The sequence below is a fragment of the Sphingobium sp. YR768 genome (genome assembly GCF_900111125.1).
Lineage (GTDB): Bacteria > Pseudomonadota > Alphaproteobacteria > Sphingomonadales > Sphingomonadaceae > Sphingobium.
In genome coordinates this window covers 113,894-171,434 of sequence record NZ_FOGE01000004.1, presented here as the reverse complement: position 1 = coordinate 171,434, position 57,541 = coordinate 113,894, and the positions used below count along the sequence as shown (strand labels likewise).

Here is a 57,541-nt window from a genome sequence, read left to right as displayed (position 1 = left end):
CGATCGCCTATGCGGGGCAACCCTTCTTCCGCTCCGCCTTTGCCGCGCTGCGACAGGGGCGCACCAATATGGACGTGCCGATCAGCATCGGCGTGCTGCTGACGACCGGCATGAGCCTGTATGAAACGCTGACCGGCGGCCATCATGCCTGGTTCGACGGCGCGGTGATGCTGCTTTTCTTCCTGCTGGCGGGCCGGTGCCTGGACAGCCTGATGCGCGGACGGGCGCGGGCGGGCGTCGCCGCTTTGCTGAAGCAGACCGCACCCGGCGCCATGGTGCTGGATGCGCAGGGCGCCAGCCACTGGGTGCGCGCCGATGCGTTGCGGCCGGGGATGCGCATGCTGGCCGCCGCCGGGGAACGGCTGGCCGCGGACGGGCGCGTGGTCGACGGGAGCAGCGGTCTGGACATCGCCTTCCTGACCGGGGAGAGCGCGCCCGTCCCTGTCGGGCCGGGTGACGAGGTGCAGGCCGGCGCGCTCAATATCGACGGGCCGATCATCGTGGCGGTGACGGCCGCCGGCGCCGATACGGTCATCGCCGACATTGCCCGGCTGATGGAGGAAGCGGCGCAGGGCAAGTCGCGCTATGTGCGGATCGCCGACCGCGCGGCGCGGCTCTATGCGCCCTGCGTCCATCTGCTGGCCGCCCTCTCCTTTGCCGGATGGATGATTGCGGGGGCGGGCATGCATCAGGCGCTGCTGATCGCGGTTGCCGTGCTGCTGATCACCTGCCCCTGCGCGCTGGGACTGGCGGTGCCGGCGGCGCAGATCGTGGCGTGCGGCGCGCTGATGAAGCGCGGCGTGCTGGTGAAGGACGGGTCGGCGCTGGAACGGCTGGCCGAAGTGGACGAAGCCGTGTTCGACAAGACCGGTACGCTGACGCTGGGCCGCCCCACCCCGCATGGCCTTGACCGGCTGGAGGCGCAGGACAAGGCCATAGTGCTGGCGCTGGCCCGTGGCAGCCGCCATCCGTTGAGCGTCGCGCTACGGCAGGCGGTGGAGGCGGAGGGGGTGATGCCCGCTGCACTGGAGGATATTCGCGAACAGCCGGGCGAGGGCATGAGCGGTCGCTTCGGCGACGAAGCCGTTTCGCTGGGCCGCCCCCGCAGCCTGATCAGCCTGTTCGATCTGGCCAGCGAATATCGGCGCGGCGAGCAGGCGACGCTGCTGCGCTTCGCCGATGCGCCGCGCCCGGACGCGGTCGTAACGCTGGCCGACCTCAATGCGATGGGTGTGACGACCCTGATCGCCAGCGGCGACCGGCCCGAAGCGCTGGAGGCGATATCCCGCGCCACCGGCACGACCGCGATCGGCCATCTGCGCCCGCAGGACAAGCTGGCGCTGATCGGCCGACTGAAGGCGGCCGGGCATCGGGTGCTGATGGTGGGCGATGGCCTGAACGATGGCCCCGCCCTCGCCGCCGGCCATGCCAGCATGGCTCCGGCCTCCGCCAGCGACGCCAGCCAGCTGGCCGCCGACGCCGTGTTCCTGGGCGACCGGCTGGCCCCGGTGCCGATGGCGGTGCGGGCGGCCCGGCGCACCGTGCGGGTGGTGAAGCAGAATTTCGCGCTGGCGATCGGCTATAATATCTTCGCCGTGCCACTGGCGATCCTGGGCCATGTCACGCCGCTGGTCGCCGCCCTTGCCATGTCGAGCAGTTCGTTGATCGTCGTCGCCAATGCGCTGCGGCTGAAAGGGGCGGCACGATGACCGGCGTCGCCATCCTGATCCCGATTGCGCTATGCCTCGGCCTGCTGGGGCTTGGCGCCTTTTTCTGGGCGCTGCGCGACGGCCAGTTCGAAGATGCGGATGGCGCCGCCGTGCGCATCCTGATCGACGAGGAGGATTGAGGGGAATTTATTCGGTGGAGAGCAGGAAGGCGGCGCACATCTTGCCCAGATCCTGCTTCAATTCGTCCCAGCCGCCTTCCCACGCGGCGCCAGTCGCCGATCCGAAGCCCAGATAGCGGGCGATCGCGGCATAGAGGATACGGAAAGTCGAATGCACCGCCCGTTCCGGGTCCGGCTGCAGGATTTCGTCACGATGGGCCAACATCACATTGTGGACCAGATCGGACAGTTCGCCATAGCTTTTCTTGCCTGCGGCCGAGACGATGGGATCGGTGGTGGCGCGCAGCATCATCGGCCGCATCAGTTCGGCATGGTGGCGCAGCGTGTCGGCAATCCCTTCGACCAGCAAAGTCACCAACTGGCGGAGATTCTTGGCTTCCGCTTCCGCCCGCGCGATCACGGCGCGCTGATCGACCTCCACGGCCTCCAGCACGCGGGCCTGAACGGCGCGGATCAGATCATCCTTGCTGTCGAACCGGCAATAGATGGAGCCGATCGAAACCTTGCCGCGCTTGCCGACTTCCTGAAGCGTGAAATCGTCATTGCCCCGTTCGCGCAGCAATGCCTCTGCCGCCGCGATCATCCGTTCGAACGACGCCTGGCTGCGCTGCTGGCGCGGAGCGCGGGGCGGCGTGGTGCGCAGGGAGGGAGCAGAACCGGTCACAAACCCTCCGTTCCAGTGGGAAGCGCCGCTGTCAAGGGCAGGTGCGCCCGATCAGCGATGTGCTTCCTGTGTCAGACTAGCGTCAACAACAGGCCGATCGCCGCCACCGGCACCGCCAGACCATAAGCGAGGCGTGGTCGCCAGGACATCAGCAGCACCAGGGCCGCGCCACTGACGCACAATTGGCCGATCCAGGCGACCACGCCCTGCCCCGCGCCAAAGCGCAGCACAGCCACGATCGCCGCCAGCCCCAGCAGCAGCCAGCCGGACCAGCGTGCCACCGAAGGCGAGGGCAGCATCGGCAAGGGCGGCGACGGCCGGTATTTCTTGACCGCCAGCGCGAGACTGGCGAGCGCGGCATAGCCGATCAGGCCGGTTTCAAGCGACATCGACAGTCTCCCGCATCACGGAGGCCAAGGGGGGCGACGGCGGGGTCATCATCCGTCGCTTGCGCACCGGCGCTGCCTTGACCCGCGTGGCGCGCCAGGCACCGAAGGCCAGCAATGCGCCGATCGCGATCATGGCCGCGTCGAAGGACAGGAACAGCGTGTCACCGCTACGCAGGCTGGCGAACAGGCCGCGATCGGTGGTCGCGCTATTGACCAGCGGCAGCGACAGGAAAGCGGCGGCCGACAGCGTCAGCGCCTCCGGCCAGGCGCGGCGAACCGGGCGCAGCAGCATCAAGGCCGCCAGCCCGAACCAGGTCCAGTACATCGCCTTCACCTCCAGCGCTTCCCGCCCCGGCAGGGCGGCCGGGATCAACCGGTTGGCCAGCAGGAAGGCCGCCATGCCGGCCGGGAGACAGGCGATGGCGCTGATGTTCAGCCGCTCCACCAGACGGAAGCCGAAGAAGGGCTTCGCCCCCGGCTTGCGCCGCTTGGCGGTCCAGAGCAGTAGGCCGGTCCCGACCATCGCCGCGCCCGTCAGGCCAAGCAGGAAATAGGTCCAGCGCAGCACGGGCCCGGCAAAATTGCCCAGATGAAGCCCCAGCATCACCCCGGCCGTCGCGATCGCCGCGCCCGGCGCGGGCGAGGCCGACAGCTTCCGGCCGGTGACGCCCGAATAGGTGATGGAGGCGCCGCGGGCATTGAGCTGATCGGCGCTGCTGCGCAGGATCGTCACCGTCGCGGCACCATCATTGGGATTGCGGATGACGATCGTGCGGGGACGGCCGCCCTGCCATTCGCGCGCGGCAGCATCGACCATCGGCCCGATCGGCGCGAGCGGTACGGCACGACCCGACGCCGGATCATCGGCATCGCGGCCATAGGCTTCGGCAAAAAAGCCGGCGGGCTTGGCGTAATTGGCGACGGCGGGCCAGGGCATGTACATCACGACCAGCGTGATCAGCCCGGTATAGGTGATCATCGCGTGGAAGGGCAGCGCCAGCACCGCCGAGACATTATGCGCGTCGAGCCAGCTACGCTGCCCCTTGTTCCAGCGCAGCATGAAGAAGTCGGCGAAGAAACGCTTGTGCGTCACCACGCCGGATATGATCGCCGCCAGCATGAAGATGGCGCACAGCCCCGCCAGCCAGCGCCCCCAAGGATGGGGCAATTGAAGCTGGAAATGGAAGCGGTAGAAATGCTCGCCCCCGCGCGTCTCCCGCGCGGTTACGGGTTCGCCGCTGATCGGGTCGAGCCGGATTTCCGGCCGACGCGGCGCGGGTGGCGCCTTGGGATCGGGATTGGGGCGGGCGAGCGCGAAGATGCGGGTTTCCACCGTGCGATCGTCGGGCAGGTAGATATACCATTGTTCATCGTCGGGCGACGTCGCCTGCATATGCGCGACCGCGCTTTCCGCCGCCTGCCGGGGCGTCACCGGCGCCAGTCGCAGTTCGGGCTGCATCCAGCGAGTGATTTCCGGCCGGAAATAGCTGGCCGTGCCGGTCAGGAACATGGCGAATAATATCCAGCCGGCCAGCAGCCCCAGCCAGGTGTGAATCCACGCCATCGACTGGCGCAGGCCCCGCGCGCCGTCCATCTCCTCCACCTTGCTCATGGCCGTGGTCCCATCAGCCAGAGCAGCGCGACCGAAAGCAGCGCGCTGCCCCAGATAACTGCCGCGACACGCAGCAGTCGCGATTCATGGAAGGCCCACAGCGCCAGCAGCGCATAGATCAGGAAGGACAGGATCATGCCCCAGGCCGTCGCCTCCACCCGCGCGATCGGCAGCGACCGCGCCAGCAGCGAAGCCAGTCCGGATGCAGCGGCATAGCCGCCCACCAACGCCGTCAGGCAGCGCGCGGCCATGGCAATAGCACGCCCCGGCGCGCGTCGGGGCGGTGTCAAACGATCAGTCTTCATGCGCTCCTCTGCACGGCGATTGCCTTGCCTCTAACGGATGCGCCGTCTAGTAGCAATTGCGAATCGTTATTATTATCATTCGCAACAGGGGGAATTTATGATTATCTTTTCGGCCAGGTCCGCGCGTCTGCATCGTCGGCGCGCAACGCGTGCATCTGTCTATTTTGGTGTCGCACTATGCGCGCTTCTGCCCGCTCTGGCTCAGGCAGAAGATGCCGCCGACGCCAATAGCGACACGATCATCGTCACCGGCCTGAAGGATAATCAGACCGGATCGGGCACCAAGACCGACACCCCGCTGATGGCGACGGCGCAGAGCATCACCATCATCGACAATGACGAACTGATCCGGCGCAACGCGCTGTCGATCAATCAGGCGCTGGGCTATGTCGCGGGCGTTTCCCCCAACCAGCGCGGCGGGATGGTCACCCGCTATGACCAACTCATCCTGCGCGGCTTTTCGCCCGGCGTCTTTCTGGACGGAATGCGGCTGATCGCCGGCCCCTATTCCACGCCGCAGATCGACTTCAACCGCATCGACCATATCGACGTGGTGAAGGGGCCGGCATCGGTCCTCTATGGCAATTCCACGCCGGGCGGCCTCGTCAACCTGACCAGCAAGATGCCCGAAGCGAACGGGTTCGGGCGGTTCGAGGCGCAGGTCGGCAATTATGACAGCCTGCGCTTCGTCGGCGACGTCAATCAGCCGCTCGACAGCGAAGGCCGACTGCTCGCCCGCGTCGTGGGCGGATGGCAGAAGTCGGACGGCCTGACCGACGGCACTTTTTCCGAACGCTATCATGTCAGCCCGATGCTGACCTTTGCCCCGGCCCCCGACACCAGCTTCACGTTGGTCGCCGCCTATCAGCATGCGCCGAGCGGCGGCGGCTATTCGGGCGTGCCGGCCTATGGCACGGTTTTGTCCAACGGCGGGCTGGGCATGTTGCCGCGCGACATCAACACCGGCGATCCCGGCTATGAGCGCTATAATCACAAAGCGAAGTCGATCGCCGCCTTCTTCCGCCATGATTTTAACGAGCATCTGACGGTCCGGTCCAATTTCCGGTTCCAGAACAACAAGCTGTCCTACCGCCAGCTTTATGTGTCCGGTTTCCTGACGACCGGCACGGGAACCTCCACCAACAGCGACTATTCCCGCATCTTCCGCGGTGGCGGCGGCGCGGACGAGGATTTCGATACGCTGACGCTAGACAACAGCCTGAACGCCAAGTTCGCGACCGGCCCGATCCAGCATAATATCCTGGTCGGGGTCGATTATCAGCGCATTACCGGCGAAAATGTGCAGCAGTTCAACAGCCGCGTGACCCAGGGCATTCCCAATCTCAGCCTGTTCGCGCCGACCTATGGCACGGGTCTGCCGACCTTCGACCTGAAGGACCTGTCCGGCCTTGCCAGCGCGGCGCGCGCCTATACCAACAGCTATGGCAAGCGCGACCAGACCGGCGTCTATTTTCAGGATCAGATGTCGATCGGCCGGCTGCAACTGATCGCCAGCGGCCGACAGGACTGGTACGACCAAAGTTCGCTGAACCTCAACCCGACCACCGCCGCCGCCCGCGCCGCGCCGGTCACGCGCTTCGACCAGTCGGCCTTCACCATGCGGCTGGGCGCTCTGTATGAATCCGCCTTCGGCCTGTCGCCCTATGTCAGCTATGCCGAATCCTTCGAACCGCAATCGGGCACCGTCTTCGTGTCACCGACCGAAAATCGCTCGGCAACACCCGTAACCGGCCGCCAATATGAGGCCGGGCTGAAATATCAGCCGACCGGGACCAATGCGATCTTCACCCTGTCCGCCTATGATCTGCGGCGACAGAATGTGCTGGTCAGCCATCCGGAGGCCGGCACTGGATCAATCCCCTCCACCGCCCAGATCCAGATCGGCGAAGTGCGGGTACGCGGCGTGGAACTGGAAGGGCGCGGCGAGATCGCGCCGGGCTTCGATATCATTGCGGCGGCCAGCTATACCGACGCGATCATCACCCAGGGCGCGCCGGCCGTCGGGGCGACCGCGACCAACAGCGGAACGCCCACGACCACCGGCACGCGCCAGCTCGGCACGCCGGAATGGGCGGCATCGACCTTCCTCTCCTATGATTTCGGCAAGGCGGCCAAGGCGAGCGGTCCGCTGGCGGGCCTTAGTCTGGGTGCAGGGGTGCGCTATGTCGGCGGATCGGACGGCACCACCACCTATGCGATCATCAACAATGTCACCACCTTCCGGCGATTCCATACCGACGGCTTCATTCTGGTGGATGCGCTGATCGGCTATGATCTGGCCAAGGTCGGGCTGGATCGGTGGAGCCTGGCGGTCAACGCCAGCAACCTGTTCGACAAGACGCATATTTCGGCCTGCCCGTTCAACAATAGCTGCTATTATGGCGCGCCGCGCACCGTGGTCGGATCGCTGCGATTCGCCTGGTAAAGATATCGGGAGACGCCGGGGCATCGGCTCCGGCGTTTCACAGAGACCGTTTGAAAAATGCGCGAAAGAGCGCATTTTTGTAGCCGCACCGGCCCTCACCCCCACCCGACCGCCCAACAGGGTACCATATGTGGGCGGTCGGGTGGGGGTGAGGGCCGGTGCGGATGCGCCAAAGGCGCATTCCCAAACAGACTCGCAGCCCCTGAAAGCCATTTCTTTACGCTGAAATATAACATGTCCGGAACGTCTTTCCTGCCCACGTAATGGGCAAGAAGATGACCATCGCCGTCACGATCGCGACTTTGTGACAACTCGTCGCGAACCAAGTTGCCTGCTTATGGTTATTCGGGCATATCGCCCGCACATCGTCTCCGCAGGCCTTTGCAATGGCTCTGCGGATGATGCTTGGGGGATATAGGCGTTGGGGTACGCTGTGCTGGGGGATAGAGGCAAGGAAGCCGGCTGGCGCGTTCGCGCCATGAAGCGGGGCGTTGCGTGGGCGGCGCTGCTCGCCGGTGTCGTCGCGCCTGCATGCGCGCAGCCCTCTTCGGTGCTGGCGCCGCCCAATATGACGCCCTTTTCCGCGCCAACGACTGATGATCCTTTGCTGCGAAGCGCGGAAGCGGCCAGCGATCCGGCCCTGTTCCATGGCGAAGTCCAGGCCGCCGTCGAGACCAATGCCGTCATCGACGAAGCACAGGCTGGCGAACGCGAGGCGGAGGCTGCGCGGGTGCAGGCCAAGTCGGCGCTGTTCCCGTCGATCGACCTGACGGTGGATGCGAATCGATCGCTGGCGCGCAATTTTTCCAACGATATCGGCAATATCATCGAACGGTCGCGGCCCGAGGGCCGCACCGACGCCAGCGCTTCGGTGCGCCAGCGCCTGCTCGATTTCGGATCGGCATCGAGCCGAATCAGCGCCAGCAACGCGCGGGTGGAAGCCGCGCGCCTGACGACCCGTAGCCAGGGGGAGGATGTGGCGCTGCGCACCATCGCCGCCTGGTACGCCATCTTCGCCCAGCGCCTGATGGAGCAGGCCGCGATCGACTATGGCAAGCGGCAGGAACAGGTGCGCGCGCAACTCCAGCGCCGCATCCAGCAGGGCTATTCAGCGCGCGGCGACCTGCCCCGCGTGGACAGTTCGATCGCCACCACCCAGTTGCGGCTGGCGCGCTTCCGGCGCGATCTCAATACCGCGGAAGCGCAATATCGTGCGCTGACCGGGCATGATGCGCCCGCGCAACTGGCCCGGGCGCCGTTGCCCCGCGACCTGCCCACCGAGGCCGCCGGACTGGAAGCGCTGCTGCTGCAATCGCCCACGGTGCGCAAGGCGGAGGCGGAAGCCCGCGCCGCACGGCAGGATTCCCGCGCTGCCCGCGCCGAGCGCCTGCCCACCATCGCCGCTGGGGTCGATGCGGGCCGTTATGGCGTGTTCGAAAATTCGGGCGATTATGACATTCGCGGCCGCATCATCGTGCGCGCGCAGCTAGGCGCGGGGTTCAACGCGAAGGCCGATCAGGCGACCGCGCGCGCCGACGCCGCCGAAGCCTATGCCACCCGCGTCAGGCAGGATGCGCTGCGTGACGCCCAGACGGCCTTGTCCGACCTCAAGGCACTGGATGCCCAGTTGGTGGCGGCCGAAAATGCCTATCGCGCCAGCCGCGACACGCGCGACGTGATCGCCGCCCGCTTCGCATCGTCACAGGGCGACCTGCTGGACCTGCAAAGCGCCGAGGATAATTATTTCTACAGCGCGGCCAATTATGTGCAGTCCCTGTCGGACAGCGACGCAGCGCGCTTCATCCTGCTGGCCAAGACCGGCCAGTTGCTGCCCCATCTTTCCATCGACCTTTCGGACAGGACCGCCCGGCCATGAACGACCAGCCCTTGATCGCGGCGGCCAGGGAACGCTTTGCGCCCTGGCTGATCGAGCCGATGCTGCGCAACCGCGCAACCTATGTGAAGGTCGCCATCGCGGCGCTGATGATCAACCTGTTCGCGCTCGTCTCCTCCCTGTTCACCATGACCGTCTATGACCGGGTGATCCCGAACGATGCCTCCTCCTCGCTGGTGGGGCTGACGATCGGGCTGGTGATCGTGCTGCTGTTCGATTTCGTGTTGCGGCTGCTGCGCGTCTATTTCGTCGACGTGGCGGGCGCCAATATCGACCATGACGTGGGTGATACGCTGTTTGCCAAGCTGCTGGCGCTGCGGCTGGACAAGCGCAAGGGATCGACCGGCACGCTGACCGGCCTGATGCGCGAACTGGAGACGCTGCGCGACTTCTTCGCCTCCGCCACCCTGTCCGCCATCATCGACGTGCCCTTCATCCTCATCACCCTGTCGGTGATCGCGGCGCTGGGCGGTATATTGGTGTTGCCGCCGCTGCTGATGATCCCGGTGGTGATCCTGGCTGGCGTCTTCACCAATCCGGCGCTCGACCGGCTGTCGGCGAAGAGCCTGGGCGACGGTCTGGTCAAGCAATCGGTGCTGATCGAAACGATCGGCAGCCTGGAGACGGTCAAGGCGATCGGCGCCGGCCCGATGCAGCGCGAACGCTGGCGCAAGGCGCTGATCAAACATTCGCACAGTTCGCTGGGCCAGCGGCTGACCGCATCGGTCGCCATCACCGTCGCCAACAGCGCCAACACCATAGCCTATTGCGGGATCATCATCCTGGGCGTCGGCCTGCTGCGTGATCATGTGATCACCACCGGCGCGCTGCTGGCCTGCTCCATCCTGTGCGGCCGGGCGATCGCTCCGCTGGCGCAGATCGCGACCTTGCTGTCACGCCTGTCGGCCACGCGCATCGCCTATCGCCAGATCAACGCGCTGATGGAGACGCCCGACGAAGGGCCGGCTGGCGAAGGCCTGATGCCCACCAAGATCGACGGCAAGATCGAGTTGCGCAATGTCATGTTCCGCTATCCCGGCGCGCCGGAAAATGCGCTGAACGGCATCAACCTGACGATCGCTGCCGGGGAGCGGGTCGGCTTTCTGGGCCGGGTGGGATCGGGCAAGTCGACCATCGCCCGGCTGGTATTGGGCCTGTACGAACCGCAGGAAGGCGTCGTCCTGATCGACGGTGCCGATGTGCGGCAATATAATACACGGCAGGTGCGCAGCTTCATCGGCGTGGCCATGCAGGACAATGTGCTGATGGCCGGATCGGTGCGCGACAATATCTGCCTTGATCGCGAGGCGGGCGACCATGACGAGATGCTGCGCGCCGCTGAAATCAGCGGCACCCATCGCTTCATGGGACAGATCGTCAATGGTTATGACCTGCGCTTGACCGATCGGGGCGAAGGCCTGTCGGGCGGGCAGCGCCAGTCGATCGCCATTGCTCGGGCGCTGGTGGGCAATCCGCCGATCCTGTTGTTCGACGAACCCAGCAGCGCCATGGACGCGCAGACGGAGGCGGAGTTGATCCGCCGGTTGCAGCCGGAAGTCGGTGGCCGCACGGTGCTGTTGATCACGCACCGCACGTCGCTGTTGCGGCTGGTCGATCGCGTGATCGTGCTGGACCAGGGCAAGATCGTCGCCGACGGCCCGCGCGACGCGATACTTCAGCGCCTTTCGGGAGGGAAAGCGGCATGACCCGCGGCGTCGAAACCACGGCGGACGGCCATATCAAGCCGACCGTCCCGGCCAATATCTTCCTGTGGGGCATATTGGCCTTCATGGTCATCTTCGTGCTTTGGGCCGCGTTGACCAACATCGACCGCACCGTCCGCGCGATCGGCAAGGTCATTCCCAGCTCGCAATTGCAGGTCATTTCCAATCTGGAAGGCGGCGTGGTCGAGGCTATTCTGGTTCGCACCGGACAGGATGTGAAGCAGGGCACGCCGCTGGTGCGCCTGAACCCCACGCAGAGCGGCGCGGAACTGGCGAGCAGCCGGACGACAAGCGACGCGCTGTCGCTGAAGATCGCGCGGCTGGAGGCGGAGATTACCGGCCGGGCACCGCGCTTCCCCGAAGCGCGCGATCCGGTGATGGCAAGCCAGATCGAAGTCGAGCGCAGCCTCTACAATGCCCGCATGGCCGAACTGAACAGCCTGAACGGCATCGGCTCCGCGCGCATCGCGCAGGCGCAGCGGATGATCGCGGAGAACCGCGCGACGCAGGATTCGCGCGATGCCTCGCGCGAGACGGCGAAGGCGGACCTCAACCTCATCCGGCCGCTGGTGCAGGAAGGGATCGAGCCGCGTCGGGCGCTGTTGCAGGCGCAAAATGCCGTCAGCGTATCGACCAGCGAGGCGGCGGGCGCGGCGGCCTCCGTGGCACGCGCGCAGTCCAGCCTGGCCGAAGCGCAATCGACCGCGATGCAGCAGAAGCGCGACTGGATTGCCCGCGCGGCCGACGAACTGGCGATCGCGCGGGGCGAAATCGCCACGCGGCAGGCGGCCCTGCCCGCCTATGAGGACAAGTTCAGCCGCACCATCGTTCGCGCACCGCTCGACGGCCGGGTCAACCGGGTGTTCGTGACCACTATCGGCGGCAGTGTGCGGCCGGGCGATCCGCTGCTGGAAATGGTGCCGGGCCGCGACAGCCTGCTGATCGAAGCGGCCGTGATGGCCAAGGATATTGCGTCGGTGAAGCTGGGGCAGAGGGCGAAGGTCAATATCAGCGCCTATGACAGCGCGGTCTATGGATCGATGCCGGGCGAAGTCGTCGCGATCTCGCCGGACGCGGTGGTCAATGAACGGACCGGCGACAGCCATTATCTGGTCCGCATCCGCACCAGCAGCGACGCCATCACAGACGCCAGCGGCCGTCGCCTGCGCATCGGCCCCGGCATGGGCGCGGACGTCAACCTGCTGGGCGACAAGCGGTCCATCCTGAGCTACCTGCTGACCCCGCTGACCCGCCTGAAGGAAACGGCGTTCCGCGAGTGAACAAGGAGCGCGGTGATTTCAGTCATCGCGCTCTTTCGTCTGCCTGTTATCGCCGGTAACGCAATCAGATTACGACGAATTCCGCCGCCGTGAGAGCCAGCCCCGGTGTGAGGGTGGCGAATTGCGATGCCTCCTTCACACCATTGCCATCGGCATCATAATAGAGCGCGCCGGTTGCGCTATCGTACAAAATGCGGTCGCCGGCATCCAACGCCATCGATCCCATCCGAAAAGCCCCGACGGGCAGAGCACCCAAGGGTATCTTGGTAAAAATCGCCTTTTCAAGGATGATGCTGTCGTCGGCCGCAACATAGTCGGTGATGATATCGCCGCTGTCGGTCAGCGGACTGCCGAACTGGAATATATCGGCGCCATCGCCTCCGGTCAGCCGGTCGACCCCGGCTCCGCCGATCAGTATGTCATTCCCGCCCATGCCGTTGAGGCTGTTGTTGCGGTGATTGCCGATGATGGCCTGCGCATAGCCGTTGCCCGTCAGATTATGATTACCCTTGCTGTGCAATTCCATCCGTTCGACAGACACATCATTGGCCAGCGTGTAGCTGACATAAGCGCGGACAGTGTCGAAAGACGCCGCTGATGCGTCTTCGACAATCACGTCGCTCCTTGAATCGATCTCGTAAATATCATCGCCAGGCCCGCCATCCATCGTTTCGATAGCGCCGTCCAGACTGCCGAGCTGGTCATTGCCGTTCCCGCCGAACAGTTGGTCATGTCCCTCGCCGCCATCGAGAATGTCGTCGCCATCACCACCTTCCAGCACATCATCGCCGCCATAGCCAAAAAGCGTGTCGTTACCCGATTCCCCCAGAATAACGTCATTGCCATCATTACCCGTGACATAGTCGTCACCGCCCCCGGCCTCGATATGGTCGTCGCCATCGCCGCCGAAGATGACGCCATCACCATCATTATGGATGATGCGGTTGGACAGGCCGTTGCCATAAAGCCAGCCCGCACCTTCGGCCGGGCCATAGAGGATCAGATTTTCGACATTGTCGAACAGATGATAATCGACCCAGCTGGATTTGGCATAGGCATAGATGGTGTCGATGCCTTCGTCGGGAGCTTCATAGACCCTGTCCCACAGATCATATTCGCTTTCGAACGGCACGCCTTCGGTCAGATAATAGACGTCGTCGCCCTTCCCGCCCCAGAACAAGTCATAGCCCGCGCCGCCATCGAGAATATCGTCGCCATCGCCACCTTCAAGTTCATCGTCGCCAGCCTCACCATGAATGACGTCGTTGCCGTCATCCCCGACTATCCTATCCGCGCCTGCTCCTCCGAAAATATGATCGTCGCCTCCCTCCCCGGTCAGGTAATTGTCCCCATCATTGCCAGTCAGACGGTTATCCTGATCGTTGCCGATGCCCCATCGCGCGCGTCCTTCCAGGATCAGATTTTCGACATTCGTGCCTTCGAGCGAATAGGAAATACTGGCGAAAATACGGTCGTTATAGCCTTCCCCGGGCCGTTCGATGACCTGATCGCCATAATCATCGACATAATAGGTGTCGTTGCCGTTATTGCCCTCCATCCGGTCCGCGCCCTGCTGGCCATTGAACCGGTCATGCCCGTCGCCACCGATCAGATGATCGTCACCGGCCCCGCCATGCAGCCTGTCATTGCCAGCGCCGCCTTCGATGCGGTCATTGCCGTCCATGCCCTGAAGCAGATTGTCGCTATCATTCCCCAACAGCAGGTTGTTCAGACCATTGCCCTGCCCCGTAACGGCGCTGCCAACGAGGATGAGATTTTCCACCTGCATATTGGCGAGGGAATAGGAAATCCGGGCGACAACCAGATCATCGCCCTGCCCCGCCGCCTCGACCACCACGTCGCCATAGTCGTCGACGCGATATATGTCGTTGCCCGCGCCGCCTTCCATCCGGTCGGCATGCTCATTGCCATCCAGATAATCGTCGCCTGCGCCACCCAGCAGCACATCCTGTCCCAGACCGCCTTGCAGATTATCATTGCCGCCGCGCCCATCGATCAAATCGTTGCCGGTACCGCCATAAAGGAGATCATCGGCTTCGGTGCCGACAATCTGTGCATCGACGGGGATCGCAAGGGCGCGGATGACATCCTGAACAAGTGTCGATGCGATGTCAGCCGTCAGCGCTGAAGTGGAGGCAGCAATATCCTTGAGAACGGGCAAGCGGACAGTCATATGAAACCTCCATCGGGGTAATTTGGCCGTTCGGGTAAATATCAATCAAATGAATCCATAGTACAATGCAAGAAGGGCCGCCCGATCGTCGGACGGCCCTTCTTTTCTGCGACAGGGATCAGTTGATCATGTCACGACAAATTCACTTGCCGTCAGCGCAAGCCCGGTGGACAGCGTGGCGAATTGGATCGCGGCCCCCGCCCCGGTACCATCCACATCGAACAGCAACGCGCCAGTGGCGCTATTATAGATGATCCGATCGCTCGCATCATTCGCCGCCGCACCAATGAAGAAGGCCGCCGCCGAGAGTGTGCCGGTCGCCAGTCCGGTGAACACCGCGTTTTCCAGCGAGATGGTATCATCGGCCACGGTGTAGCCGCTGATCGCATCGATATTCGTCGCACCCAGGGCGCTATCGAATATGAATGTATCCGCACCTGCTCCGCCATTCAGCGTGTCGTTGCCCAGACCACCGTTCAGCGTGTCATTACCCAGGCCGCCGTTCAGTACGTCCAGCCCATCAAGGCCCAGCAGGATATTATTGCCGTCATTGCCGTTCAGGGTATTGGCACGGCCATTGCCTGTCGCGTTGATGTTCGCAGTGCCGGTCAGACTCAGCGTTTCGACGATCCGGCCAGATAGGGTATAGGACACGGAGGAGAAAATGCGGTCGGTACCGGCACCGTCAGCCTCGACCACATTATCGCCGACATTGTCGACATAATAGGTGTCGTCCCCTGCGCCGCCGGTGAGGACGTCAGCGCCAGCACCGCCGTCAAGCGTATTGGCGTTGCCATCGCCTGTCAGCGTGTCGTTGAAACCGGATCCGGTCAGCTTTTCGATGCTGATCAGCGTATCGGTGCCCGCACCACCGGTGTTTTGCCCGCCTGCGATCGCCAAGCTGACCGTGACGGCCGCTGTTGCGTCAACATAGGTAGCGGTATCAGTATGCGCGCCACCATCCAGCGTGTCGTTACCGGCGCCGCCGTTAAGGGTGTCGGCACCCGAGCCGCCATTCAGTGTGTCATTGCCGTCCAGGCCAGTCAGGATATTGTTGCCGTCATTGCCGTTGATCGTGTTGGCGCGGTTATTGCCCGTACCATCAAGAGCCGCCGCCCCGACAAGCGTCAATGTTTCGACAATCCGACCCGTCAGGGCATATGTCACGGACGAGAAGATCGTATCAGTGCCTTCATTGTCGATTTCGACGACATTATCACCGACATTGTCGACATAATAGGTGTCGTTGCCCGTACCGCCGGTCAAGATGTCCGCACCGGCACCGCCATCCAGAACGTTGGCCGCCGTGTTGCCGGTCAGCGTGTCGTTATAGCTGGAACCGGTCAGATTTTCGACATTGGTGATTGTGTCACTGCCCGATCCACCGGTCGCCTGTGCCACGGTCACGGCCAGGCTGACGGTCACGGCTGCCACCGCTCCGGCATAGGTGACGGTGTCGATGTCAGCGCCGCCATCCATGACGTCGTTATCGCCGCCGCCGTTCAGCAGATCGTTGCCGTTGCCGCCACTGAGGGTGTCGTTGCCGCCATGGCTTTGCAGAATGTCATCACCGTCGTTGCCGGTGAAGATATTGGCTGCACCAGTGCCGATGATCGTATCCGCGCCGGTATTGCCCACGACATTCTCGATACTGGACAAGGTGATCGGCCCCGATCCGCCGGGCAGATAGGTGAACGTCCCGTCATCCAGATTGGTAATGGTGCTGGCGGTATTGGTGCCCGAATAATCAAACGTGTCCGATCCGGCGCCACCGGCGAAAATCTCGCCATAGCCGCCGTTCCAGCCGCTCACCAGCAGGAAGGTGTCGTTGCCATCCTCACCGTAGATAAGATCTTTGCCGCTGCCGCCGTTGAAGATGTCGTTACCCGCACCGCCGACCAGCAAGTCGTCGCCCGCGCCGCCATTCAGGGTATCGTTTCCAGCCCCGGCATAGATCTGGTCATTGCCGCCATTGCCGTTGAAGACGTTGGCCGCCGTGCTGCCGGTCAGGGTATCGCCCAGTTGCGTGCCGTCGATATTTTCGACCGACGTGATCGTCCACGAACCGCCATAAATGGGGTCATATTGCCATGTGCCGGCCGTCAGATCGATGATCGCGCCGTAATTGACCGTCACATTGCTGAGATCGAGCCTGTCGGTGCCCGATCCGCCATCGATATTGTCGCCCCATTCAACGTCGGGAATGGAAAGGTCTTCACGGTTGATGAAGACGTCATTGCCAGCTTCACCATAGAGAGTGTCGACGTCCCAGCCACCGTAAATGATGTCGTTACCCGCGCCAGCATAGATGATGTCTGACCCATAGGAGCCGTCGATCGTATCGTTGCCCGCGCCACCATTCAGCGTATCTGTACCGGAATCCCCGAACAGATAGTCATCACCGTCATCCCCATTAAGCGTGTCATTGCCCGAACCGGCATAAATGGAGTCGTTGCCGCCGCCGCCGGAAAGGATATTGTCGATATAATTGCCGGTGATGGTATCAGCGCCCGAACCGCCAACGGCATTTTCGATCATCGACGCACTATTGCCCTGATAGAGCAGGGCGTTGAAGATGTTGCCTCGGGCGTAGACGTTGCTGCCATTATTGCCGAGATAGGCAAGCTGGGCCTGGCTGAACACCGAATAGCCACCCGGGTTCAGGTCCAGCGTCAGGTTGGTGGAGTAATTGGACAGGTCGTAGGTATCGACGCCGCCGCCATCCCAGATGGTCGCGAAGATGCGATTGCCGCCCGGATCGATCGCCAGCGAACCATTGATATAGGTTTCGCCGGTCGTTGGGCTCCAGGTGTAGACGGTGTCGCCCGATTGCACGGTGAAGTCGGCGCCATACATTTCCTGCAACGCCGCGATGTCCAGCATCATATAGGTCTGCGGCGCGCCCCATTGTTCGTAGCTGTAACCCGACAAAGGCGCACCGACATAGCTGCGATAGGTCATGACCGTAAATTCGATCGAATCCCATGCGGTCGGCAGAGCGACGTTGGACGGACCGCCGGTTTCCTGACCATGTTTCAGGCCCAGCGAGTGACCCAGTTCATGGATCATGGTGTGCCAGGCATAGTTGCCGGCGACCGGATTCTTCAGCGTGTATATGGACGAGTCGTAATAGTTGCCGAAGAAAGTATCGCCACCATAGATGCTGCTGTTGGGATAATAGGCATAGGCCGTTCCCGGATCGCTGGAATTGGCGGCGCGAATAGTCGCGCTGCCATCCCCGGCGCCGGAATAGGTAATGCTCAGATTGGTGAAAGCTTCGACCGAAAAGCCCCAGGCAGCCGCAAGCTGCGTGTAGGTCGCATCGTTCAGCGCCGTGTGAAGCGCCAGCGTCTGCTGACCGGTGAATTGCGAAAAGCCCTCATTCTGGGCGCTGACGCCATCGCCATCGCCATCGGAGCTATAGCCCGCCTGATAATCGGCGCTGGAATCGACATCGCTATAGGTGATGCTGCCGGCCCATTTGATACCGCTCAATATGCCGTCGATCTTGGCGTCGCCAGTCGCACCCTGCGCCGCCGTCGTCGAACTGCTGCCATTTTCCTGCGGTGCATTCAGATCACCGGCCGTCGCCGTGGCGGGCGGGGTCATGACATCCTGTGGATAAAGCAGCAGAACTTCGCTGCGCAATGCATCGACGCGGGTTGCGTCGAAGATGTTGGATCCGTCCTGCGCCACAGCCGCGAACGACGCGATGCCGTTGGATTCTGACGCTGTCTGGGACTTCAGTGGCCCATTGCCTGCAACCTTTACCATACAACCTCCCAAAAGATTCGAGGAAGACACGTTATTTGTGTCTGTATGGCGACCGCTTATTTTCCGCAGAGTAATGGCAGCATTTTCCTACCGTGCCAAGAAATTGATTTTATGTAAAATCAGCATCATAGCGACATAATCAATTATGACATCGATCGTAATCGACTTGTTGTTTTCGACTCGTAAAACTGAATTTCTGTTTGCGTTGCAACATGAAAGAATTTCGTTTCGAGTCCGACTTAATTCAGAGCCATATTTCAATATGTTGAATTTGCAGACTTATTGCGCTTTCGGTGCGAGAACAGCGCGGCGGCGCGCCTCCTGCGCCAGCCTGTGATCCGGGTAGCGCTGCACGAACAGCAGCCAGCCGGCCTGCGTTCCCTGCTTTTCCGCACTGTCATACTGGGACTGGATCGCGGCCTCCGCATCGCCGGGCGTCAGCATCACGCCGCCGGTGCCGGGCGGCGCTGTATTGACGGGCGGAGGCGCCAGATTTTGGGCCATGGCGCCGACCTGCACCAACAGGCCGCAGCCGGATGCAAGAGCGATGACAGGGGACAGAAGGCGACCGGTCATATGGCGCTCCAGACACGCGAAAGCCGGACAGCATCGTAGCAGAAATCGGCTCCAGCAACAATTGACTGCAATTGTGACAATGTAGTCATGCAACTGACCCGCCTTCGTCAAGCAATCCACATCGCGCCGCAACATCACCCGGATAGGTGCGCCCCCAACATCAAGGTCCGAACAAGGGGGACTATTCGACCATGCGTATCACCACCGCTCTGTTGTTGGCATCGACTGCCATCATTTCCGCTCCTGCCTTTGCCCAGGATGCAACGCCGGCCGCCGATGCCGCCGCCGACGCATCCGGCGCCGAAATCATCGTCTTTGGCCGGGGCGAAACCCGCCAGGTGCAGGAAATCACCAATCGCGACATCATCACGCTGACGCCCGGCACCAATGCGCTGAAGGCGATCGAGAAGCTGCCCAGCGTCAATTTCCAGTCAGCCGATCCGTTCGGCAATTATGAATGGTCGCAGCGCGTCACCATCCGCAGCTTCAACCAGAATCAGCTTGGCTTCACCTTCGACGGCATCCCGCTGGGCGACATGAGCTATGGCAACCATAACGGCCTGCACATCACCCGCGCGATCAGCAGCGAGAATATCGGCAGCGTCCGTGTGTCGCAGGGCGCCGGCTCACTCGGCACGCAGGCGACCGGCAATCTGGGCGGCACGGTGGAAACCTTGTCCGCTGATCCGGCCGACTATCTGAGCGGCGGTTCGCTCGCGGGGCAGGGCAACCTGACCTATGGCAGCGATGAGACATGGCGCGCCTTCGGTCGCCTTGCGCTGGGCACGCGCGACGGCATTCGCGGCTATATCTCCTATGGCTATGGCGCCACCGACAAGTGGAAGGGCCAGGGCACGCAGGACCAGCATATGGGCAATGCCAAGGTCGTGATTCCCGTGGGCGAAGCCAAGATCGATGGCTGGCTGAGCTATTCGGACCGCCGCGAGCAGGATTATCAGGACATGTCGATGGGCATGATCCGTCGCCTGGGCTGGAACTGGGACAACACCTATCCCGACTATGCCCGCGCGATCGACTATGCTGATCGGCTGAACGACGTCGACCTGATCAGCAACAGCGGCGGATCGCCCTTCCCCGATGGCCTGTATGACTATAGCGGCGCGTCGGTCGCCGGTGGTCAGGTCTATCCCGGCAATGTCACCAGCGCGGACGACGCCTATTATGACGCAGCCGGCCTGCGCAAGGACTGGCTGGGTGCGATCGGCTTCACCTCGCCCATCGGCGAGAAGGCCAGTTTCCAGATCAAGAGCTATTATCACAATAATAGCGGCATGGGCCTGTGGGCCACGCCCTATACCCCCAGCCCCAATGGCGTGCCGATGTCGATCCGCACGACCGAATATGACATGGACCGGATCGGCGTGTTCGGCAGCGTCGACTATACGCTGGGCATCCAGCAGCTGAGCGTCGGCGCCTGGTATGAGAATAACAAGTTCAATCAGGCGCGCCGCTTCTACGCCTTTGAAAGCCGCACCTCGCCGGGCCTGAGCTTCCGTGATTATCCGACCGATCCCTTCTACACCCAGTGGGCGTTCGATTTCACCACCAACACCTTCCAATATCATGTGCAGGACAAGATCGACCTGGGCATGGTGACGATCAATCTGGGCTGGAAGGGGTTCCAGGTCACGAACAAGGCGGAAGCGATCGTGCAGGCGACCTTCCCGCAGGGCAAGATCAAGGCGCAGGACTGGTTCCAGCCCCATGCCGGTTTCGCCGTGGAGCTGACGCCCGAAGCCGAAATCTTCGGCGGCTTCACGCAGGTTACCCGCGCCTTCGCCAGCGCCACCACCACTGGCCCCTTCTCCACCAATCAGGCCGGTTTCGACGCGATCAGGGATGATCTGAAGCCCGAAACGTCGGACACGTTCGAACTGGGCCTGCGCTACAACACGTCGCGCTTCAACGGCACGCTGGGCGCCTATCTGGTGAACTTCCGCAACCGCTTGCTGGCGGTGCAGGTGGGCAGCCCGATCCAGGGTCTGGCCTCCGCGCTTCAGAATGTCGGCGGCGTCCGCGCGGTCGGCGTCGAAGCGGCGGGCGACCTGAAACTGGGCGGCGGTTTCGGCGTCTATGCCAGCTACAGCTATACCGACGCGACCTATCGCGACGATGTGCTCAACAGTTCGGACGGCACGCTGGTCGCGGCGATCAAGGGCAAGACCGTGGTCGACAGCCCCAAGCATATGGCGCGTGGCGAGTTCAACTATGACAATGGCCCGATCTTTGGCCGCGTCGGCCTCAACTATATGTCGCGCCGCTACTATAGCTACACCAACGACGCCTCGGTCCCCGGCCGCCTGATCGTGGACGCATCGATCGGCTATCGCCTGACCGACAAGATCGAGGTGCAGTTGAACGCCACCAACCTGTTCGACAAGAAATATGTCGGCACCATCGGGTCGGGCGGCTTCGGCAATAGCGGCGACGCGCAGACCCTGCTGGTCGGCGCGCCGCAGCAATTCTTCGCTACGTTGAAGGCGGGGTTCTAAAACCATGAAGAAGGCCGCGCTTGTCTCGCTCCTCCTCGCCACCTGCATGCCCACGGCGGCGCTGGCGGAACCGCTTCTGCTGATATCGATCGACGGGCTGCGGCCCGGCGACGTGCTGGAAGCGGACAAGCGCGGGCTTTCCCTACCCAATCTGCGCCGCCTGTTGACGGACGGCGCCCATGCGTCGGGCGTGACCGGCGTCGCGCCGACGCTGACCTATCCCAGCCATACGACACTGATGACGGGCGTATCCCCGGCGAAGCATGGCATCGTCGCCAATAACAGTTTCGACCCGACCGGCATCAATCAGGGTGGCTGGTACTGGTATGCGCAGGACATCAAGGTGCCGACCCTGTGGGAAGCGGCGACCAAAGCGGGCCTGTCGACCGGCAACATCCACTGGCCGGTCAGCGTCGCGGCGAAAGGCGTAAGCTGGAACCTGCCGCAAATCTGGCATACCGGCCATCCCGACGACGCCAAATTGCTCGACGCACTGGCGACGCCGGGCCTGAAGGCGGAACTGGAAACGGCGGTCGGCCAGCCCTATGCCATGGGGATCGACGAGAGCCTGAGCGGCGACCAGTTGCGTGGCCGTTTCGCCACCGCGCTGATCGCGGCGCACAAGCCCGATTTCCTGACCGTCTATCTGACCGCGCTGGACCATGAGCAGCATGGCGTCGGCCCGGACACCCCGCAGGCGAAGGCGGTGCTGGAGAAGATCGACGCCATCGTTGGCGATCTGGTGGCGGCCGAGCGCAAGGCGCATCCCGACGCGGTAGTCGCGCTGGTCAGCGACCATGGGTTCGAGGCGACGCATACTGGCCTCAACCTGTTCCGCGCCTTCATCGATGATGGGCTGATCATGCTGGACAAGGATGGCAAGGTCGCGTCCTGGCAGGCCATGCCCTGGATTGCCGGCGGATCGGCGGCGATCATGCTGTCGCGCCCGGAGGATGCAGCGATCGCGACCAGGACGAAAGCCCTGCTCGACCGGCTGGCGGCCAATCCGGCGAACGGGATCGCGGCCGTGCTGGACAAGGCGACGATCGCCAAGGCCGGGGCCAATCCGCAGGCGACCTTCCTGATCAATCTTCAGCCCGGCTTCGTCACTGACATCTATCGCGGCCCCGCCGCGCCGCTGGTCGCGCCTACGCCGGTCAAGGGCATGCACGGCTATCTGCCCGGCCCCGCCCATCTGGAGGCGACCTTCCTGATTACAGGCCCCAACATCGCCAAGGGCAAGGATTTGGGCCGGATCGACATGCGGGCGATCGCGCCGACGCTGGCGAAGGCGATGGGCGCAACGCTCCCCGATGCGCAGGCTGCACCGGTCGACCTGAAGTAACGGGATCGACCCGAAACCGTCATCCCCATGACCGATGGCGATCATGGGGATGCAACATCATCGTAAGCGCCGCGTCACGCAGCGATTGTAATTTGCCGCAATGACAGCGACACATCCCCGCCAGATTCGCATATCCGCTGCCGACAAGGCGCGCCTGCGCATTCTCTTCCTCGCCAAACATGCCTGCGCCGACGGCCGACCGGACGCACAGGATGGCAATCACGCCATCTATCATCATGAGATGCGCAGCACGCTGGAGGCGATCGGCCTGCATGTCGACGTCGCAAACAGCTATGATGCGCTGTTCGACCGGCCGGATGCGGACTTCGTCGTCACCCTGTTCAATCGCGGCGGCTTTTTGAACAGCGAGATGTTGGCGCCGTTGCTGCTGACCCGGTGCGACCTGCCCTATCTGGGCGCTTCGCCGATCGTGCGGGGCCTGTCCGACGACAAATATCTGAGCAAGATGGTGGCGCGGGCACGCGGCGTGCCGACCATGAAGGCGCAGCTTTTCCGGCGTGGCGGCCTGTTCGAGGCTCCGGCCTTCGCCGCCGACCGGCTGGTGGTGAAGCCCAACGCCTCCTCCGCCTCCTGGGGCGTGAAGATGGTCGATAGCTGGGGTGAGGCACGCGACCATGCCGACGGCCTGTTCGCGCTGGGCCATGATGTGCTGGTCGAACAATGGGCGCCGCTGCTGGATCTCGCGGTGCCCGTGGTGGGCGGCAGTGGTGGCCAGCCCTGGATATTGCCGCCGATGATGTATGTGCCGGCCGATCCGCATCGCGAACGCAGCTATGAAGAGAAGCGCGGCCTCATCGATGCGGGCGACGATCCACTGGTGCTGGTGGAGGATGCCGATCTGCGCGATCGGCTGGAGGCGATGACGCAGGCTTTGCTCCCCGAACTCTGGCCGTTCGATTATGGTCGGTTCGAGTTTCGCTATGACCCGGCAAGCGGGACGGTGCTGTTCATGGAGGTGAACCTGTCCTGCAACCTGTGGTCGAAAAAGACCATTTCGCGATCGGCCGCCTCGATCGGGGTCGATCATGCGGCGCTGGTCGAGACGATCGTCGGCCATAGTCTGGAACGGCAGGGCCTGTTGACGGCCATCCCCGCGCAGGTCGCAGCGTGATGGCGGGTCGGACCATAGCGGTCGTGCTGGCCGGGCGGCGCGATGGCGCAAGCGATCCGCTGGCGATGGCGGCAGGCGTCACGCATAAATGCCTGGTGCCGGTAGCCGGTCAGCCGATGCTGCTGCATGTCATCGACGCGCTGGCCGCCAATCCGCGCATCGGCGAAATTCGGGTGGTGATCGAACAGCCCGAATTGCTGCGCGATCTGGCGCCGCTGCGCAGGCTGATCGCCAGTGGTCGGTTGAAAGGGATCGGTGCGCAACCCAATCTGGTCGACAGCGTGCTGGCTTCGGCGGAAGGGGCGACCTTTCCGCTGCTGATCACCACCGCCGACAATGTGCTGCTGACGCCCGACGCCGTGGACGAGATGATCGACGGCTGCGCTGCTGCGCAGGCCGATGCGGCGGTCGCCTTCACCCGGCGCGCCTTCGTGCTGGCTGCGCATCCGAAAGGGCAGCGCAAATATTATCGCTTTGCTGATGACAGCTATTCCAATTGCAACACCTACTGGCTGCGCGATCGGGCCGCGTTGAAGGCGGCGGAGACGTTCCGGTCGGGCGGGCAGTTCGTGAAGCATCCGCTACGCATCATCGGCGCCTTCGGCCTCATCAACCTCATCCGCTTCCGCTATGGCGTCGGCACGCTGGAACAGGCCTTTGGCCGCTTTTCGCGCCGGTTCCGGCTGCGCATCAGCCCGGTCATATTGAGCGACGGCGCCGTGGCGATCGATGTCGACAATGCGCGCACGCGCGATGTGGCGGAACAGGTGCTGGCCGGTCGCACGACGCTGGCGGTGGCGGCGGAATAGGTCTTGCTGACACTGCGCGCGCTGCCGATCCGGCGGGACGGCGGCAATAGTCTGATCGCCGCCTATCATGACGGGCTGGCACGCCACTGGTCGCCGGTGCAGCGGCTGATGGGCCATGCCCTTTCCGCGATCGACGGGGGCGGATGGTCGGCGGCGGAGCGGCGCTTTCTGGCAGCCGACATCCGGGCGCAGGGTCTGAGCATGCGGGATCGCAAGGGGCTGCACCGGCTGATCAATCCGGGCGCCTTTCCGCTGACCGCCAATCCGCTGAAGAACAAGCAATTGTTCGCGCAGATGGCGCAGGGCCTGCCGCTGCCCGATGCCTGCGATCCCGATACGATGGACCTTGATCGCTGGCTGATGGGGCAGACGGACATCATCGCCAAGCCCAGCTATCGCTCCAAGGGTCAGGGCGTCGAACGGTTCGTGCGCCAAGGCGATGGCTGGCAGGGCAAGGGTGGCATCGTCAAGGATGACCAACTATCGGCTGCACTGCGCGCGCTGTGGCGGCAGGGGGGCGTGATCCAGCAGCGGATGCCGACCCATGAGGCGCTGGCCGACCTGTCGCCGGGGGCGCTGCCGACCTTGCGGGTCGTGACCTGCCTTGATGAAAAGGGCGCGCCGGAAGTCTGCGCCACGGCGCTGCGCCTGTCGGTCGGCGGGCCACGGCCGGTCGACAATTTCAACGCCGGCAATCTGGTGCTGGCGGTCGATGCGCAGGGGCGCTGTGATGCCGCCTGGCAGGGCGAGCGCCCGCCGATCCGCCACCGTCTGCATCCTGTGACCGGCGCGCCGATCAAGGGGGCTATGCTGCCCGATCATGCGGCGGCGCTGGCGCTGGCATTGCGGGCGCATGATAGGTTCCGCGCGGGCTTTACCGTTATCGGATGGGATATCGGCATGACGGCGCAGGGGCCGGTGCTGATCGAGGGCAACTGGAACCCCGGCACGGATATCCTGCAACTGGCCGAAGGACGCGGCGTGGCGGACGGGCGGCTGGGGATGCTCTATCGCCATGCGCTGGCGCAGGTGCCGGAGACGCGGTGGCGCGGTGCGGCTGCGGTGGAGCGGGATCGCAAGTGAAGATCGCGCTTTATGTGCATGCGCTGGCGGCGACCGGCGTAGTGCGCAATGTCCGCCTGCTGGCCGCCGACCTCACCGCACAGGGTCATGCGGTCGACCTGGTGACGGCGCTGCCGGGGGGCAGTGGCGTGCCGGGCGTGGCGCATCACAGCCTGCTGCGCGGTTCGGGCGAATCGCGCCTGCTCCAGAAATGGCGGGCCATGCCGCGACTATGGAGATGGTTGCGCGCGACCCGGCCGGACCTGCTGATGTCGGCGGGCAATCATGGCCATCTGACGGCAATGCTGGGGAGCCGGGCGGTGCCGGGGCTGCGGCGGCTCTATCGCATCAGCAACGACCTGCGCCGGGATGCGCCGGGGACGCCCAAAGGACTGGCCTCAACCGCCGGGCGGGCGCTGATGGCGTGGCTGCTGGCGGCCGACGCCGATCATCTTGTGTTGGTGTCGCCGACATTGGCGCAGGGCGTGCCTGCCTTCGCCCGCGCGCTGGCGGACGGGCGGGCCAGCGTGATCGAGAATGCGATCGACGCCGGGGCCGCGCGAAAACGGGCGGAGGCGCCACCACCCCATGACTGGCTGGCGCAGGACGTGCCGGTCATATTGGCGATCGGGCGACTGGCGCCGCAGAAGAATTTCGGCACGCTGCTGACGGCCTTTGCCGCCCTGCGGCGCGAGCGCCCTGCCCGGCTGATCATTTTGGGCGAAAGCCGCGACAGCGCGTGCCGGATGCTGCGCCAGCAAGCGAAGACGCTGAGTATCGGCGACGACCTGCTGCTGCCCGGCACGGTCGACAATATCTTCCCCTGGGTCGTCCATGCCGATGCCTTCATCCTGCCATCCTGGTGGGAGGGGTCGGCCAATGTGCTGCTGGAGGCGATGGCGCTCGACCGGCCGCTGGTCGCGTCGCGCAGCGCGGGCAATGCCGCCGCGCTGCTCGATGATGGCCGCTATGGCCTGCTGGTCGATCCGGCCGATGCCGACGCGATGGCGCGGGCGCTGCACCTTCAGATCGATCCGGCAACCAGCCTGCGACCGGGAAACCGGATCGATGCCTATGGGCTGGAGGGCTGGTCGGACGGGTGGAAAGCGGTGCTGGCGCGCATCAGCCGTTGAGCGTGCAGGGGATGATGCTGGCCGGGTCGGGCCGCGCCGCGATGCGGCGGAAGCGGGCGAGATAGCCGCCGGCGGTCGGCTTGGGGATCAGTTCTTCCATGCGGAAGCCCATCGCCGCCAGTTCGCAGGCCAGCAGCCGGGGCGGCGTGCCATGCTGGTCGGTCGGCCGGTTGGCATCGACCACGATCAGTTCGCCCCCCTTCCGCAGCGCGGGGCTCAGATGCCAGAGAAAGGCATAGGGTTCGGCGATCTCATGATACATATGCACCATGATGATCCGGTCGAAGCTGTTTTCGGGCAGTTTCGGGTCTTCGGGAGCCCCCAGCTTGACGCTGACATTATCCCATTTTTCCCGCGTGATGCGGCGTGACAGCGCCTCGATCACTTCGGGCAATATGTCTTCCGCCAGCACCCGGCCGTCGGCACCCACCCGTTTGGCGAGGCGGACGGTATAATAGCCCTCGCCCGCGCCGATATCCGCCACCGTCATGCCGGGGCGGATGCCGGCCCGGTCCATGATATCCTCCGCCTCATTCACGCGGTCGCGCGCTTCCTCGCTCGACCAGCGGGTCGATACGATCGGCGCGACCGGGCGGTCGGCACGGGGAAAATCCTGTGCGGCGGCGGGACGATCGGACTCGTTACTGCCGCTCAATTGATCGCAGGCGGCGAGCAGGAGCAAGGCGCCCGCCGCAACCGCCCGTGCGATCATCAGTCGACATCCTCCACATCGACCGATTCGCCCGTCACCTTCTGCGACAGGGCAGCGGCCATGAAGGGATCGAGCGCGCCGTCCAGCACATCGTCGGGCGAGGTGGAGGTGACGCCGGTGCGCAGATCCTTCACCAACTGATAGGGCTGGAGCACATAGGATCGGATCTGGTGGCCCCAGCCGATTTCGGTCTTGGCCTGATAGTCGGTATTGGCCGCTTCCTCCCGCTTGCGCAGTTCGGCTTCGTACAGGCGCGCCTTCAGCATGTTCATCGCGGTGGCGCGGTTCTTGTGCTGCGACCGGTCATTCTGCGACGCCACGATGATGCCCGAGGGAACGTGGGTGATGCGGACTGCGGAGTCGGTGGTGTTGACGTGCTGACCGCCCGCGCCCGATGCGCGATAGGTATCGATCTTGAGGTCGCTTTCCTTGATCTCGATATCGATATTGTCGTCGATCACCGGATAGACCCAGACCGACGAGAAGCTGGTGTGGCGGCGCGCCGCGCTGTCATAGGGGCTGATGCGGACCAGACGGTGGACGCCGCTTTCGGTCTTGGCATAGCCATAGGCATTCTCGCCCTTGATCAGGAAGGTCGCGGACTTGATGCCCGCCGTTTCGCCCGCCTGATAATCGACCAGATCGACCTTGTAGCCGCGCCGTTCGGCCCAGCGGCGATACATGCGCGACAGGATTTCGGCCCAGTCCTGGCTTTCCGTGCCACCCGCGCCGGCATGGATTTCCAGATAGGTGTCGCTGGCGTCGGCCTCGCCTGCCAGCAGCGCCTTGATCTTGTCCTCGTCCGCGCGCTCGGCCAGTGCCTTCAGCGCGGCGATGGCTTCGGACACCATATCCTCATCGCCCTCGGCATCGGCCATGTCGATGAGTTCGGCATTGTCGGTCTTCTCACCCTCGATCGAGCGGGTCGCGCCGATCGCGCTGTCCAGCCGGGTGCGTTCGCGCATGACTTCCTGCGCCAGCTTGGCATTGTCCCACAGGGTCGGGTCTTCGACGCGCGCATTCAGCTCGTCCAGGCGGCGCAGCGCACGATCCCAGTCGAGGAAGCGGCGCAGCAGATCCAACGCGGCGTCGATACGGTCGATATATTGCTGCGCTTCGGCGCGCATGGGAATTCTCCAGAAATGTCGTTGCGCTTCAACGCACCGGCAAACGCATCAAACGCCTGCCACTATCCGAGGGTGGCGGATTTGGGAAGGGCGTAAGCCAAAAGCCTGATGGGCAGCCCTGCTTTTTGCCATCTGCAACTATAGTTGCAATCGAGCAACCAAACGCCTCTAGTGCCACGACATATTCATGGCTAACCAACTTCCATGCGACTCAAGAAAATCCTCAAGCGATTGCAGCCTAATTGGGCCAGAAAACAACCGCCTGTTCCGGTTGTCGAACCCAAGCCGACAGCGGCGGGAGGAAGCTTCCTTCCTGATATGGATAAATGGGTTCATCTTCATTACGTCGATTCGATCGATCAGGTCGTGACAGAGATCGGTGATCCAACCGGAAAGATCATAATGGATCTTGGCTGCGGCGAAATGTTGATGACCTATGGTCTGGCAGCAAGGGGCGCAGCGCAGGTTGTAGGCCTGGACGTCTCAGCGCTCAACCCTGAGGCCGCTGCGACAAGGCTGATCGAAGCAGGCTTTCCTGAAGCCGAAACCCTCAAGGACCGGGTCACGGCCTGCGTCTATGATGGCCGCACCATGCCGTTTTCCGACGATCATTTCGATGTGGTGTTCAGTTGGGGCGTGATGGAGCATGTCGCCGATGTTCCTGCGGTGCTTGCAGAGATCAAACGGGTTCTCAAGCCGGGTGGCGTTGCCTTCATCAAGGTTTTCCCGTGGTTCCATAGCTATTATGGCAGCCATCTGTCTGACTTCATCCCCACGCCTTTCGCGCATCTGACGTTCGACAGCGCAGCCATGCGCGCAGTCATAGAGAAAACGGCGCATGAGCAGACGGCGGTTCATCCCAACCTGATCCTAGGCCATATGTGGGACGAATATCTGACGCTCAATCGGTATTCGGCAAATATGTTCTATCGCGACGTCAAGGCTGCCGGCTTTACCCGTGACGTGTGGAAGTTGATCAGCCACCAGCATGACCTGAGCCATGCTCCGGCCGGCTATGACTTATCGGACCTTATGGTATCGGGATCGGACACGCTGCTTTATAAATAAGCCGTTTCCCGCCTGCGATGGCATGCGTCTTCCGTAAATCCGGCTCTTTCCTTCCAGGAAGGCTGCATCTTTGCGGCGGCGGCCGTTGGATACGGCGAGGGCAGCGCGGGCGGCATAACCGCAATCCCCCTCTGAAAGGGGAGGTGGTAGCCAAAAGCTGACGGAAGGGGTAGTCAGCCCCGCGCGCTGGTGCTGATGTGGAGGACTACGGCCTCCACATCCTTCAGGACATCCTTAGCCCGGATACGAAGAACCCTGATCCCGTCCGCCGCCAGCCACAGGTCACGCACTGCGTCCCGTTCCGGCGCGTCACCACGCCCATGCACCTCACCATCCACCTCAACGGCAAGGCGGTGTCGGGGGCAGAAGAAATCGAGCACATAGACGCCCGCCGGATGCTGACGCCGAAAGCGCAATCCGGCGGGGCGTTTGCGCAATTCCTGCCAGAGCAGTATTTCGGGCAAGGTCATGGACTGGCGCAAGATGCGGGCGCGATGCTGCGTGTCTTTCGGACCATGAAGCATGGCCGCACCCTACCCCTCCGTCTGGCCTGCGGCCAGCCACCTCCCCTTCCAGGGGAGGATTTTTCGTAGCATTATTCCTCCCCTGAAAGGGGAGGTGGCATCGCGAAGCGATGACGGAGGGGTAGTTCACCCCACGCACAAAGTGGATGTCACCCATTCACGCCAAGCTGACAAACGATCAGCGCAGTTGGGTCATTCGTCCGTCGGAAAAATACCCGACTTCAACATCGGACAATTCGATAGATACGCGACTTGCCAATAGTAAACCCGCTTGATCGAGTTGCTCCACCACGTGCGGTTTAAAACCCTCATAATGAGCATCTTCATACCGTAGAAGCCATTCTGCCAAGTCAGAACATACGGTCGGACTCAAGCCAATGTCGGAAGGCTCAATATAGCCACCCTCCATTTTATCTCTGATCCCGGTGCCTGACAGCATCCCGTCGATGAGAAGAATACGGCCCGCCATCCCCTCAGTAAATCCCGCCTTGCCCTTCCAGGAAATCGGCGTCGTTGCGGCGGCGGCCGTTGGACACCGCGCGGGCGGCGCGGGCGGCGGCGACCTTGGCCTGTTCTTCGGCTTCTTCCTTGCGGATGGAGCGGCGCGGTTCGGATTCGGGCTTGAACGCTTCCCAGATGACCGCCGGCTTGGGATCGGTGCCGGGCCAGGCGCCATAGACGCGCTTGCCCGATCGGCGGTCGATCGCGACCATGCGGATGCCGGCCGGGGCGACGAAGGGCGTCTTGGGCATGGTTTCCAGCAGCGGCGTCATCGCCGCCTTCCAGATCGGCGCAGCGATGCGGCCGCCCTGTGCCCAGCCGCCCAGGCTCCGCGGCTTGTCATAGCCGATATAGACGCCCGCGACGATGTCGGGCGATCCGCCCACGAACCAGACATTGGTCGGGCCGTTGGTGGTGCCGGTCTTGCCGAAGAGCGGGCGATTGAGATCGGCCAGCACCGTGGCGGTGCCGCGCTGGATCACGCCTTCGGTGATGTGGACGACCTGATAGGCGGTCATCGGGTTCATCACCTGCTTGCCCTCCATGCCGAAGCGGGGCATCGGCTTGCCGTCCCAGTTCGGCATGTTGCAGCCGTCGCAGGGGCGCCAGCGTTCCGGCCAGATCACCTTGCCGCGCCGGTCCTGCACATAATCCATGACCTTGGGCGGGAATTGCCGGCCCTGATTGGCGAGCGCCGCATAGGCATTGACCATGCGTTCCACCGTCGTCTCGCCCGCGCCCAGCGCGAAGGAGAGATAGGGCTGATAATCGCCAATCCCCATATTCTTGATGGTGCGCACGACGCGGTCCATGCCGGTCTGGCTGGCGGCCCGCACGGTCATCAGGTTGCGGGATTGCTCCACGCCCCAGCGCATCGTCTGCGGCCCGGCGCTGCCGCCGGAGAAGTTGCGGAAGCATTTCTGGCCGAGGCCGGCGCCCTGATAGACGCAGAGCGGCCCATCGACGATGATCGAAGCGGGGGTCATGCCATTGTCGAGCGCGGCGGCATAGACGAACGGCTTGATGGTCGACCCCGGCTGCCGCAGCGCCTGTGTCGCGCGGTTGTAGCTGGACAGGCGCGAATCGAAACCGCCCTGCATCGCGCGGATGCGGCCGGTATGGACTTCCTCCGCGATCATGCCGCCGGACACTTCGGGAATGTTGCGCAGCGCCCAGCTCGATCCGTTGCGCGCCACGACGATCAGGTCGCCGGGCTTCATCGCCGAGAAGGCGGGGCCGCCGGTCTTGCGATAGGGCGTCTGCGCCGCGCCCGCGGGCAGCGTACCGGTGCTGCCGTCGGCGAAACCAATCTGCGCGTCCGTGGATGTGCGGCTGATGATTACCGCGACCCGCCACTCAGCATAATCGACGTCGATATAGCTGGCCGCCAGTTCCTTCTCCCAGCCATTGTCGACATTCACATGGCCGACCGGGCCGGACCAGCCGCGCCCGGCGTCGAAGCGCAGCAGGCCGTTTCGCAGCGAGGTGGCGACATGATCCTGTAGCGTGGGATCATAGGGGCTGCGCACCCAGAGGCCACCGGCATAGACGCTGTTGGGGCCATCCTCCGCCTTTTCGCCGAAGAGCTGGATCAGGCGACGGCGCACTTCCTCCATATAATAGCCGCCGGCGCGGGCATCGAAGCTGGAGCCGTGCGCGGCGACGGTGCCGAGCGGCTGAGCCTGTGCGGCGGCGCGCTGGGCGGCGGTGATCCAGCCATTCTTCTCCATCTCGCCCAGCGCCCAGTTGCGCCGGTCGAGCGCGCGGGCATGGCCGGTTTCGCTTTCCGGGCGATAATTGGCCGGCCCCTTGGGCAGGATGGCGAGATAGGCCATTTCGGGCAACTGGAGGTCGGCGACATCCTTGTCGAAATAGGCGCGGGCCGCCGCCTGCACGCCATAGGCGTTCCGCCCGAGGAATATCTGGTTGAGATAGAGTTCGAGGATCTGCTGCTTGCTCAGCACATTTTCCATGCGCCAGGCGAGGATCATCTCCTTCACCTTGCGGGTGGGGGAATATTCGTCGCCGATCAGAAGATTCTTAGCCACCTGCTGGGTGATGGTGGAACCGCCGCGCGCGCGCTGGCCCGAACCCAGCTTGCTGGCATAGTCGAACACCGCGCCGGCAAAGCCGGGGAAATCGACGCCATGATGGTCGAAGAAGGTCTTGTCCTCCGCCGCGAGATAGGCGTGGATCAACTGTTGCGGATAATCGCTATATTGCAGCTGGACGCGGCGTTCGCGGGCATAGCTGTGCACCGGCTGGCCGTTGATGTCGCGCACGATGGTCGGCAGCGGGGGCTCATATTCCAGCAGCGTGGCAGCGTCTGGCAGCCCACGGGCGAAAATCACCCAGAACAGCGCGCAGAAAAGCAGGAAGCCGCCCAGCAGGATCGCCGCCCAGCGGAACAGGCGGCGCTGCCATAGGGGGCGCAAGCGTCCAAACAGGCCCCCGGCGTCACGGCGCAGGCGATAGGCAAAGGACTTAGGGGCGGTTTCGGAACGGGCCTCTTCCATGGGAATGAGGCTCTAGGGTCAAATCGCGGCCAAGGCCAGTGGCGATCATGCGATCGGCCGCATCTGGTGGCCGGTCCCGCGCCTGAACCGGGCAAGGTGCGCGAACAACGATCCCTTAACTTCGCATATTTCCCGCAGATTTTGAAATTTTATTGCGCATCCCTGATCCTATCGAAAAGGCGGAGCCATGATAGCAAAGGCCCCGCCCATAGGACATGTTTGGGAATGCGCCTCTGGCGCATCCGCATCGAAAATGCGCTCTTTCACGCATCTTCCAAACAAACTCTCACCCCCCGGCCGTGCCGTCGCGCATCGCCAGCTTGCGGGCGAAATGGACTTCGATCGCGCGGGCGACGCCACGGGCGATCTTGCCCTGTCCTTCGCGGGAGGACAGGAAGGCGCTGTCGTCGGCATTGCTGATATAGCCGGTTTCGAACAGGATCGACGGCGTGTCCGGCGCCTTGAGCACCATCAGCGAGGCAAAGCGGTGATAGGCGCTGCGGAAGGGCACATAGGGTGCGGCCTCCCGCTGCAACAGGCGGGCGAAATTGGCCGAGATATTCATCGATTCGCGCTGCGTCAGGTCGATCAGGATCGAGGAGACATCGCCCGACTGGCCGCCAAGGTTCACGCCATTGATGATATCCGCCTTATTCTCCCGCGCGGCGAGCCGGGCGGCTTCGCGGTCGGAGGCGGTTTCGGACAAGGTGTAGACGGTCGCGCCATGAGCTTCGGTATTTTCGGCGGCGTCGGCATGGATGGAGATGAACAGGTCCGCCCCCATCTTGCGCGCGATGCCATAGCGTTCCTGAAGCACCAGGAACTTGTCGTCATCGCGGGTCAGCGCCACCCGCACCCAGCCGCCCTTGACCAGCTGATCGCGAATCGCCTGGGCGATGGCCAGCGTGACATCCTTTTCGCGCTTGCCATTTTCCTTGTTGATGGCGCCCGGATCATGGCCGCCATGGCCGGCGTCGATCACGATCAACGGCCGGCTGCCATCATGGGCGCCCTCCACCGGCGGCAGGGAAAGACCGCGCGCGGCGGCCGGGATCGGCACGGTGATGGAATGGATGCGCTTTTGCGGCCGCGCCGCCATGTCGGCCGGGGCATCGAAGCGGGTGCGCCCCCTGCCCACTTCCGACCGGAAGCGCTGATCGGTGACATCGCGCAGCGAGAAGCTGAGCGATTTGCCATCGGGCGCCATCTGCGCATCGCCCAGGGTCGCCGGACTGGCAAGGTCGAGCACCACCCGCGCGGTGCCGCCACTCAGCTGCCCCTGACGGACCGCCGATATATTGCCCTGTCCCGGCGTGAACTGCGCTCGCCGCATCTGGGCGCCATCGATATCGAGCGCGATGCGGCGGGGCGAATCCAGCAGGAAGGCGGACGCGCCGTTCACACGGTCGTCGAACCGCACGACAACATGGTTGTCGCGCACATCCACGCCGGAAATGCCACCCGCACTGCCGGGGGCCGCTATGATCATGCCTGCCAGGGCAAGGCCTTGGAACATGCGTCGTTTGTGCAACGCCTGCACATTGGCCGTCCAGCCAAATTTCATGAAGATGATCCGTCCGAAGCGTCCCCACGCTGAATTCCGGATTAAGCATCGCCGGTTTGAGTCGCGTAAAATGAGAGGGTTAATCGCGTCTTCAGGATGAAAAGCGGGTCAGGCGGCACCGCCACAGATTCGACATAATATTTCAGGGAGCCGTTGCCCCTTTGATATTTGACTGCTACCCATTCATATTCCTGACAGGTCCGCTTTTTCAAAAGCGGCCTTTGGGGCCAATGAGATAAGCATCGACAGGCGCGGGATCGCACCCCTGCCGATGACGTAAACAGGTTGACGCTGCATGAGGCATGAATTTCCATCCACGCTCGCCCCGGCAACGGGCGAAGCGGCGTGGATGGTGTGGCCCGGCGCCTTGTCCGGCCCTGCCGACGCAGCAGACACGCTCTTTTTCCTTGAAACCCGGACGATGCCGACATCCGCGCCCACATTGGAGCGCGCCCGGCCGTCCCATCACTATCGCGTGGAAGCGCGGCCCCGCGCCGCTGCCCGTCCACGCCGGAGACATATAAATGACAATGCGTATGCTGATCGACGCGCGCCACCGGGAAGAGACCCGGGTCGCAGTCGTCAAGGGTAACCGGATCGAGGAATTCGATTTCGAATCGGCCGAGCACAAGCAGCTCAAAGGCAATATCTATCTGGCCAAAGTGACCCGCGTGGAGCCTTCGCTTCAGGCGGCTTTCGTGGATTATGGCGGCAACCGCCACGGCTTCCTCGCTTTCAGCGAAATCCACCCCGATTATTATCAGATCCCGCGCGAAGACCGCGAGGCATTGCTGCGTGAAGAGCGCGAGCATGCCGAGGAAGAGGCTGCGCTGCGCGCCGATTATGATGATGAGGATGAAGGCGAGGACGGCGTAGAAGTCGTCGAAGCCAGCCATCATCATGATGATGAGGAAAGCGCCGAAGGCGAAGCCCCCGAAGCGAACAAGGGCGGCCGCCGCAAGCGCGACAAGGCCGGTGACGAAGCCGCCGACGAACTGCGCCGCAAGCGCATGGCGCTGCGCCGTCGTTACAAGATTCAGGACGTCATCAAGCGCCGCCAGGTGCTGCTGGTGCAGGTCGTCAAGGAAGAACGCGGCAACAAGGGTGCGGCACTGACCACCTATTTGTCGCTGGCCGGTCGTTACTGCGTGCTGATGCCGAACACGTCGCATGGCGGCGGGATTTCGCGCAAGATCAGCAACGCGGCCGACCGCAAGCGGTTGAAGTCGATCATCGCCGAAATGGCGCTGCCCTCGACCATGGGTTGCATCGTGCGCACCGCGGGCCTCCAGCGCACCAAGCCGGAAATCAAGCGCGACTTCGACTATCTCGCCCGCCTGTGGGACGAGATTCGCGAACAGACGCTCAAGTCCGACGCCCCCGCGCTGATCCATAATGACAGCGACCTCATCAAGCGGGCGATCCGCGATATCTACAACAAGGATATCGAGGAAGTCATCGTCGAGGGCGAATATGGCTATAAGGCGGCCAAGGACTTCATGAAGCTGCTGATGCCCAGCCATGCGCGCCGGGTGAAGCAATATGCCGATGCGGTGTCGCTGTTCCAGCGCGCCAGCGTCGAGGATCAGCTGGCGGCGATGTACAACCCCGTCGTGCAGTTGAAGTCCGGTGGCTATCTGGTCATCAACCCGACCGAAGCCTTGGTGTCGATCGACATCAACTCGGGCCGGTCCACGCGCGAGCATGGCATCGAGCAGACGGCGGTTGCGACCAATCTGGAAGCCGCGCGCGAAATCGCGCGTCAGTTGCGCCTGCGCGATATGGCTGGCCTGGTCGTCATCGACTTTATCGATATGGAGATGAACTCCAACATCCGTAAGGTCGAGAAGGCGATGAAGGAGGCGCTGAAGGATGATCGCGCCCGTATTCAGGTCGGCCGTATTTCGGGCTTCGGCCTGATGGAAATGAGCCGTCAGCGCCTGCGCACCGGTGTCCTCGAAGCCTCGACCCGCCAGTGCCCGCATTGCGAAGGCACCGGTCTGGTTCGTACCGCTTCGTCGGCGGGTCTGGGCGCGCTGCGCATGCTGGAAGAGGAAGCGGCGCGTGGTCGCGGCAGCCTCATCACCCTGCGCGCCAGCCAGGAAGCGGCTTTCTACGTCCTCAACAACAAGCGCCGCGAACTGGACGAAATCGAGCAGCGCTATGGCGTGACGATCGCGATCCTGCCCGATGGCGAGATCGAGGGCGCGCGCATGTCGGTCGAGGCCAGCGGGCCGCGTCCGGAGCGGGTGGTCGACTATACGCCGCTCCCCGAAGACGAAGATGATTTCGAGGTCATCGAGGACGAAGACGACATCGAAGAGGAAGAGGCCGAGGAGGCCGAAGCGGCCCCCGAACGCGAAGAGCGTGCGGACCGTGGCGACCGTGAGGACCGCGATGGCGGCCGTCGCCGCCGTCGTCGCCGTCGCCGTCGTGGCGGCCAGCGCGACGAGAATGGCGCAGAAGGCGCTGCCGAAACGGCCGAAGAGGGCGAAGACGCCGGAGACGAGGCTGTCGATGCGGAGGACGCGGTCGCTGAAGAGGCTGTCGAAGGCGCCGTTGAAACCTCTTCCGAAGCTGGCGAGGAAGAAGGCGGTGCGCGCCGCCGTGGCCGTCGTGGCCGTCGCGGGGGCCGTCGCCGTCGCGAAGGGGGCGAAGAGGCCGTGAGCGTCGAAGGCGAAGCGAGCGACGCTGCGCCGGTCGAGGAAGCCGCCGAAGCGGCTGTGGAAGCCGAGCCGGTTGTCGAAGCCGCGCCGGTCGAGGAGGCGCCCGCCGAGGAAGCCCCCAAGACCCGTCGCCGTCCCCGCGCCCGCAAGAAGGCTGAATCGGTGGTCGAGCCGATCGAGGCGGTGATCGAAGTGCCGGCTGAAGCGCCTGCACCGGTTGCCGAAGCCGCGCCTGTTGCGGAAGAAGCGCCGGCCAAGCCCAAGCGTACCCGTCGCAAGAAGGCGGATGTGGTGGCAGAGGAAGCGCCCGTTGCCGAAGCCGCCCCTGCGGCCGAGGAAGCGCCGGCCAAGCCCAAGCGCACCCGTCGCAAGAAGGCGGATGTGGTAGCTGAAGCGGTCGCCGTCGAAGCCCCTGCCGAGGTCGAAGCTGCTCCCGTGGCCGAGCCTGTCGCCGCCGAAGCGGCGCCGGCGGACGCCGAAGCCGAGGAAGGCGCACCGCGCCGCGGCTGGTGGCAGCGCACCTTCGGCGAATAAGCCGGGACGCAGACCAGAATGAACAAGCGCCGCTGCACTCCGGATTTCGACCGGCGCGCAGCGGCGCTTTTCGTTGGGCTATGCTTCACGGCAGGTTCAGGGCCATATGGGCACCACGCGATCGTGCCGGTCCCCTGCCCTCTTTCCTGCGGCACCGCCTGATGCGGCGGTCCCTTCGCTATTGCGCGATGCTGATCGCCGCGATTGCCTGCATGACGCGCCCGGCGCTGGCCCAGCAGATATTGCGCGATGCGGAGACGGAAGCCTTCATGGCCGACATGTCGGGCCAGCTGGTCAAGGCGGCCGGCATGGAGCCGAAGAATGTCCAGGTCATGGTCATCAACGATCCGGAGATCAACGCCTTCGTCGCGGGCGGCCAATATGTGTGGGTGCATAGCGGCCTGATCGCGCAGGCCGACAATGTGAACCAGTTGCAGGGCGTGGTCGCGCATGAACTGGGCCATATCGAGGGCGGCCATGTCATCCGCTCGGGCGAAGGCATCAAGGCCGCGACCAGCGTGACGCTGCTGAGCCTGGTGCTGGGCGCCGCCGCGATCGCCGCGGGCGGCGCGGAAGCGGGCATGGGCATATTGGGGCTGGGCCAGCAGGCGGCGATGAGCAATTTCCTGGCCTTTTCGCGCGCGCAGGAAAGCTCGGCCGACCTTGCCGGTGCGCGCTATCTGCACACCGCCGGAATCAGCGGCCGGGGCAGTCTGGAATTTTTCAAGAAGCTCCAGAATCAGGAATATCGCCTCGCTATCCCGCAGGACAATAGTTACGGGCGCACCCACCCGCTGTCGGGCGAGCGCATCAATGTGCTGCGCGAAGTCTATACCGTCGATCCGGCCTGGGACCGGCCGCCCGATCCGGCGCTGGAGGCCCGGTTCGAGCGGATCAAGGCGAAGCTGATCGGATTCGTGTCGGAACCCAACCAGACGCTGGCCAAATATCCCGAGAGCGACCAGACGATCCCGGCCCATTATGCCCGCGCCTATGCCTGGCATAAGAGCGCCTATCCGGAGAAGGCGCTGAGCGAAGCCGACGCGTTACTGGCCACCATGCCGCATGACCCCTATTTTCTGGAGCTGAAGGGGCAGATATTGCTGGAGAGCGGCAAGCCGGCTCTGGCCGTGGCACCGCTGCGCGAGGCCGTGAAGCTGACCAACCAGCCGCTGATTTCGGTGTTGCTGTCCCATGCGCTGATCGCGACCGAGGATGAAGCCAATTTCGCGGAGGCCGAACAGGTGCTGCGGCTGGCCGTGCAGCGGGATCGCGAGAACCCCTTTGCCTGGTATCAGCTGGGTGTCGTCTATGAACGGCGCGGGGATATTCCGCGTGCGGCGCTGGCGACGGCGGAACGCTATGAGATGATGGCGCAATATCCGATGGCGCTGCGCAGCGCCGACGCCGCCATGCAGGGGCTGAAGCCCGGCACGGTTGACTATCTGCGGGCGCAGGATATCGCGATGGTGTCGCGCGCCGCGATCGAGCAGCAGCGGAAGAAACGATAAGATGACTGACCAGACCCGGCCGCATTTTCGCGCCGCTTTATCCAACAGGACCATGCAGATGACCCTTGGCGCTTTCGCCATCGTCGCGGCCGCCAGCGCCGCGCTCGCCGTACAGACGCCCGCCGCCGTCAATTCGACGGATAAGGCGGCGATCGAGAAGATCGTCCACGACTATATATTGGAGCATCCCGAAATCATTCCGCAGGCGGTCGAGAAGTTGCAGGCCAAGCGGATGTCGAGCACGATCGACGCGAGCCGCAGCGCGCTGGAAACGCCCTATGCGGGCGCGTGGGAAGGCGCAGCCAATGCGGACGTCACCGTGGTCGAATTTTTCGATTATGCCTGCGGCTATTGCCGGGCTTCCCTGCCCGACCTGGCCAGGCTGGTGGGGTCCGACGCGAAAGTGAAGGTCGTCTATCGCGAATTGCCGATCCTGTCCGAAACCAGCGGCGACGCGGCCAAGGTGTCGCTGCTCGCCGCCGAGCGCGGCCAATATATGGCCTATCACAAGGCGCTCTATGGCGCGGGCAAGGTGACGCGCGAGACGATCGTCGCGGCGGCGGCCAAAGCGGGCATCACCAAGTCGGAAGCCGAATCGGCGATTGCGTCGAGCAAATATGATTCGGAAATCCAGTCGAACATCGCCCTTGCCCAGAAATTGCAGGCGACCGGTACGCCGACCTTCGTGATCGGCGGGCAGGTGCTGAATGGTGCGATCGGATTCGATGCGCTGAAGGAAGGCGTGGCGACCGCGCGCGGGAAATAAGGAAGTAAGCCCCGTGTTCCTGCGCAAGCAGGAACCCAGTTCCGCCCTTTGCGAGCAATCGCGACCATGGGACTGGGCTCCTGCTTGCGCAGGAGCACGAATAGAGTGAAGCTGGCGCAAGCCGCCATTGACTTCCCGACCCCATTTGCCTATCGGACGCCCCCTGACTTGCGGCCGCTGTTTTGGCGGCCCTTTTTTGTCACGCCCGATTCTCTAGTTGTTTTGAGGAATGAACGATGAAGCGCACTTTTCAGCCGAGCAATCTGGTTCGGAAGCGCCGTCACGGTTTCCGCGCGCGCATGGCGACCCCCGGTGGCCGCAATGTGATCCGCGCGCGCCGTTCGCGCGGCCGCAAGAGCCTGAGCGCCTGATTTCAACGCCTGAAAATGCTGTCGCGCCGGCCATGATGGTCCGGCGCGCGGATTTTCTGGCGGCGAATCGCGGACGCCGTGCCCCCATGCCAGGATTCGTCCTGCTGGTGCGCGAGCGCGGCGATGGCGATCCGGCGATGCGTTACGGCATCACGGTCACGAAAAAAGTTGGCGGCGCTGTCATCCGCAACCGGATGAAGCGCCGTTTTCGCGTGCTGGCGCGCGAATTGCTGCCGACCCTTGGCATCGCCGGGGCCGACCATGTGCTGATCGGCCGTGATGGCGGGATCGAGCGCGACTTTTCCCTGCTGCATGCCGAACTGACCAAGGCGCTGGGCAAGATCATGACGCGGCCGATCGATCCGCCGCGTGACCCGTCGCGCCGGAAGGGCAAGCCTGCTGCCAAAAAGAACGATGTGCTCCTGCGCAAGCAGGAGCCCAGTTCAAAGGATGCGGCGGCCCGTGACGGCGGAACCGGGTTCCTGCCTTCGCAGGAACACGATGCGCCTGCGCGCAAAAGCGACGCGCCGTGATCGCCCGGCTGCTGATCCTGATCGCGCGGGGCTGGCAGCTTGGCCCGTCGCGCATCCTGCCCCCCACCTGCCGCTACGCCCCGTCCTGTTCGCAATATGCGATATTGGCGATCCGCAAATATGGCGCGATCAAGGGTAGCTGGCTGGGGTTCAAGCGGCTAATGCGTTGCCACCCATGGGGTGGATCGGGCTACGACCCGGTCCCCTGACATAATAGACATAAGACGGCGGAGCCGAACCAAGTGGACGACAAGAAGAATATCATTCTGGCGGTGCTGCTGACCGCAGCGATCCTGTTCGGCTGGCCCTATGTCTCGCATTATGTCTTTCCAGCGGCCAATCCGCCCGCGACGAAGATCGAGGGCGGCAAGACTACGCCTGTCGCGGCGCCCGGCACCGATGCGGCCGACGGTCCCGCCGCGATTCGCGACCGCGCGCTGGTGCTGAAGGACAGCCCGCGCGTCGCCATCCGCACGCCCAAGCTGACCGGATCGATCAACCTGAAGGGCGCGCGCATCGATGATATCGTGCTGCCGACCTACAAGGACACGATCGCCAAGGATTCGCCTTCGGTTCGTCTCTACAGCCCGTCGGGCACGCAGGACGCCTATTTCGCCGGCTTCGGCTGGCAGGGCGAGGGCCTGACGGCGCCGACCAGGGACACGGTCTGGACCGCGCAGGGCAGCGAACTGACCCCGACCAGCCCGGTCACGCTGACATGGAATAATGGCGTCGGCCAGATTTTCGAAATCCGCCTGTCGGTCGACGAAAATTACATGATCACCGCCGCGCAGAAGGTGTCGAACAGCGGCACCGGCACGGTCAGCGTCAAGCCCTATGCCTATATCAGCCGCATGGGCATTCCCAAGGACCCCGACACCTGGACCATCCATGTCGGCCCCATGGGCGTGTTCAACGGCGCAGCCAATTATGACGTGAATTACAAGGATCTGGACAAGGGTCCGTCGACCCAGAGCTTCCAGACCAAGGGCGGCTGGATAGGCTTTACCGACAAATATTGGCTGTCCGCGCTTGTCCCGGCCGCCGATGCCGATTTCGCCGGACAGTTCCGCAAGGGCGCAGGCGTTCAGTATCAGGCCGACGCCGCGCTGGGTTCGACCATGCTGGCCAAGGGCAAGGCCGCAACCCAGACCATCCGCCTGTTCGTGGGCGCCAAGGAAGTGAAGACGCTTCAGGCCTATGAGCGCGCCGGTGTGCCCTTGTTCGACCGCGCGATCGACTGGGGCTGGTTCTACTGGTTCGAACAGCCGATCTTCGCGCTGCTCCACTGGCTGTTCGAAACGCTCGGCAATTTCGGCGTCGCCATCATCTGCCTGACCTTCTGCGTCCGTGCGCTGATGTTCCCGGTCGCCCAGCGCCAGTTCGCCAGCATGGCGGCGATGCGCGCGGTGCAGCCCAAGATGAAGGCGCTGCAGGAGAAATATAAGGACGACAAGCAGCAGCTTCAGCTGAAAATGATGGAGCTGTACAAGCAGGAGAAGGTCAATCCGCTGGCCGGCTGTCTGCCGATCTTCATCCAGATCCCGATCTTCTTCGCGCTGTACAAGGTGTTGCAGCTGACGATCGAAATGCGTCACCAGCCGTTCGTGCTGTGGATCAAGGATCTGTCCGCGCCCGACCCGATGCATATCCTGAACCTGTTCGGCCTGCTGCCCTTCACCCCGCCGTCCTTCCTGGCGATCGGTGTGCTGGCGCTGCTGCTGGGCATCAGCATGTATTTCCAGTTCAAGCTGAACCCCGCGCAGATGGACCCAATGCAGCAGCAGGTGTTCGCGATCATGCCGTGGATGATGATGTTCATCATGGCGCCCTTCGCCGCCGGCCTGCTGGTCTACTGGATCACCAACAACTGCCTGTCGATGGCGCAACAATGGTGGTTGTATCGCAAGCATCCGGTGCCCGCCCCCGCAACAGCCACGAAATAAGGAACAGGATCCTCCCCGAAAGGGGAGGATTTTTCAATTATGACAGAAGATGAAAACACCGCCCTGATCGAGGAAGCGCGCAAGCTCTTCGCCGGTCCGATCACCTTCCTGAAATCCGCGCCGATGCTGGATTTCCTGCCCGATATGGACGTGAATGAGGTCGCCTTTGCCGGGCGGTCGAATGTCGGCAAATCCTCGCTGCTGAATGCGCTGACCAACCGCAACAGCCTGGCCCGCACGTCCAACACGCCCGGCCGCACGCAGGAACTCAACTTCTTCGACGTGGGCGATCCGCTGCGCTTCCGGCTGGTCGACATGCCGGGCTATGGCTATGCCAAGGCGCCCAAGGATCTGGTGAAGAAGTGGCGCTTCCTGGTGAACGACTATCTGCGCGGGCGCGCCGCGTTGAAGCGGGCGCTGGTGCTGATCGACAGCCGCCATGGCATCAAGGATGTCGACACCGACATGCTGGACATGCTGGATGGCGCGGCGGTCAGTTATCGCATCGTCCTGACCAAGAGCGACAAGATCAAGGCCAGCGAACTGGCGGCCGTGACGCAGAAGACCGCCGATGCAATCCGCAAGCGCCCCGCCGCCCATCCCGAGATCATCGCCACGTCGAGCGAAAAAGGCATGGGCATCCCGGAACTGCGCGCCGCGGTTCTGGAAGCCGTCAGTCAGGGATAAGCACATGGCCGACGACGATTATGTCTATGATGAAGCCAGCGGCGAGTGGATCAGCGCTGCGGATGCGGCAGAGCGCGCTGGCGCGGACGGTGCGGTGGAAGTGCGCGATTCGGTGGGCAATCTCCTGGCCGATGGCGATCAGGTGACGCTGATCAAGGATCTGACCGTCAAGGGCGCGGGCCAGACGCTGAAGCGCGGCACGCTGATCAAGGCGATCCGGCTGACCGGCGACGCGCAGGAAATCGACTGCAAATATGACGGCATCAAGGGGCTGGTGCTGCGCGCGGAGTTTGTGCGCAAGCGGTGAGTGGTGGAAGCGGCCAGTGTTCCCCCTACCGCTTGCGGGAGGGGGTTAGGGGGTGGGCATTCGCATCGTTGCAAATGCCCACCCCGCTGCGACTAAATTCGCTGCGCTCATTAAGTCTCGCCGCCCCTCCCGCCTGCGGTAGGGGCAACAAAAATGGAACGTCACCTACTCCCCAAAGCCCCCATCACCCCCCTGCATCAAAACAAACTATATTGCGCGCCGCCCTGTAGCTTCCAGGTGCCGACGACATCATGGCGCGTGCGGCCGACATGGCTGCATAGCAGCAGCAGTTCCTCCACCCGCCAGCCAAAGCCGTCGATGCGGCGCTGGGCCGGAGGACCGTCGCGGTAGAAAAGGGTCTGGTGCGGGCTGAATGTCCAGTCGTCGCGCGGGGGCGCGGCCGATCGTTTCAGGGCGTCCGCCACCTGTCGCTGGAGCCGGACCAGCGACGCATTGCTGCGCGAGGGGCGCAGGGCGGCCGACCGGCCGCCATAGCTTAATCGATCGAGCAGCAGGTCGAACGGATCGGCCATGATCTGCGTGGCGGCCGCGCGCAGCAGTTCGATCCGGTCATGGGGATAGGCAGGCATGTCGGCCATGATGCCCAGCGTGACATGCTGATGCGCGGGCAAGATGCGATCCACCCCGCCCGCCAATATCTCTGCATAATGATCGATCCGGCGCGCGACGACCGGCGGCGGCTTGACCGCGAAGAACAGGCGATAGGTTGGCGCGGCCCGACGGCCCATAGGATCAGTCCCGAATCACTTTACATGTTCCTGATATGTTCTATTCCCTCTGGTGTCGATGGCCGATGGAACCCGAATCGCCCTATCCTGCGTTGAGAACGCACAGAGGAAAGGAGTGAGGCATATGGTGCAGCACACGATCGCCAGCCTGTCCGAAAAGATGCGGCATATCGATTTTGCGATGCTGTCGACCCATACGGAGGACGGCCATATCGGCGCCCGGCCGATGAGCAACAATCAGGATGTCGCCCATGGCGGCGACAGCTATTATTTCACGACCGAAGACGCATTGATGGTGCGGGACATAGAGCGTGACCCGCGGGTCAGCCTGTCCTTCCATGGCAAGTCGGGCCTGTTCGGGCAGCGGCCGCTGTTCATCGCGCTGGAGGGCCGGGCGGACCTGATCCGGGATCGCGACCAGTTCGATGCGCACTGGAACCCCGATCTGGAACATTGGTTCGCGCAAGGCGCCGACACACCAGGACTGGTGATGATCCATGTCCATGCCGAGCGCGCCCATTATTGGGACGGGCAGGATGAGGGCGAACTGGAAATCGACGTGATGCACTGAAATGGCGCGCGGCCGGACGATCGCGCGCTGGGTGTTGGCGGCCGCCTATCTGGTGGCGGGCATCGCGCATCTGACCCGGCCAGCGGGCTTCGTGGCGATTACGCCCGGCTGGGTGCCGGAGCCGCAGATGGTGGTCGCGCTGACCGGCATCGCCGAACTGGCGGGCGCGGCGGGGCTGATGATCCCGCGCCTGCGCCAGGCGGCGGGATGGGGACTGGCGCTCTATGCGCTGTGCGTCTGGCCGGCCAATATCCATCATGCGCTGAATGACATTCCGCTGGGCGGCGTGCATCTGAACTGGTGGTATCACGGCCCCCGGCTGGCGTTGCAGCCGGTGATCATCTGGTGGGCGCTATGGGCCAGCGGGATTACGGATTGGCCGTTTCGCCGCCGCTAGCCGGTTGTGTTTCGGGCTTGGGGGCTTAGGGTAGCCGCTTCCCTGACAGGCTATTGACCCTGAACGACCTTACGGAGCGCGCGTGACCCGGCATATTCCATGGATCATAATCGGCCTGCTGGGCGCGGCGGCATTGGGCGTGGCGGCGGTATCGCGCGGCGAAACGGTCAATGCGCTGTGGATCGTGGTCGCGGCGGTCAGCAGCTTCCTGGTCGCCTATCGCTATTATGCGCTCTATATCGCGCGCCATGTGATGCGGCTCGATCCCGCGCGGCCGACCCCGGCGATCCGGCGCGCCGACGGCCTCGATTATGTCGCGACCGACCGCAGCGTGCTGTTCGGCCATCATTTCGCGGCGATTGCGGGCGCGGGGCCGCTCGTTGGGCCGGTGCTGGCGGCGCAGATGGGCTATCTGCCCGGCACATTGTGGATCATCTTCGGCGTGGTGCTGGCCGGCGCGGTGCAGGACTTCATGGTCCTGTTCATTTCGATGCGGCGCGACGGCAAGTCGCTGGGCGAACTCATCCGCATGGAAATGGGGCAGGTCGCGGGCACGATCGCGCTGTTCGGCGCTTTCATGATCATGGTCATCATCCTGGCCGTGCTGGCGCTGATCGTCGTGAAAGCGCTGGCGGAAAGCCCGTGGGGCATGTTCACCGTTGCCGCGACCGTGCCGCTGGCCATGGCGATGGGCGCCTATACGCGCTGGATACGGCCGGGGCGGATCGGGGAAGTCTCGATATTGGGCCTCATCGGCCTGCTCGCGGCGATCGTCTATGGGCAGGCGATCGCGGAATCGCCGGTCTGGGGGCCTGCCTTCACCTTCACGCCGGTACAGCTTTGCTGGATATTGATCGGCTATGGCGCGGTCGCCTCCGTTCTGCCGGTGTGGCTGCTGCTGGCGCCGCGCGATTATCTGTCGACCTTCCTGAAAATCGGGGCGATCGCGGCGCTGGCGATCGGCATCGTCATCATGGCGCCGCCGCTCAAGATGCACGCCGTTACCCAGTTTGTCGGTGGCAATGGCCCGGTCTGGTCGGGCGGCCTGTTTCCGTTCCTGTTCATCACCATCGCCTGCGGCGCGGTGTCGGGATTCCATGCGCTGATTTCCAGCGGCACCACGCCCAAGCTGATCGCCAGCGAAGCGCATGCGCCGATGATCGGCTATGGCGCGATGCTGATGGAGGCGTTCGTGGCGATCATGGCGCTGGTCGGCGCGTCGATCCTGGACCCTGGCATCTATTTCACCATGAACAGCCCGGCCGCGCTGATCGGCACCGATCCGGCCAGCGCGTCGGCCGCCGTCACCGCCATGGGCTTCCCGATCTCGCCCGACCTGATCGCCCAGACGGCCAAGGATGTGGGCGAACATACGATCATCAGCCGGGCGGGCGGCGCACCGACGCTGGCGGTCGCGATGGCGGAAATCTTCAGCCATGTCGTCGGCGGGCCGGCGATGAAGGCCTTCTGGTATCATTTCGCGATCCTGTTCGAGGCTTTGTTCATCCTGACGGCCGTGGACGCGGGCACCCGCGCCGGGCGGTTCATGTTGCAGGATCTGATCGCGCTGGCCGTGCCGTCCTTCAAGGAGACGAAGAGCCATGTGCCCGGCATATTGGCGACGGGCCTGTGTGTCGCCGTCTGGGGCTTTTTCCTCTATCAGGGGGTGACCGATCCGCTGGGCGGGGTGAATACGCTGTGGCCGGTGTTCGGCATTTCCAACCAGATGCTGGCGGCGATCGCGCTGATGCTGGGCACCGCCGTCCTGTTCCGGATGAAGCGGGACCGGTTCGCCTGGGTGACGATGGCGCCGGCCGCCTGGCTGCTGATCTGCACCCTGTCGGCCGGATGGCTGAAGCTGTTCTCCGCCGATCCCAAGGTCGGCTTCCTGGCCCATGCCGACAAGTTCGGCACGGCGGCCAGCGCGGGCGAGATACTGACCCCCGCCAAGTCGATGGCGGAGATGGAGCGCATCATCTTCAACGACCGGGTGGACGCCGCGCTGGTCGCGCTGTTCCTGGCGGTGGTGCTGTCGATCCTGTTCTTCACGGTGAAGACCTGTCTGGCCGCGCGCCGGATCGCCGCGCCCACCGCGCGGGAAATCCCCGCCCAACTGGTGCCGGCGGAATGAGGGCGATGCTGGCGACATTCGCCCGCACCGCGCGGCTGATGGTCGGGCTGCCCGACTATGACGCCTATCTGCGCCACATGGCGGCGCATCATCCCGATCGGCCGGTGATGGACCGGACGCAATTTTTCCGGAACCGGCAGGAAGCCCGCTATGGCGGCAAAAATGGCGGGCGCTGTTGTTGAAAAAGACCAGATAACAAGATGTTGGTAGATTCATCCAAGTAACGCCGCCGACATCTGACGTGATGTTTCGTAATATTACACATGTAAAATCCCATCCTGCGACAGGAAATTTCACACATACGTCATTTGGGGTATTGATCCGTCGCGTCGCTTTGCTACGGCGCCCCGGTCCTTTGTGCCCGACAGCGTAAGGGATATGCCCCCTGCCCGTCCCTTGCGGCAGGGGGCATTCGACATTCAGCCCTGACGGGCTGCAAATGGCGAATTTCCGCGCTTCCGGTGCTCACCTACTTTTTCGAAACGAGGCACGTGACTCGTTTCAAGGGTCGCGAAAATCCACCATTTTCGCTCCGTCATCATCTGACTGTCGATCGACCCTGATTCTTCAAATTTTGGCGTTGAAGCCCGCGACCATGCCTGCGGTGATCGACAAGGCGATTTCCGCCGGGCCGATCGCGCCGATATCCAGTCCTGCCGGTCCGTCGATCCGCGCCAAGTCGTCGGATGAAAATCCCAGTTCCGCCAGTCGCGTCAATCGCGCCGCATGGCTTTTGCGCGATCCCAGCGCGGCGATATAGCCGGTAGGCGCGCGCAGGGCGGCGACCAGCGCAGGATCGTCTATCTTGATGTCGTGACTGAGCGTCACCACTGCGGTCGATTCGCCCGGATGATGGGCCGCGACCGCTTCGTCGGGCCAGCGATCGTCCAACAGGACGCCGGGAAAACGTTCCTGCGTCAGGAAGCGTCCGCGCGGGTCGATCACGACCGGGGTCACACCGATGGCCTGCGCCAGGGGCACCAGACTCTGCGCGATCTGCACCGCGCCGACGATCAGCAGGCGGCGGGGCGGATCATAGCGGTTGGCGAAGCCATCCTGCCCTTCCCCCTCGCGGGTCTGCCCACTGGCCAGATCGGTCATCAGCGTCAGCGCCCGGCCCCGCCCGCTTTCCTCCGCGATACGGTCGAAGAGATGCGGCGCGAAGCCATGTTCCGCGACCGGTTGCACCAGCACGGCGATCTCGCCGCCGCAGGGCAGGCCGACTTCCCATGCATCGCCATCGGCCACGCCATAGGTCTGGACATGGGCGGTCCGCCCGGCGATCACCTCTGCGGCGCGTTGCAGCACATCGGTTTCGACGCAGCCGCCTGAAATACTGCCTTCCAGCCGGCCATCGCGATGCACCAGCATATGGCTGCCGCGCGGACGCGGGGCCGATCCCCAGGTGGAAATCACCGTCGCCAGCGCCATGGGCGCGCCCCGCCATTCCATCGCCTTGCGGATCACGGCGCCATTATCGTTCAAAGCCAACTCCTTGTGCAGGACCATAGCATGCCATCCGGCATTTCAGTGCAAGCGTCGTCCGGTCCAGACGACCCGGCCGACAATATCCACCAGCGCGGGATCGATATCGGCCCAGTCGGGATAATGTGGATTGTCGCTCACCACGCTGAACCGGCCACGCAACGGCCCCATGGCGATCCGCTTGACCATCAGGACCGCGTCCAGACGCAGCACATAAACGCCGTCGCGCAGCCGATCTGCATCATCATCATGATCGACCATGATGTCGTCGCCATCATTGAGCGTCGGCGCCATCGATTCGCCATCGACCCGGATGATCGAGACGCGCTGGGGCCGGACGCCCAGATGCCGCAGCCAGCGCGCATCGAAGGCCATCGCGCCCGACGCCCGTTCATCATCGTCCAGCGTGCCGCCGCCCGCCGACGCGCCCAGCGCCAGCCGGGGCACCGCGACCACGGCAGGGAGCCCGCGGACCGGCGCAGGCGCCACCCTGTCCGTCGCGCCGCCGCCCAGCATCTGTTCCGCGACACCGAAATAGCGGGCCAGGATACGGCGATCCTCCTCATCCAGCTTACGCGGTGTGCCGCGCTTGATGAACTGCTGAATATAGGCCGGGTTGCGTCCGATCAGCCGCGACAGATCGGCATAATTTTCCCCGCGATCGGCAATCAGCCGGTCCAGCGCGATGCGGGCGTTTTGCGATTCATCCATACAGCATTCCTATTGATAGGATTTTTCCTAGACAAGTAGGAAATTGGCGGAGAGATAGGAATTTACCTACTGACTCGCGCCGGGCGAGTCGCTCAGTCGAGGGAGACGAAGGCAGATGCTGTTGCGCACTATCGAACGATTCCTGCACGAATTTCAGATGCCGCCCACGCGATTCGGCCGCGAATGCGTGCGCGATCCACGGCTGGTCTTCGACCTGCGGATGGGCCGCGAACCGGGCGATCGCGTGAAAAGGCGTGTGGAACATTTCATGAACAACTATCGCAGGAGCATCGGCCGATGACAAGGGCGCATCATGGATTCGGGTCGAGCAATCTGGTCCGACATAAAGCGATCGCCGACCGCAGGGGCGATCCCCTGCCCCAGTTTCTGGACCAGTTGCTGGCGCGGGCAGGCATGCCGGCGACAATCGAACGGGCGAACAGCCGACCATGGGCCAGCGCCCTGTTCGAAGGACGCCGCCATGTCATCCGGCTGCGATTTGCGGGGATCGACTATGCGGCCAGGGTCGATGATTTCGTCACGGGCATCGAGTCGGCGGAATGGACGCTATCGGGCCATTTCGTCGCCGATATCAGCGTCGACGACGGGCTGGTCGAGACGGACAGCGTCTGGCTGGAACTGTCCGCGCTGACGATCGAGGATTGGTAAGCGTTTGTTTGGACGTGCACCTCTGGCGCATCTGCACCGGCCCACATCCCCACCCGACTGTCCAGCCATGGTATCCTGTTGGGCGGTCGGGTGGAGGTGTGGGCCGGTGCGGTATCGAAAATGCGCTCTTCCGCGCATTTTCCAAACAGATTGATCAGCGACGACCGGCCAGGTTGCGCAGCGCGCCGAGCGCTGCGCGCAAGGCTTCGTCCGTATCCTGTTCCACGGCACCGCGCACGGGCACGGCCGACGGCACGGCCATATCCGCAAGGACGCCAGTCGATTCGACCGACGGCACGGTGGCGCGGGTGCGCAGGGCGAGGCCGCGCTCCAGCCGGTCGGTCAGTTGCGCGACGGACAGGCCCTGCGTCGGCTGGCGCAGCGGCAGCGGCGCCAGCTTGGGCTCGACCGGTTGCGGAGCCGGTGCGATGACATCCTCGAAATCAGGCTCAAAACTATCCTCGACCGGGGCCGCGAAGACCTGTTTGGGTTCGACGGCCCGTTCGGGTTCGACATAGGTCTGAACCGGACGCAGGAAGGCGGGCTGCGGCGCCGGGGCCTCAACCTCGGGAAGCGGCGCCTCCGGCCGTGCGAAGGTCGCGGACGGGAGCGGCGATTCGGCTTCCGGTTCGCGGTTCACCACCAGAGGGCGGCGCGCCGATTCGGGGCGGGCAAAAATTTCGACGCCGTCAAAATCGCGGCTGGCGAAGATGGGCGGGCGGGGCGGGGCATCGGGATGGGCATCGGCCCGGCGCAACGACGGCATGTCGACACCGGCATCTGGCATAGCGCGGCCCCGCGCCAATGCTGTCAGCTTTGAGAAGGCGAAACCCATAGTCTTTGCTCCCTGGACGCGAGGGGCGCGTCCCTTCCCAACTTCTTCATCCGCCGCGTCTTCCGGCGTCCGGCGGGTCATTCCGATCAGGCCCGCCGCCATCAGGCCGGCAAAACCTGCCACCACCAGCCGCGCATTCGTCCCCAAAGGCGGGGCGGCGGCCGGAAAAGCCTCACTAAAGCCGCTGGATGCCACGATCGTTTCGATCAGGCCCACCGGCATCAGCAACGTCAGCAGCGCGACGGCGATTCCGCCCAGCGCCACCATGGCCTTACCTCTCCCGTTCCGAACGCCTGTCGCCACCTGTGTTTCCACATCCTGTTCAGGCGGCTGCCCGCGTTCGGATCGAGCGCGCCAGCAACTGCTGGTAAACGGGTTCGTAACGCAAAATGTTTGACGACCAGTTACGATCGCGCTCGACGAAGGCGCGCGCCACGGCGCGGCGCGCATCCCATCCGGCCCGATCGGCGAACAGGCCCGCGATCGATTCGGCGATGGCGGCGGGGTCATCCGGCGCGAACAGGGTGCCGGTCACGCCATCCTCGATCAGTTCGCGATGGCCGCCCACGCTGGACGCGGCGACCAGCCTGCCCTGCGCCATCGCCTCCAGCGGCTTGAGCGGGGTGACGAGATCGGTGAGGCGCATCGCCTTGCGCGGATAGGCCAGTATATCGACCTGCGCATAATAATGTTCGACCTGATCGTGCGGCACGCGGCCGACGAAGACGATATGGTCGGTGAAGGGGGAGGCGAGCGCCTGATCCCGCAGCGCCTGTTCCATCGGCCCGCCGCCGACCAGCAGCAGCTTGGCCTTGGGACGCGCGCGCACGAGTCGCGGCATGGCGGTGATCAGATCGTCCAGCCCCTCATAATCATAGAAGCTGCCGATGAAGCCGACGACATCGGCGCCCTCCAGCCCCAGCTTCGCGGTCAGGGCCGGATCGCGCGGCACCGGCGTTCCGAACTGGTCCATGTCGACGCCATTGGGCGACACGATGATCTTGTTCGCGTCGATGCCGCGCGCGACCAGATCGCCGCGCAGCCCTTCGCAGATGACTGCCACGGCGTCAGCATTGCGCACGGCATGGGTTTCGAGCTGCCGGGTCAGCCAGTAGCGCGGGCTGCCTTCGGTCCCGGTGCCGTTGCCGACCGCCGCATCCTCCCAGAAAGCGCGGATTTCGTAGATCATCGGGATGCCGTGCCGCTTGGCCACGCGCTGCGCGGCGATGGCGTTGAGCACCGGCGAATGGGCGTGGATCACGTCCGGCCGCCATTGCCGCACCAGCGCATCGATCGCATCGGCATGGGCCGCAATGTCGCGCCATTCGCGCAGCACCGCATTGCCGGTGGCCGGTTCGCCGGGCGTGCGATGGAAAGTGAGGCCGTCGACCTCCTCCTGCAACGGACCCGCCGCGCTGTGGCGGCGGCCGGTGATGCCGCGGACCTGCCACCCGTTGGCGATCTGCGCACGCAGGATCGCCCGGGTGCGGAACGTATAGCCGCTGTGCATCGGGAGACTGTGGTCCAGCACATGGAGAATATGAGTCATAGCCTGCCTTGTGTGACTCAAAAGGTTTAACGGCCCGTCAACTCTGTCTCGCTAGGAGAAAGGCCGTGCGCACCCTGACCCTGCCCTTTGCGATGATCGACGCCCAATGATCGATGCCTTATCCCTGCTGGTCAGCCATGGCGCAATCCTGCTGGCTGCGTGGCGGTTGCTGCCGCGCGCCGACCTGGACCGCGATCCCGATCCGCAGGGGCCGGGCGCCCCCGATTCGCCGGAGTCGCGCGCCGATGCGTGACCTTTTCTTCGTCGCCTTCCTCGGCCTCTTCTTCCTGATGGGGTTCCGCCGGCCGTTCCTGCTGGTCGCGGTCTATGCCTATATCGACATCGTATCGCCCCAGCGCCTGTCCTATGTGCTGCTGAACAGCATCCCCATTTCCTTCATCGCCTTTGCCGCGATGGTGGGCGCCTGGCTGCTGGTCGACGACAAGAAGGATTGCCGATTCTCCGCCCGACAGGGGCTGATGCTGCTGCTGGTCGCCTGGTGCGGATACACCACGCTGACCGCCGATTTCCCGGTCGAGGCGATGACCAAGTGGAACTGGGTTTGGAAGGCGATCATCGCGGGCGTCTTCCTGCCGCTGGTGCTGCGCACCCGGTTGCGAATCGAGGCGCTGATCGTGTTCATGATCCTGTGCGCCAGCACCATCATCATCAATGGCGGGCTGAAGACCGCGCTGTCGGGCGGCGGCTATGGCGTGCTGAACCTGATGGTGGAGAATAATAGCGGCCTGTATGAAGGCAGCATCATCAGTTGCGTCGCCATCGCGCTGATCCCGCTGATCCTGTGGGTCTGTACCCATGGCACCATCTTCCCGCGCGACTGGAAGGTGAAGCTCTTCTGTTACTGCCTGTGCCTGGCCTGTATGTTGATGCCGGTCGGCACGGAAGCGCGCACCGGTCTGGTCTGCCTGGTCATCCTGGCGGGCATGATGCTGCTGCGGTCGAAGAAGAAGTTCGTCTATGGCCCGCTGATGGCGCTGGCCGCGCTGGCCGCCATCCCCTTCCTGCCGGCCAGCTTCACCCAGCGCATGGGGACGATCGAAAATCATCAGGGCGACGAAAGCGCCTCCACCCGGGTCGCGGTGTGGATGTGGACGCTCGACTATGTGAAGACGCATCCGGGTGGCGGCGGCTTCGACAATTATCTCCAGAACAGTTTCACCTATTTCGCCCAGAGCACGATCAGCGACGCCGATGGCAGCCGGGTCGAGCGCCGGCTCGTCACCGACAAGGGGCGCGCCTATCACAGCGCCTATTTCGAGCTGCTGGGCGAACAGGGCTATTTCGGTTTCGCTATCTGGGCGCTGATCCACCTTATCTGCTTCATCCGCACCGAATCGATCCGTCGCACCTATCGCAAGCGCGACGGGCCGGATGAGGCGTGGATCGCACCGCTCGCGATAGCGCTGCAACAAGGACATATAATATACATGATCGGGTCGCTGTTCGTGGGTATCGCTTATCAACCCTTCATCTTCATGATGCTGGCCCTGCAAATCGGGCTGGACACCTATCTGACGCGCAAGCGCAAGGATGCGGCGCGCGCGCAACTGGGCGCGGCGCTCGCCGCACAGCGCGGCTTGCCGGCATGAACGGCGAACTGCGTGCGCTGGGGCTGGCGCATGGGCTGATACTGGGCCTGCTGCTCGCCTCTCCGCTGGTTGCGCCCGGCCTGTTGCCATGGGGCGTGGACGCGCTGTTGCTGGTGGGCGGATTTCAGTTGCGGCTAGCCGACCGGCGCTTTGCCCTGCGCGGCGAGGCGAAGGACTGGATCAGCCATATCCTGATGGCGCCCACGCGTTTGCTGCGCTGGGGCGCGGCCGCCGTGGTCGCCCTGATCGCGGGGGACATGGCGCTGGCGCAGACCATAGCACTGGCGGCGATCGTCTGCGAACTGGTCGCCTATCCGCTCTGCACCTTGCTGCTGGGCCAGCGCGGCCTGCGCTGGAGCACGGGCGCGCTGATCCTGTTGCTGGTCGCGATCGGCATGATGGCGCGCAATCCGGCGCATCCGATCATCTGCTTCCTGATCGGCGTCACCGCCTGCATGGTGTGGCTGCGTGGTCCCGATGGGGAGCCGCGCGCGCTGGCATTGGCCCTGGGCGGCGGGGCGGCGGCGACGCTGACCTTGCTATTGCCCGGCGCCCTGCCCTTTGCCGCGCCGATCATCACCGTCTGCGCGACATGGGTGCTGGCGCATCTGTCGGTGCTGCGCCGCCGCCCCCTGCCCTGGCGGCTGGGCACGCCGCCGATCCGGGTTCGATAGGAACGAAGCGATACATCAGGGGTTTTGCGCCATGAGAAGGACAATATGGCGCAAAACTCCATCGTCCATGCGGACGATACGATCCCCGGAATCACGCGGCGCGCGCTGAAACGCGGCTGGGCCTATCGCGATGCCGATGGCAGGCGAATCACCGATCGCGACGAGATTGCCCGGCTGAATGCCATCGCCCTGCCGCCCGCCTATCGCGACTGCTGGTTCTGCCCGTCGCCCTACGGCCATATTCAGGCGATCGGCTATGACGACCGGGGCCGCAAACAATATCGCTATCATCCCGATTTCCGCGCCGCGCGGGAGGCGGAGAAATATGCCGGCTGCCCCGATTTCGGCCGCGCCCTGCCGAAATTGCGCGAGCAACTGGAAATCGACCTGTCCCGGCGCGGCCTGCGCAAGGACCGCACCATCGCGGCGGTCATCCGCCTGCTCGATCTGGCCAAGCTGCGGGTGGGCAACGAACATTATGCCACCACCAACAAGAGTTTCGGCGCGACCACGCTGCGCCGCCGCCATTATGACCTGAACGGCAAGTCGCTGACGCTGCGCTACCGCGCCAAATCGGGCAAGCAGCAGCAACTGACCGTGACCGACAGCCGCCTGTTGCGCTTCGTGCGGCAGGTGCAGGATCTGCCGGGCCAGCATCTGTTCCAATATCTGGATGAGGATGGCGAGGCGCGGCCCGTCTGTTCCAGCGACATCAACGCCTATATCGCGCAGGCCATGGGCGCGCCCTTCACCGCCAAGCATTTCCGCACATGGGGGGCTTCGGCCATCGCCTTCGAAACGCTGGCGGCTCAACATGTCAGCCTGAAACAGATGATCGATCCGGTGGCGCAGGCGCTGGGCAACACGCCCGCGATCAGCCGCAAAAGCTACATCCACCCCGCCCTGATCGCGCTTTGCCGCGAGGGACAGGATGAATGGCGCGCGGGGCTTCGCCTGCCGCGCCGAACCCGCTATCTATCCCGCACGGAACGCGGCCTGATCGCCTTCCTCGATTCCATAGCCGATTGCGCCCCGCTTGCAGCGGCGGCCTGAAGCGCACCCTAAATTCCAGACAGGACAGGCATGGCCAGCAAGAAAGACCCCGCCCTTCCCGACATCGACGTGACCCCGCCCAACCTTGCCGAAATGTGGCATAGCACCGTGCACTGGTTCCAGCTTCACTATTTGCAGATCCTGATCGCGGTGGGTGCGGGCACGCTGATCTACCTTGCGCTTGCCACCCTGCGGGAATTTGGCAAGCGGCATAAGGGCGATCGCGGCGATCCGCTGGGCTATACCAATGTGCTGGGCCGCGCCGCCGCGCGGACCACGCAATTCTTCATGGTGATGATCGCCGCCCGGCTGGTCGTGGGCTATGCCGATGCGCCGGTTTCGCTGGCCAAGACCGTCGGCTTCCTGTTCACCATCGCAACCGTGTTGCAGGCCGCCATCTGGGCACGGGAAATCATCCTGGGCCTGATCGAGCGCAAGACGCTGGCCGAGGATGGCGGGGGCGAGACGCTGGCCAACGCCATGGGCCTCATTCGCGTGCTGGTCAGCTTCGCGCTGTTCGCCATCGCGGCGATCGTGGTGCTGGATAATCTGGGCGTCAATGTCACCGGTCTGGTCGCGGGCCTTGGCATTGGCGGCATCGCCATCGGTCTGGCGGCGCAGGGCATATTTTCCGACCTGTTTGCGGCGCTGTCGATCATCTTCGACAAGCCGTTCCGCCGGGGCGAGATCATCACCTATGACCAGACCACCGCGCGGGTGGAGCGGATCGGCCTCAAGAGCACGCGGCTGCGCGCTATGAGCGGCGAGAAGAAGGTGATGTCCAACGCCAATCTGCTCCAGAAGGAAATCACCAGCCTTCAGACGCTGATCCAGCGGCGCGTCACCTTCGCCATCGGCATCGTCTATCATACGCCGGAGGACAAGGCGGAGGCGATTCCCGCTATCCTCCAGAAGATCGTCGAGGCGGAAGGCTTCCTGTTCGTGCATGCCGGGATGGTGCGCTTTGGCGCCAGTTCGCTGGATTATGAGCTGAGCTTCGACGTGCCGGACCCGGACACGCACGACTATTTCCAGTCGCGCCACCGCATGGGTCTGGCCATCTGGAAGGCGTT

The 57,541-nt window shown here is 63.9% G+C and carries 52 protein-coding genes (2 of these 52 cut by a window edge); 33 read left to right on the top strand and 19 right to left on the bottom strand.

Annotated features, from left to right (window positions below; genetic code table 11):
* Positions 1 to 1,709: the 3' portion of a heavy metal translocating P-type ATPase gene (locus BMX92_RS07700; protein ID WP_093014430.1), read on the top strand. The gene continues 424 nt to the left of window position 1, outside the view; 1,709 of the gene's 2,133 nt are visible here — the last part of the coding sequence; the start codon falls outside the window, past its left edge; the stop codon is at positions 1,707 to 1,709.
* Positions 1,706 to 1,849 (top strand): cbb3-type cytochrome oxidase assembly protein CcoS, encoded by a 144-nt coding sequence (gene ccoS, locus BMX92_RS07695; protein ID WP_093014427.1) that lies wholly within the window; start codon positions 1,706 to 1,708, stop codon positions 1,847 to 1,849. Before BMX92_RS07700 ends, ccoS begins: the two co-directional genes overlap by 4 nt.
* Before the next feature lie 7 nt (positions 1,850 to 1,856).
* On the opposite strand, the gene BMX92_RS07690 is transcribed toward ccoS, so the two are convergent.
* The 4 genes from BMX92_RS07690 to BMX92_RS07675 form a co-directional block, all read right to left on the bottom strand.
* Positions 1,857 to 2,513, bottom strand: a complete 657-nt coding sequence (locus BMX92_RS07690) for a TetR/AcrR family transcriptional regulator (protein WP_093014424.1) — start codon at positions 2,511 to 2,513, stop codon at positions 1,857 to 1,859.
* Positions 2,514 to 2,584: 71 nt separating this feature from the next.
* A complete protein-coding gene (locus BMX92_RS07685; RefSeq protein ID WP_093014421.1) occupies positions 2,585 to 2,902 on the bottom strand; it encodes a DUF3325 domain-containing protein in 318 nt (105 codons plus the stop codon).
* Positions 2,892 to 4,514, bottom strand: coding sequence for a PepSY-associated TM helix domain-containing protein (locus BMX92_RS07680; RefSeq protein WP_093014418.1), 1,623 nt, complete (start codon positions 4,512 to 4,514; stop codon positions 2,892 to 2,894). Before BMX92_RS07680 ends, BMX92_RS07685 begins: the two co-directional genes overlap by 11 nt.
* Positions 4,511 to 4,819, bottom strand: a complete 309-nt coding sequence (locus BMX92_RS07675) for an iron transporter (RefSeq protein ID WP_143066738.1) — start codon at positions 4,817 to 4,819, stop codon at positions 4,511 to 4,513. The genes BMX92_RS07680 and BMX92_RS07675 overlap by 4 nt, the downstream gene beginning before the upstream one ends.
* A 97-nt stretch (positions 4,820 to 4,916) precedes the next feature.
* Between BMX92_RS07675 and BMX92_RS07670 the strand changes: the two genes are divergently transcribed.
* The 4 genes from BMX92_RS07670 (at position 4,917) to BMX92_RS07655 (ending at position 12,163) form a co-directional block, all read left to right on the top strand.
* The gene (locus BMX92_RS07670) at positions 4,917 to 7,265 is read left to right on the top strand and encodes a TonB-dependent siderophore receptor (protein WP_177184960.1); all 2,349 of its coding nucleotides are present in this window, start codon (positions 4,917 to 4,919) and stop codon (positions 7,263 to 7,265) included.
* A 433-nt stretch (positions 7,266 to 7,698) separates the two neighbouring features.
* A complete protein-coding gene (locus BMX92_RS07665) occupies positions 7,699 to 9,141 on the top strand; it encodes a TolC family protein (RefSeq protein WP_256213309.1) in 1,443 nt (480 codons plus the stop codon).
* Positions 9,138 to 10,865, top strand: coding sequence for an ATP-binding cassette domain-containing protein (locus BMX92_RS07660; protein WP_093014409.1), 1,728 nt, complete (start codon positions 9,138 to 9,140; stop codon positions 10,863 to 10,865). The genes BMX92_RS07665 and BMX92_RS07660 overlap by 4 nt, the downstream gene beginning before the upstream one ends.
* Positions 10,862 to 12,163, top strand: coding sequence for an HlyD family type I secretion periplasmic adaptor subunit (locus tag BMX92_RS07655; protein ID WP_093014406.1), 1,302 nt, complete (start codon positions 10,862 to 10,864; stop codon positions 12,161 to 12,163). Before BMX92_RS07660 ends, BMX92_RS07655 begins: the two co-directional genes overlap by 4 nt.
* A 64-nt stretch (positions 12,164 to 12,227) precedes the next feature.
* On the opposite strand, the gene BMX92_RS07650 is transcribed toward BMX92_RS07655, so the two are convergent.
* From BMX92_RS07650 to BMX92_RS07640, 3 genes are all read right to left on the bottom strand, one after another.
* Positions 12,228 to 14,357, bottom strand: coding sequence for a calcium-binding protein (locus BMX92_RS07650; RefSeq protein WP_093014403.1), 2,130 nt, complete (start codon positions 14,355 to 14,357; stop codon positions 12,228 to 12,230).
* Positions 14,358 to 14,483: 126 nt separating this feature from the next.
* A complete protein-coding gene (locus tag BMX92_RS28300) occupies positions 14,484 to 18,131 on the bottom strand; it encodes a M10 family metallopeptidase (RefSeq protein ID WP_093014400.1) in 3,648 nt (1,215 codons plus the stop codon).
* 279 nt (positions 18,132 to 18,410) lie between these two features.
* Complete coding sequence (locus tag BMX92_RS07640) at positions 18,411 to 18,707, bottom strand: hypothetical protein (protein ID WP_093014397.1); 297 nt, start codon at positions 18,705 to 18,707, stop codon at positions 18,411 to 18,413.
* Between the two features lie 191 nt (positions 18,708 to 18,898).
* Here BMX92_RS07640 and BMX92_RS07635 point away from each other — a divergent pair, with 191 nt between their 5' ends.
* The 6 genes from BMX92_RS07635 to BMX92_RS07610 all read left to right on the top strand — a co-directional run bounded on the left by BMX92_RS07635 (position 18,899) and on the right by BMX92_RS07610 (position 26,701).
* Positions 18,899 to 21,220 (top strand): TonB-dependent receptor, encoded by a 2,322-nt coding sequence (locus BMX92_RS07635; protein ID WP_093014394.1) that lies wholly within the window; start codon positions 18,899 to 18,901, stop codon positions 21,218 to 21,220.
* A gap of 4 nt (positions 21,221 to 21,224) precedes the next feature.
* Entirely contained in the window at positions 21,225 to 22,565 is a 1,341-nt protein-coding gene (locus tag BMX92_RS07630; RefSeq protein WP_093014391.1) for an alkaline phosphatase family protein, read from the top strand.
* A 100-nt stretch (positions 22,566 to 22,665) separates the two neighbouring features.
* A complete protein-coding gene (locus BMX92_RS07625) occupies positions 22,666 to 23,697 on the top strand; it encodes a phosphoribosylglycinamide synthetase (RefSeq protein ID WP_093014388.1) in 1,032 nt (343 codons plus the stop codon).
* Positions 23,697 to 24,506, top strand: a complete 810-nt coding sequence (locus BMX92_RS07620) for an NTP transferase domain-containing protein (RefSeq protein WP_093014385.1) — start codon at positions 23,697 to 23,699, stop codon at positions 24,504 to 24,506. The genes BMX92_RS07625 and BMX92_RS07620 overlap by 1 nt, the downstream gene beginning before the upstream one ends.
* 3 nt (positions 24,507 to 24,509) lie before the next feature.
* Entirely contained in the window at positions 24,510 to 25,589 is a 1,080-nt protein-coding gene (locus tag BMX92_RS27890) for a sugar-transfer associated ATP-grasp domain-containing protein (protein ID WP_093014382.1), read from the top strand.
* Complete coding sequence (locus BMX92_RS07610; RefSeq protein WP_256213308.1) at positions 25,586 to 26,701, top strand: glycosyltransferase; 1,116 nt, start codon at positions 25,586 to 25,588, stop codon at positions 26,699 to 26,701. Before BMX92_RS27890 ends, BMX92_RS07610 begins: the two co-directional genes overlap by 4 nt.
* Here BMX92_RS07610 and BMX92_RS07605 read toward each other — a convergent pair.
* A complete protein-coding gene (locus tag BMX92_RS07605; protein WP_093014376.1) occupies positions 26,691 to 27,413 on the bottom strand; it encodes a class I SAM-dependent methyltransferase in 723 nt (240 codons plus the stop codon). The genes BMX92_RS07610 and BMX92_RS07605 overlap by 11 nt on opposite strands.
* Positions 27,413 to 28,540, bottom strand: a complete 1,128-nt coding sequence (prfB, locus tag BMX92_RS07600) for a peptide chain release factor 2 (RefSeq protein ID WP_093014373.1) — start codon at positions 28,538 to 28,540, stop codon at positions 27,413 to 27,415. The genes BMX92_RS07605 and prfB overlap by 1 nt, the downstream gene beginning before the upstream one ends.
* Before the next feature lie 204 nt (positions 28,541 to 28,744).
* Between prfB and BMX92_RS07595 the strand changes: the two genes are divergently transcribed.
* Positions 28,745 to 29,608 carry a class I SAM-dependent methyltransferase gene (locus tag BMX92_RS07595; protein ID WP_093014369.1) on the top strand — a complete coding sequence of 288 codons (864 nt, stop codon included), beginning with the start codon at positions 28,745 to 28,747 and terminating at the stop codon, positions 29,606 to 29,608.
* Positions 29,609 to 29,781: 173 nt separating this feature from the next.
* On the opposite strand, the gene BMX92_RS07590 is transcribed toward BMX92_RS07595, so the two are convergent.
* From BMX92_RS07590 to BMX92_RS26880, 5 genes are all read right to left on the bottom strand, one after another.
* Entirely contained in the window at positions 29,782 to 30,132 is a 351-nt protein-coding gene (locus tag BMX92_RS07590; RefSeq protein WP_093014366.1) for an endonuclease domain-containing protein, read from the bottom strand.
* Between the two features lie 178 nt (positions 30,133 to 30,310).
* On the bottom strand, positions 30,311 to 30,601 hold the full coding sequence (locus tag BMX92_RS07585) for a hypothetical protein (protein ID WP_093014363.1): 291 nt from the start codon (positions 30,599 to 30,601) through the stop codon (positions 30,311 to 30,313).
* A 4-nt stretch (positions 30,602 to 30,605) separates the two neighbouring features.
* Complete coding sequence (locus tag BMX92_RS07580; protein ID WP_093014360.1) at positions 30,606 to 33,149, bottom strand: penicillin-binding protein 1A; 2,544 nt, start codon at positions 33,147 to 33,149, stop codon at positions 30,606 to 30,608.
* A gap of 286 nt (positions 33,150 to 33,435) precedes the next feature.
* Entirely contained in the window at positions 33,436 to 34,713 is a 1,278-nt protein-coding gene (locus BMX92_RS07575; protein ID WP_093014357.1) for an N-acetylmuramoyl-L-alanine amidase, read from the bottom strand.
* Between the two features lie 183 nt (positions 34,714 to 34,896).
* The gene (locus BMX92_RS26880; RefSeq protein ID WP_143066737.1) at positions 34,897 to 35,154 is read right to left on the bottom strand and encodes a hypothetical protein; all 258 of its coding nucleotides are present in this window, start codon (positions 35,152 to 35,154) and stop codon (positions 34,897 to 34,899) included.
* 83 nt (positions 35,155 to 35,237) lie between these two features.
* Here BMX92_RS26880 and BMX92_RS07570 point away from each other — a divergent pair, with 83 nt between their 5' ends.
* The 9 genes from BMX92_RS07570 (at position 35,238) to BMX92_RS07530 (ending at position 44,034) form a co-directional block, all read left to right on the top strand.
* A complete protein-coding gene (locus tag BMX92_RS07570; RefSeq protein WP_218145742.1) occupies positions 35,238 to 37,913 on the top strand; it encodes an Rne/Rng family ribonuclease in 2,676 nt (891 codons plus the stop codon).
* 161 nt (positions 37,914 to 38,074) lie between these two features.
* Complete coding sequence (locus BMX92_RS07565; protein ID WP_093014351.1) at positions 38,075 to 39,424, top strand: M48 family metalloprotease; 1,350 nt, start codon at positions 38,075 to 38,077, stop codon at positions 39,422 to 39,424.
* A 1-nt stretch (position 39,425) separates the two neighbouring features.
* Positions 39,426 to 40,190, top strand: a complete 765-nt coding sequence (locus tag BMX92_RS07560; RefSeq protein WP_093014348.1) for a DsbA family protein — start codon at positions 39,426 to 39,428, stop codon at positions 40,188 to 40,190.
* 236 nt (positions 40,191 to 40,426) lie between these two features.
* On the top strand, positions 40,427 to 40,561 hold the full coding sequence (rpmH, locus tag BMX92_RS07555; RefSeq protein WP_021317369.1) for a 50S ribosomal protein L34: 135 nt from the start codon (positions 40,427 to 40,429) through the stop codon (positions 40,559 to 40,561).
* A 35-nt stretch (positions 40,562 to 40,596) separates the two neighbouring features.
* On the top strand, positions 40,597 to 41,094 hold the full coding sequence (gene rnpA / locus BMX92_RS07550) for a ribonuclease P protein component (RefSeq protein ID WP_093014851.1): 498 nt from the start codon (positions 40,597 to 40,599) through the stop codon (positions 41,092 to 41,094).
* Positions 41,091 to 41,303 carry a membrane protein insertion efficiency factor YidD gene (gene yidD, locus BMX92_RS07545; protein WP_093014345.1) on the top strand — a complete coding sequence of 71 codons (213 nt, stop codon included), beginning with the start codon at positions 41,091 to 41,093 and terminating at the stop codon, positions 41,301 to 41,303. Before rnpA ends, yidD begins: the two co-directional genes overlap by 4 nt.
* A gap of 33 nt (positions 41,304 to 41,336) precedes the next feature.
* Positions 41,337 to 43,040: a membrane protein insertase YidC gene (yidC, locus tag BMX92_RS07540; RefSeq protein WP_093014342.1), complete on the top strand. Its 1,704-nt coding sequence runs from the start codon at positions 41,337 to 41,339 to the stop codon at positions 43,038 to 43,040.
* A gap of 39 nt (positions 43,041 to 43,079) precedes the next feature.
* Positions 43,080 to 43,727, top strand: a complete 648-nt coding sequence (gene yihA / locus BMX92_RS07535) for a ribosome biogenesis GTP-binding protein YihA/YsxC (protein WP_093014339.1) — start codon at positions 43,080 to 43,082, stop codon at positions 43,725 to 43,727.
* 4 nt (positions 43,728 to 43,731) lie between these two features.
* A complete protein-coding gene (locus tag BMX92_RS07530) occupies positions 43,732 to 44,034 on the top strand; it encodes an alkylphosphonate utilization protein (RefSeq protein ID WP_093014336.1) in 303 nt (100 codons plus the stop codon).
* 197 nt (positions 44,035 to 44,231) lie between these two features.
* On the opposite strand, the gene BMX92_RS07525 is transcribed toward BMX92_RS07530, so the two are convergent.
* Positions 44,232 to 44,783, bottom strand: a complete 552-nt coding sequence (locus BMX92_RS07525) for a 2'-5' RNA ligase family protein (RefSeq protein WP_093014333.1) — start codon at positions 44,781 to 44,783, stop codon at positions 44,232 to 44,234.
* Positions 44,784 to 44,907: 124 nt separating this feature from the next.
* Here BMX92_RS07525 and BMX92_RS07520 point away from each other — a divergent pair, with 124 nt between their 5' ends.
* From BMX92_RS07520 to BMX92_RS07505, 4 genes are all read left to right on the top strand, one after another.
* Complete coding sequence (locus BMX92_RS07520; protein ID WP_093014330.1) at positions 44,908 to 45,354, top strand: pyridoxamine 5'-phosphate oxidase family protein; 447 nt, start codon at positions 44,908 to 44,910, stop codon at positions 45,352 to 45,354.
* A 1-nt stretch (position 45,355) separates the two neighbouring features.
* Positions 45,356 to 45,751 (top strand): DoxX family protein, encoded by a 396-nt coding sequence (locus tag BMX92_RS07515; RefSeq protein WP_093014327.1) that lies wholly within the window; start codon positions 45,356 to 45,358, stop codon positions 45,749 to 45,751.
* Between the two features lie 82 nt (positions 45,752 to 45,833).
* Positions 45,834 to 47,882 (top strand): carbon starvation CstA family protein, encoded by a 2,049-nt coding sequence (locus tag BMX92_RS07510; RefSeq protein ID WP_093014324.1) that lies wholly within the window; start codon positions 45,834 to 45,836, stop codon positions 47,880 to 47,882.
* A complete protein-coding gene (locus BMX92_RS07505) occupies positions 47,879 to 48,064 on the top strand; it encodes a YbdD/YjiX family protein (RefSeq protein ID WP_093014321.1) in 186 nt (61 codons plus the stop codon). Before BMX92_RS07510 ends, BMX92_RS07505 begins: the two co-directional genes overlap by 4 nt.
* A 385-nt stretch (positions 48,065 to 48,449) precedes the next feature.
* On the opposite strand, the gene BMX92_RS07500 is transcribed toward BMX92_RS07505, so the two are convergent.
* Positions 48,450 to 49,367 (bottom strand): XdhC family protein, encoded by a 918-nt coding sequence (locus tag BMX92_RS07500; RefSeq protein WP_093014848.1) that lies wholly within the window; start codon positions 49,365 to 49,367, stop codon positions 48,450 to 48,452.
* 42 nt (positions 49,368 to 49,409) lie between these two features.
* Positions 49,410 to 50,078, bottom strand: a complete 669-nt coding sequence (locus BMX92_RS07495) for a S24 family peptidase (RefSeq protein WP_093014318.1) — start codon at positions 50,076 to 50,078, stop codon at positions 49,410 to 49,412.
* Between the two features lie 115 nt (positions 50,079 to 50,193).
* Between BMX92_RS07495 and BMX92_RS07490 the strand changes: the two genes are divergently transcribed.
* Both BMX92_RS07490 and BMX92_RS07485 read left to right on the top strand, forming a co-directional pair.
* A complete protein-coding gene (locus BMX92_RS07490; RefSeq protein ID WP_093014315.1) occupies positions 50,194 to 50,379 on the top strand; it encodes a hypothetical protein in 186 nt (61 codons plus the stop codon).
* On the top strand, positions 50,376 to 50,747 hold the full coding sequence (locus BMX92_RS07485) for a hypothetical protein (RefSeq protein ID WP_093014312.1): 372 nt from the start codon (positions 50,376 to 50,378) through the stop codon (positions 50,745 to 50,747). The genes BMX92_RS07490 and BMX92_RS07485 overlap by 4 nt, the downstream gene beginning before the upstream one ends.
* 154 nt (positions 50,748 to 50,901) lie before the next feature.
* Here BMX92_RS07485 and BMX92_RS07480 read toward each other — a convergent pair whose 3' ends face one another.
* Together BMX92_RS07480 and BMX92_RS07475 are read right to left on the bottom strand one after the other, a co-directional pair.
* Complete coding sequence (locus BMX92_RS07480) at positions 50,902 to 51,885, bottom strand: hypothetical protein (RefSeq protein WP_371262292.1); 984 nt, start codon at positions 51,883 to 51,885, stop codon at positions 50,902 to 50,904.
* 19 nt (positions 51,886 to 51,904) lie between these two features.
* Positions 51,905 to 53,131 carry a TIGR04063 family PEP-CTERM/XrtA system glycosyltransferase gene (locus BMX92_RS07475; protein ID WP_093014309.1) on the bottom strand — a complete coding sequence of 409 codons (1,227 nt, stop codon included), beginning with the start codon at positions 53,129 to 53,131 and terminating at the stop codon, positions 51,905 to 51,907.
* A 106-nt stretch (positions 53,132 to 53,237) separates the two neighbouring features.
* Here BMX92_RS07475 and BMX92_RS27295 point away from each other — a divergent pair, with 106 nt between their 5' ends.
* The 5 genes in view from BMX92_RS27295 to BMX92_RS07455 are tightly spaced (at most 45 nt apart) and all read left to right on the top strand, a layout consistent with a single transcriptional unit that may run on beyond the window.
* Complete coding sequence (locus tag BMX92_RS27295; protein WP_177184959.1) at positions 53,238 to 53,384, top strand: hypothetical protein; 147 nt, start codon at positions 53,238 to 53,240, stop codon at positions 53,382 to 53,384.
* A complete protein-coding gene (locus tag BMX92_RS07470; protein WP_093014306.1) occupies positions 53,377 to 54,741 on the top strand; it encodes a putative O-glycosylation ligase, exosortase A system-associated in 1,365 nt (454 codons plus the stop codon). The genes BMX92_RS27295 and BMX92_RS07470 overlap by 8 nt, the downstream gene beginning before the upstream one ends.
* Positions 54,738 to 55,415 (top strand): hypothetical protein, encoded by a 678-nt coding sequence (locus tag BMX92_RS07465; RefSeq protein WP_093014303.1) that lies wholly within the window; start codon positions 54,738 to 54,740, stop codon positions 55,413 to 55,415. Before BMX92_RS07470 ends, BMX92_RS07465 begins: the two co-directional genes overlap by 4 nt.
* A gap of 45 nt (positions 55,416 to 55,460) precedes the next feature.
* On the top strand, positions 55,461 to 56,468 hold the full coding sequence (locus BMX92_RS07460) for a DNA topoisomerase IB (RefSeq protein ID WP_093014842.1): 1,008 nt from the start codon (positions 55,461 to 55,463) through the stop codon (positions 56,466 to 56,468).
* 30 nt (positions 56,469 to 56,498) lie between these two features.
* Positions 56,499 to 57,541, top strand: partial view of a mechanosensitive ion channel family protein gene (locus BMX92_RS07455; protein ID WP_093014300.1) — the 5' portion only. The gene runs 118 nt beyond the window's last position; the window shows 1,043 of its 1,161 coding nt (coding positions 1-1,043); its start codon is at positions 56,499 to 56,501; its stop codon lies beyond the right edge, outside the window.

Bases quoted from the DNA above. Each gene is read 5' to 3' on its own strand.
- ccoS (WP_093014427.1), top strand. From the start codon at position 1,706: ATGACCGGCGTCGCCATCCTGATCCCGATTGCGCTATGCCTCGGCCTG.
- BMX92_RS07685 (WP_093014421.1), bottom strand. From the start codon at position 2,902: ATGTCGCTTGAAACCGGCCTGATCGGCTATGCCGCGCTCGCCAGTCTC.
- BMX92_RS07680 (WP_093014418.1), bottom strand. From the start codon at position 4,514: ATGAGCAAGGTGGAGGAGATGGACGGCGCGCGGGGCCTGCGCCAGTCG.
- BMX92_RS07675 (WP_143066738.1), bottom strand. From the start codon at position 4,819: ATGAAGACTGATCGTTTGACACCGCCCCGACGCGCGCCGGGGCGTGCT.
- BMX92_RS07670 (WP_177184960.1), top strand. From the start codon at position 4,917: ATGATTATCTTTTCGGCCAGGTCCGCGCGTCTGCATCGTCGGCGCGCA.
- BMX92_RS07660 (WP_093014409.1), top strand. From the start codon at position 9,138: ATGAACGACCAGCCCTTGATCGCGGCGGCCAGGGAACGCTTTGCGCCC.
- BMX92_RS07655 (WP_093014406.1), top strand. From the start codon at position 10,862: ATGACCCGCGGCGTCGAAACCACGGCGGACGGCCATATCAAGCCGACC.
- BMX92_RS07650 (WP_093014403.1), bottom strand. From the start codon at position 14,357: ATGACTGTCCGCTTGCCCGTTCTCAAGGATATTGCTGCCTCCACTTCA.
- BMX92_RS28300 (WP_093014400.1), bottom strand. From the start codon at position 18,131: ATGGTAAAGGTTGCAGGCAATGGGCCACTGAAGTCCCAGACAGCGTCA.
- BMX92_RS07640 (WP_093014397.1), bottom strand. From the start codon at position 18,707: ATGACCGGTCGCCTTCTGTCCCCTGTCATCGCTCTTGCATCCGGCTGC.
- BMX92_RS07635 (WP_093014394.1), top strand. From the start codon at position 18,899: ATGCGTATCACCACCGCTCTGTTGTTGGCATCGACTGCCATCATTTCC.
- BMX92_RS07630 (WP_093014391.1), top strand. From the start codon at position 21,225: ATGAAGAAGGCCGCGCTTGTCTCGCTCCTCCTCGCCACCTGCATGCCC.
- BMX92_RS07625 (WP_093014388.1), top strand. From the start codon at position 22,666: ATGACAGCGACACATCCCCGCCAGATTCGCATATCCGCTGCCGACAAG.
- BMX92_RS07620 (WP_093014385.1), top strand. From the start codon at position 23,697: ATGGCGGGTCGGACCATAGCGGTCGTGCTGGCCGGGCGGCGCGATGGC.
- BMX92_RS07605 (WP_093014376.1), bottom strand. From the start codon at position 27,413: ATGATCGCACGGGCGGTTGCGGCGGGCGCCTTGCTCCTGCTCGCCGCC.
- prfB (WP_093014373.1), bottom strand. From the start codon at position 28,540: ATGCGCGCCGAAGCGCAGCAATATATCGACCGTATCGACGCCGCGTTG.
- BMX92_RS07595 (WP_093014369.1), top strand. From the start codon at position 28,745: ATGCGACTCAAGAAAATCCTCAAGCGATTGCAGCCTAATTGGGCCAGA.
- BMX92_RS07590 (WP_093014366.1), bottom strand. From the start codon at position 30,132: ATGCTTCATGGTCCGAAAGACACGCAGCATCGCGCCCGCATCTTGCGC.
- BMX92_RS07585 (WP_093014363.1), bottom strand. From the start codon at position 30,601: ATGGCGGGCCGTATTCTTCTCATCGACGGGATGCTGTCAGGCACCGGG.
- BMX92_RS07580 (WP_093014360.1), bottom strand. From the start codon at position 33,149: ATGGAAGAGGCCCGTTCCGAAACCGCCCCTAAGTCCTTTGCCTATCGC.
- BMX92_RS07575 (WP_093014357.1), bottom strand. From the start codon at position 34,713: ATGAAATTTGGCTGGACGGCCAATGTGCAGGCGTTGCACAAACGACGC.
- BMX92_RS07570 (WP_218145742.1), top strand. From the start codon at position 35,238: ATGACAATGCGTATGCTGATCGACGCGCGCCACCGGGAAGAGACCCGG.
- BMX92_RS07565 (WP_093014351.1), top strand. From the start codon at position 38,075: ATGCGGCGGTCCCTTCGCTATTGCGCGATGCTGATCGCCGCGATTGCC.
- BMX92_RS07560 (WP_093014348.1), top strand. From the start codon at position 39,426: ATGACTGACCAGACCCGGCCGCATTTTCGCGCCGCTTTATCCAACAGG.
- rpmH (WP_021317369.1), top strand. From the start codon at position 40,427: ATGAAGCGCACTTTTCAGCCGAGCAATCTGGTTCGGAAGCGCCGTCAC.
- rnpA (WP_093014851.1), top strand. From the start codon at position 40,597: ATGGTCCGGCGCGCGGATTTTCTGGCGGCGAATCGCGGACGCCGTGCC.
- yihA (WP_093014339.1), top strand. From the start codon at position 43,080: ATGACAGAAGATGAAAACACCGCCCTGATCGAGGAAGCGCGCAAGCTC.
- BMX92_RS07530 (WP_093014336.1), top strand. From the start codon at position 43,732: ATGGCCGACGACGATTATGTCTATGATGAAGCCAGCGGCGAGTGGATC.
- BMX92_RS07525 (WP_093014333.1), bottom strand. From the start codon at position 44,783: ATGGGCCGTCGGGCCGCGCCAACCTATCGCCTGTTCTTCGCGGTCAAG.
- BMX92_RS07520 (WP_093014330.1), top strand. From the start codon at position 44,908: ATGGTGCAGCACACGATCGCCAGCCTGTCCGAAAAGATGCGGCATATC.
- BMX92_RS07515 (WP_093014327.1), top strand. From the start codon at position 45,356: ATGGCGCGCGGCCGGACGATCGCGCGCTGGGTGTTGGCGGCCGCCTAT.
- BMX92_RS07505 (WP_093014321.1), top strand. From the start codon at position 47,879: ATGAGGGCGATGCTGGCGACATTCGCCCGCACCGCGCGGCTGATGGTC.
- BMX92_RS07495 (WP_093014318.1), bottom strand. From the start codon at position 50,078: ATGGATGAATCGCAAAACGCCCGCATCGCGCTGGACCGGCTGATTGCC.
- BMX92_RS07490 (WP_093014315.1), top strand. From the start codon at position 50,194: ATGCTGTTGCGCACTATCGAACGATTCCTGCACGAATTTCAGATGCCG.
- BMX92_RS07485 (WP_093014312.1), top strand. From the start codon at position 50,376: ATGACAAGGGCGCATCATGGATTCGGGTCGAGCAATCTGGTCCGACAT.
- BMX92_RS07475 (WP_093014309.1), bottom strand. From the start codon at position 53,131: ATGACTCATATTCTCCATGTGCTGGACCACAGTCTCCCGATGCACAGC.
- BMX92_RS27295 (WP_177184959.1), top strand. From the start codon at position 53,238: ATGATCGATGCCTTATCCCTGCTGGTCAGCCATGGCGCAATCCTGCTG.
- BMX92_RS07470 (WP_093014306.1), top strand. From the start codon at position 53,377: ATGCGTGACCTTTTCTTCGTCGCCTTCCTCGGCCTCTTCTTCCTGATG.
- BMX92_RS07465 (WP_093014303.1), top strand. From the start codon at position 54,738: ATGAACGGCGAACTGCGTGCGCTGGGGCTGGCGCATGGGCTGATACTG.
- BMX92_RS07460 (WP_093014842.1), top strand. From the start codon at position 55,461: ATGGCGCAAAACTCCATCGTCCATGCGGACGATACGATCCCCGGAATC.